Origin of the sequence: Acaryochloris sp. IP29b_bin.137 (genome assembly GCF_028285745.1) — a bacterium.
Classification (GTDB): Bacteria; Cyanobacteriota; Cyanobacteriia; order Thermosynechococcales; family Thermosynechococcaceae; genus Acaryochloris.
The window spans coordinates 1-48,438 of record NZ_JANQOP010000122.1; the positions used below are offsets into that span (position 1 = coordinate 1).

A 48,438-nucleotide genomic window follows, 5' to 3' on the forward strand; every position below is an offset into this window, starting at 1 on the left:
ATGCAACTGAAACCCCATAAACGACTCAATTACCAGAGAGGCATGAGGGCGCTATCACTGATTCAGAACACATTGTGAAACCCTTGTCATCCCCAAAGTTCGTTGACAAATCAAATTGATAATACCCCTCAAGATCTGAATGGTTTTTCATTTGGTGTTAATTTTGGAGTAAATATTCCACTATTTTGATAATTGCTAACATATATCTTTGCCCGTCTGTGAGATTTTTAAGTTATTTTTCTGATAATCATCTAACCAGACGCAACCTTTATCTAAAAGAGTGTCTAACTCTAAGTTCCAAATAACAACTCTGTTATCCATACTTGCAGCAATAAGGCTTTTTCCATCAGAGTTAAAACTTATGTCTTGAAAGGTATCCTTATTACTTTTAAAGCTAGCAAGTGATCCACCCGCTCGATTCCAAAGTTTAACTGTGTTATTAGTAGTAGATGCAATTATTCTTCCATAGGGACTAAAGGCTACACTAGTAATACTTTCCTCTTGCCCATCAATTGCAAATAGTTTTTCCCCTTCAAGATTCCATATCTGAATGGTTTTATCTTCACTAGCTACAGCAACTATTTCGCCATCAGGGCTGAAGTTGATATCATTTATGGTTTGTTCAAGTTTTCCTAAAGTTATGGGTCGCTCTTGATCCAATTGCCATAACTGTAATTTATTCTCCTCAGTAGCTAAGGCAAGCTTTTGGCCATCTGGACTAAATATCAGGTGGGTAAACACTTCATTCGGACTTTCAATGACAGTAGGTTTGTCTAATTTTTCGATATTCCAAATCTTAACTGTTCCATCCCAACTTGCTGATGCAAGATTCTTACCATTTGGACTAAACCTTAGGCTAGTAATAGTATTATTGTGACCCCCTAGTGTTTTGATGATTCTTTCCTTTTCAAAACTCCAGAGTTTGACAGTGTTATCTGAACTAGCTAATGCCAGAAGTGGGTTATGAGCTTTTGGCGCAAAATCAAGTCGATAATGGCCTACTAAGTCTTTTAAGATAAAATATTCTCCATTATTCAGTTTCCAAACCTTTACTAATTTATCTAAGCTAACAGATGCAAGATATTGACTATCAGGACTAAAACGAACTTGAAGAACTGGCATAGTATGCCCATCTAAAATCTTGAGGAATGGGTTCTCTTTTAAGTTCCAAAATCTTAAGACATTATCATCTCCCCCTGAAATAATAAGGCTTCTACCTGTATTAGTACTGGAACTCAGACTGTGAACTGTTCCTGTATGTCCTTTAAAAGTTTGAAGAAGCGTGCAACTCAGAACATTATTCTGTCGACCAAGGCTCCAGAGTTTGACAGCCTTATCTTCACCTGCTGACGCGATTTGGTTATCTGAAAGGAATTTTATCTCATTTATGGATGCATTATGATCCACATCACAGAACTGCAGTTCTTGACCATCCTTGCTCCAAAATCTGATTTTTCCCTCCTGGGTACCAGAAGCAACAATTTGACCGTCTGGACTAAAAGCTACGCTATTTACCGAGTGATTATGATTGAGAGTTTTTATAGTTTGACCATTACTCAGATTCCATAGCTTTACAGTGTTATCTAAGCTTGCAGAAGCAATGGTATTTCCTTCAAGGTCAAAGCTAGCACTAAAAACTGTATTTTTATGGTCCATTAAAGTATGAATTAATCTGCCATCTTCATTCCAAATACGAATCATTTTATCATCACTTGTTGAGGCAATATTTTTACCATCGCGACTAAAAACGACATTGTGTACTGGTTGAGTATGAGATTTCTCCCAGATGATCCTACCGCTGGTGTCCCAGAGTTTAACGGTGCCATCTATGCTGCTAGAAACGATCTTTTTCTGCCCTAGATTAGGGCTGAAATTCACACTGGTAACTCTGTCTTTATGGGCTATCCATTTTGCCTTAAGTTTTCCATTATTTCCCCAGATCCTGATAGTCCTATCATCACCTGCTGAGGCAATGGATTGCTCATCAGGGCTAACACTAATACCTCTGATAGGAGCACTATGTCCTTCTAAGCGATTAAGTTCTTGTATTTCATAAACAGATTTAGCTAGAACAGCTACAGTTCTGGTATGAGTAGTATCAGACAACAGATGAAGTTTATGAAGCATCCAAGGCATCGGACTTTGGAGCTTTTTTCCTGCTTTCATACTGGTTACTAGTGCTTCAATCTGCTTATTTTCAGCAAGATACGAATTAGACAAAGCCGTTAAAGAATTGATTTCACCCTGTATCGTTTGACTCAATTGCACTAGGAAACTGATAGCTGCGGTACTTGCTATCACTGCCGAAAAAATTGCAATTTTGGCCCGTCTCTGCGCTTTTTGACGCAATATTCTTTCATATGCCAAATTATCTTGAATTGCGCTATCGCTAACTTCCACCAACTCTAGTAGTACTTCATCTTGTCCTAGCTCTTGAGCATCCTGGCTGTTTAACCATCTTTTTGCTTCAGCGAGTTGAGCTTCATCGAGCAAACCATGGTTACTCGATTTTTCTAACCAAATCCAATCCTCTACTCGACGCATCAATTGCCTACGAGTTAACTCCGCCTCCCGACGTTCACTGAGCCATAGCTGTAAAGTTGGCCAGCCGTCAATCAGAGCTTCATGGGCGATATCCACTTTCCTCCCCACGTCTTCTGATGTTCCACTAAGGGTAAGCAACCGTCGATCAGCAAGAAATAATAAAGTCTCATTGAACAACTGGATATCATCATCCAGTGTCAGTAATTGTTCGACAGACTGTTGCCGACGAGTATCCGCTCTTCCTTCACCAAATTGAATTAAGCGCAGGAAAATTCGGCGTATAATTGGCAACTGCTTTTGATCTAAAGCAGCTATAGTAGCATCAGCCCGATTAGCAATTGCAATCTGCAAACCTGTGCGGTTACTACCATCGAAGTTTTTATAAGCTTTATCAAGGACCAAAGATTCATAAGCACTAAGGTGTAGAATTTGTTCTTCTACTTTCTCCCATAACAAAACTAATGTCTCTTGAATTAAGGGCAAAACGCCTGGTTCGCCAACTGCATCTGCCACCAATCGCTCTGCCAAAATAGCCTCAACGAATACCCCTGCATCTTTAGCGGGTTGAATAATTGCCTCGTGTAAGTTTGAAGGATTTAGCGGGATGATCTCCATTCGAGAAAACTGAATCTTTGGCCACAATGGCGATTCCATCAAGTCAGGATAGAAATCAGCTCGAACAGTCAAAATGATATAAAGATTGGGGATCTCAATCAGGCGTAGTAATGCTTGTTGGAAGTTGGCTTTTTCTTGTTCTGCCTGCGCAAATACTTCTTCAAATTGGTCTACAACCAATAGCATTCGCTTTGCTTCAGGCTCGACCATTAATACTTCTGTGATGGCCAGATTAGGATCAACTAAATCACTTCCCAAAGTAGCTTTCAATGTACTTAATGGAGATTTACCAGGACGGATATCCAAAACTAACCAATTCCCAGTTCCAAACAGGTCACTTTGGCGCAAAGCAGGAATGAGTCCTGCAAAAACAAGTGATGACTTCCCACTCCCCGAAGGACCAATCATCGTAATCAAGGGGAACTGGTGTAAGCGTCTTTTAGCATCCTCTATTTCGTTATCACGCCCAAAAAAACAGTCACTGTCTACTTCACTAAAAGGCACCATGCCAGGGTAGGGGCATGGTGGCCTTGAGGGTAGATCAGAAATCCCAGGCTTTAACTGGTTACAGAGCCTTGCAATAACATCTTTCCTATCACTGGGATCAGTTGCATTAAGATGAACAACCGTATTTAAGCGAGTGGGTAGTTGAACTGGTTCAAGAATCAAGGGAATGACTGGCCAAGTTCCAGTTTCCAAACCGTAAGAGCTACTAAGTCTTTCTATAAAATTGTTAGCGACTTCAGCCATATAGGCATTAGAAATTATCAGCACAACCCATTTACTTTCTTGAATCGCCCGTTCAATTGCCAGTAACTTTGGAAGTCCCAGATTGAAGTCATCTTTGGTATGGCACTGAATATCAGCTTGTTCCAAAGCAGATAATAAGTATCCTTCTACCCAAGCACGATCTGCATCCGCATAAGAAATAAACAGATCATATTTTTTAACTACCATGATGATTTACCTGTCTTGCGGATTAATCATTATTTGCTAGTGATTTCTCTAAATAGTCAGCAGAATATTAAAATAATTTAGAAACTAGATTGTCATGCAAACTAGTTCTACTTTTTTGTTGCGAAAAAATCTTATGCTAAAGAATATATAATCACTAATACTAAAAATCATGGCTTTTCATATACAATCGACAATATGGCTACAGCAATAGCTTTTCATAGATTAATTAAAAAATTCACATAATACTACAAAGATACTATAAAATCTTTATGAATAAGTTAGCAAAAATATATATCTATAAAAAGCATTTAAAAAATCATTTTTTAAATGAATCACCTTATTAGCGGTGGAATAGTGGACCCTTTAAAGCTTTGACTAGACGCTCAAACTCACTCTCAGCTCGACGAGCATGAGTCAGGTCTAGCATTGCCAACATACTAAGTCTTATAGGTAAGCGATTATAATCAATAGGTGTAGTCTTTAAAGGTAACAGGCGGTAATTGCCTTCCTGAATACCCATTGTTTGTGCAAGAACATTTTCAAACTCTGCCATGCTATCTGCTAAATAGTTTTCTGATAACACAATAAGAATTCGTTTAGACTGAGTAATACCACGTTCAATGTTAACTACACGAGCTACACCTGGTTCATCCACATCACCAGAAATAGCAATCTTTAAACCAGCGTTTTTTAGTCGCGGCACTAAAGTTTCCCAAACCCAAATGGCATCAGGCTCTTTATCTATATAGCTAATGTAGGCATCATATCGGAAGTCTTCTTCTATCGTAGGGACAATTCCTCGTTGACCACCTAAGTAAAGTGAAACAGGAATATTTTCTTCTAATTCTGCTTTGAAGATTGGATGCTGATTATGCTGATCTTGAGTCACTTTAGGTTGGAGATACTCAAATAAGTCAAAAATACGGATCACCCCGTCATTACTGACAATCTCCCCTTTTAAACCAGCTAACAAATGCTGTGTAAAAAGACTATTCTCTGAACCAGAAAGGAAATAAGAAAACTCATTTGCACGTGAAGAAGCAAGAATTGCTCTACCCAAACCTTGCTTTAAAAGATCATAATAATCCGCTGACAGTTCTTCCTTCAATGCAAGTGCACATTCTTTCTTTGGCTGACCAATTCCGCCAGCATGGCAACAATCAAGAATTGTTAACATTTTCTTAGCTGGAATTGCTTGTAATTTTCGAGTCAGTTCAGCACTCGAAATTGCTGTTTTACTGAAAGACTCTTCTGACTTACAATTAGTATCAACTGTTAGTAAGTATTCTCCTGAATGGGGGCCAGATTCTATTTGGCCCCCATGACTAGATATATATAACAGAATAGTTGATTTCGTGTTACTTCTATTAGCAATTATCTCCAAAGTACCTAGTATCGAGTTTTTGGTTGCTTGATTATTTAGAAGTAAGTATACATTATCATTTATGTATCCACAGTATTTTTGACTAATAAGCAAATTATAAATATCTTGAGCATCATTTATGACAGTTGCAGGCAACGAACTAATGTGTTTATAGTTAGAAATACCTATTATTAGAGCATAAGCATTATCAAATTGCATGGCAAAAAATTACTACTAACTTTTCAATCTTTATTAAAGTCATACATGAAATCAAGCATGATTTATATTTTATTTAATTATCAAAAAATCCATAAGCTCTCTATTTGAAACATAAAAATGATGACCCTATGCTAGTTATCGATATCTACTTTAACTAGTTACCAAGCTTAGATGAATATAACCCTCTTTTACTGCTTTAGGGAGAGGATAAAACTTTGATTATTTCTCGCCTATCCTCATATTTTTGCGCTGAAGAATAATTTTCAATAATAACGGTAAAACGTTAATACAGATTTTATCTAGCCAGAGTGATAAAAGAGGGATCAAGTAATGAAATTAGTTGTAATGCAAATATATAAGGAGAGAATCTAAGGACATATATCTATCAGGTGTTGATATAGTTTTTACGCAAGAATGTTTTAGCAATACAGAAAATCCTATTCCCATTGTGATAGATCAGCCTTGAGAAGATCAGCTAGGTGAAGTTAAATTAATCGACCTGCTCTATCGTTCACCAGCAATTGTAAATTCAAAAATTTAAGAGGTATTTGCCGCTGCCCAAAGTTCTGGATCATCCAACATAAACTGGAGTAAATGCTCCCAATCAACAGGGTCATGAATAATCGGTTAGCCATTGGTTCTGGATTAGGCTTTCCCAGTGGCTTGATTGATGGGTTGAGAGCTACAAACAGAAGTCAGATCAAGATGATTTTTTGGGTTTGCTCACATTTTCAATGCTTGCGGTTGAATAACCCAGTTTTTAGACCCAATGTCGAGGATAAAGTCGCTTTGACCGCCTTCATTGGAAGTTGCCGCATTGTGGTTAATTCGTCTGTCAGCGTTTAGCTTTACAGGATGAGCGGAGGTTCCGAAAGGGGTATAGTCCATAAAGCCCAGATGCGATCGCACGCAACGTATCCCATTCCGTCGGTAGACGAGGCAACTGCCAATTCTGGGAATTACAGTAGGTGAAATTCACGAGCTTCCATAGGGTGGGGGGATCAACTGCCTTAAACATGCATCCAAAGATCGTATTATTGCGTTGTTGATGACGGATTTCGGCCATCAGTCTCAGACTCGTGTGGGGAACTTCAACTTTAACGGTCTCAGATATCTCTAAAGACACAGGAAGGTGAGTTTGCAGACGGCAGCCAGCCTCCGAGATATCCAGAAATTTCCCTTCGTAAACCTCGCCTGTTGGAGTGGTAATTTGACAAGCCTCGCCAGAAAAGACTCTAGGGTGTCCTCGATCATGATCAGCACTAACACCCGCAATCAAAGCTGTAGCTAAAAGCAAAATGTTCGCCTGTGCCCAAATCAAATAAATCCAATCGAGATCTCCGCCTGAAGAATGGAACATACCAAAAACGATAGCGAGAATGCTTAAGATTAGGAGAAATAAGATATGAGACAGACTGCGAACATTAAAGTGGATGCCATAACTATCTAACTGTTTACTGGTGACATGAAAGGGCTCAGATATTTGAGAATAAAAGAAAATTTTGAGCACCACTTTAAAAACATGAAATCCCTGTAGCAAGTTGTAGATAATCAGCAACAACACACTCCCCCGCATCCAGCTCATGACAATAATGGAAAGAGAATAGCTATACAAGGTATAGGTACTGATTTCTGACAGGGTAATATCAATACTTTTCCAACCTAACAATAGGTACAAAATCGGAGACAGAAAACTCAGAGTTTTGAGAATCTCCTCCAGCCAATACAAGGTTCCTGACAGATAGGTAAACCGCTGCATCATGCTCAGCCCTGACAACCACAACGGGTTATGCTGGCTGATCACCATTCGCAACGTTCCTTCTGCCCAACGCATGCGTTGTTTTAGATATTCATTAATATTGTTGGCTGCACATCCCACACTCAATAACTCATTCAGATAAACTGTTTTATAGCCCCGAGCTTGCATCAAAATACCCGTGGCATAATCTTCAACAATGGTATTGAGCGGAATACCACCAATCGCCTCAAGATGCTGGCGGCGATAGAGAACTGAACTGCCCGAACACACCACTGCGTTGACGGCATCTCGGGCAGGTTGAATAACTTGGTAGAATTCAGTCTGCTCATCGGCGATAAAACGCCCTCCCAAATTTTTTTGGGGTGGGTCAGGATTATAAAATTTTTGGGGCGTCACCACCATGGATACATGGTTATCTGCCTGAAAAAATCCAATAGTTCGCTCTAAAAAATGGTTGAGCGGAATAAAGTCTGCATCAAAAACCACAACAATTTCACTATTCGTTTGTTGTAAGGCATGGTTGAGATTCCCAGCTTTTGCATGTTCATTGATCGGTCTCGTTAAGTAATGGCAACCCCATTTTTTCGCCAGGGCTTCCATTTCAGGGCGCTGCCCATCATCCAAAAGCCAGATATGCTTTTGCTGCTTGGGATACTTGATCGACTTGCAGCCAATCAGCGTTCGCTCCAACATGGTTGTGGGTTCATTATAGGTGGGGATAAAAATATCAACGCTCAGTTTATTGGCCCGTTGCCCCCTCTGATGATATTGATCGGCTTCTGCTCGCCGATTGGGTGCCTGTAGGATCAAATAGTTATTGGTCCAGCTATTCAAAATGCTGAGTAGTTCATAGGCAAAAAGCCCAATGCAGAGTAAGGCATCTGGCCCTTGCAAACTGAGGGTATGGGTAGAGCGCCAGACCAGATACTTAGACTGCACAACAATGAGTAAAACAACCAGCAAACTTTTGATCCAGTTTGGCGGTTGTGTCGGCAGTAAAACCCTTAATATTCCCAACAGCAAAATCGCCAAGAAAATTGGCTTAGTTGTCAAAATAGCTTGATAAATCGTTTGTGCTTTGGGTCCAATTGAAATGACGTCATAAATGATAAATGCAGAAGTAAGCAGTAACAGTAAACATTTGCTACCAGCAACCCTGTAATCTTGTGCAAGTGACCGTAGACTGTTGGTCACCGTTTGCATTACTCAACACTCATGCTGTAAAACATCGACATTAAAAAAGCACAAGCCTCTTTCTTCGGTATCTATCATCTAGAAATTGAGGGAAAACAAGCGATTAATCCGCAATATTTTGGTTAGCGTACCCGAATAAAAAAATAATCCGGCAGAGATGTAACTGAGCAACATCCTATCCACCACAAACTAAAAGCCATCTCTACCGTATGGCGCGGCTTTATCTTCATAAAGGACTGTACTGGCACTGGAATCAATACGGCAAAGTCATATCTCAACGCTGTCACTTGTAACAGGAAGGACAGAGCATTGTCTTGTTTACCCACTTCACCGACTAGCCCACTGCCATGGCATAACGATAGAAGCCAACAAAAATGAACTAGCCAGGCTGGAGAGGGCTAGCGTAGGATGGTCATGGCTTTCTTTAGCTGAAATAATTCGCTGTTAAAACCTACAAAGTCTACTCATTAAGGTCAACATCCTGTTGGATGGAAGTTCTCTCTGTTACCCTCAAAAACTTTAAAGCCCATCGCGATCGCTACTATGAATTTCGACCGGGGGCCAATGCTATTTGTGGTGAAAATGGGTCCGGAAAAACCAGCATCCTGGAAGCCATTGCCTGGGTCCTGTTCGATCACAGTGAATATAAGCGGGCCGAACTGATTAGCGTTGGTGCCAAGAGCGCTCAAGTGAGTGTCAGTTTTGTCTCTCACCTAGATGGGCGAGTGTATGATGTCCGGCGCTGCACCAGTCGGGGCTATGAAGTCCATGATCCACAACTCAAGCGCAAGCTAGAACTGAAAAAACTGGATGATGTGCGTTGCTGGCTCTGTGAACATCTGGGAGTGGGAGTCCATACAGAACTCGCCAAATTATTTGCAGAAACCATCGGTATTCCTCAGGGCACCTTTACGGTGGATTTCCTTAAATCCGCGGGCGATCGCAAAAAGGTATTCGATCCTATTCTCAAGGTGGAAGAGTATAAGCAGGCTTACGATCAAGCTCAAAAATTAACCAGCTACGCCCAGGCCCAAGTCCAACAGCTAGAGCATCAGTTGCACAGCTACGAACAGCAGTTGGAGGGCTGGGAAGACCTAAAACAACAACAGAAAACCCTTGCCCAAACCATCCTGCAGCAGCAGTCCCAGCTCAAAGCCCTATCTGAGCAGATGGCCGAGCACCAGACGGAACTGAAAGCACTCAAACAGCAAGACCAAGCCATCCAAGTCTTGGACAAACAAGTTCAGCACTTGCAAACCCAGTGGACGAGTAAACAAGAAATCCTCCAGCTACTAGAGAGCAATTGGCAGCAGGCGGAACAAGCGGTTCAGATTTGTCGCCAGCATCGTCCCCAGTTTCAGGCTTATCAGCAGGCCCAAGAGACTCTGAAGACGCTGGCTCAGCAACAAAAGCAACGACAGCACCTGTTGCAGGAGCGCGATCGCATCCAAAATACCCTCCGGGATCAGCAAGTCGCGATGTCCCAACACCAAGGCCAGCTCACCACCTTTGCCAAGATGGAGGCTGAACTCCAGGACTGGCAAACCAAAGTCCCGCAGCAGCAGCAGCTCGAACAAGAAAAGATCACCTGTCAACAAGCACTACAAACCCTCACCACTGAACAACACCAGCTCGCCAGACTGCAAGAGCAGCTGCAACAACAGCAGCAACAGCGAGATGCGCTGGAGGAAACGATTAGCCAACTGGCGGCCTTGGAGCCTCAAGTTGCGGCCATTCCCAGTCTGGAAGCCCAGCAGCAGAACATGCAAGAGCGGCTTGGACGGATTACCGCCGCCCAGCAATTTGCCACGGAACTACAAGATGTGATCGCCGCAGCAGAACCTCAACAGCAGCAGTATCAGCAACAAGTCGGCAAAGCCAAGGCCCTCCTCCAAAGCCTATCCCTCACCAAAACTCAGACCACTCAATTGACCAAGGTTTTGGACCAAGGGGCAGCTTTAACTACCCAGATGATCCAGCAACTGCAAACGGCTTTTGCCGACATTATTGATCCACAGGCCGTCACCAAGCTGAATCAGCAGCTCCAGCAGATTAAAACCCAACTCAAAGCCGCCCAAAAAGCGCAAACGCAATGGCTGATGCTAGATGCAAAACAGCAACAGCTCGCAGAGCTGAATCAAGCGATCGCATCCTTGCAGCAGGAGTGCGATCGCATCCAAGTGATCCTTAATCAAGAACCCCAACTCCAGAGCCAGCTCACCCACCTAGATACTCAACTAACAGCTCTCAACGATCCTAAAGGCCATGTCCGCATCTTGCAGCAACAGCTCCAAGGGGCAACCCAACTGGAAGCAGAGATCAACCGTCTGCAGCAGGCTTGTCAGCGCCATGAGCAGTCCCTGGCAACGATTGAAGCTCAGGTCGAGGCCTTAGGCGATCTAGCAGCCCAAGTTGAGGCCCAACAGCTGATCCAGCAAGAACATCAGGATGTTTATCAGCTCTATTTACGCCACCGAAATCAGGCTAATGCTTTTAAAGAGCTGGATCAGCAACGCCGAAGTGCGATCGCAGCTCAAACTCAACTCCAGGCTCAGCTCACCGAGGCTCAAGCTCAATGGCAGGAAAAGCTGACAGTGCATAACCCTGAACGATTAGCTGAATTAAGTCAAACTTACGAACACCTCCAGCGACAACAGGCTCAACTGCAGGGGGGGCTGGCACCGCAACAGGCTCAGCTCCAGTATTTGGACCAACAGCTACAAGCCAAACAAGCCCTCGCCCAAGAACGCGATCAGGTGCTGGTAGCGCTAGCAGACAAGCACCAGATCTCACAATTTATCACCGATGCTCGCAATATCTATAAGCAAAGCGGCCCCAGGATCACTAAATTCTATCTGACAGAAATTTCCTGGGAAGCGGATCGTCTCTATCGGGAACTGTTGGATCGACCTGATGTGGCCTTACAGTGGACCGAAGATTATGAAATTCAGGTGCAAGAGCAGGGACATTGGCGAAGTTTCAAAAGTCTGTCCGGGGGGGAGCAAATGTGTGCAGCTTTAGCGGTACGTCTAGCCCTGCTGAAAGTCTTAGTCGATATCAATATTGCGTTTTTTGACGAGCCCACGACCAATATGGATGAACTCCGTCGTCGGCAGTTGGCCGAAGCATTGGGACATCTCAAATCGTTTCATCAGCTGTTTGTGATCAGCCATGACGACACGTTTGAAAGCGTTACGGAAAATATTATTCGGGTTGAGAGAGTCCGTTAAAGTGCTGACACCCTTCAGAACTTAGGGAGCGGCCCATTGGGTCACAGGTGCAGCAATTTGCTGTTGCTGTTGGTAAGCCACGACTTCCTGCTGACACATGCTGAGGCTATCTTGCTCGCTACTCCCCACCGATGGGAGGCGATGCATTTGCGTTAGGGGAACCTCGACTTCAATCACATTTTCATGGGGCAAACCGAGAGATAGGACCTCTAAGCGCTGGTTCTTGGCTGTGCCAGTGAAGCAGCTGAACTCAGATTGCGGATAGTAAAACGCACCCGTCACTTTCTGACCCTGCTTTTTGAAGACAATATAACCCTGACCAATTTGATTGGCCTGGTCAGAATCCCCATATAGATAGGTACCATCAGCCAAAGGTTGAGTGCTACGAGACGCAGCGATATTGGTGGGTTCTGCAATGGCTATACCTGTGCTGCCTAAAACCAGGGCACCAACAGCCAGTACTGTTTTGACGGAACCCGAGAGAATTGAAGCTTGGGGAAATGTTTTCATCTTTAAAGTCTCACTACCACTTACTTAATCTTCAGTCACAAACCGAGGAAAAACCGTGATCTTGTTATGTCTAAACCGTGTTTTAAATCAATCATGGGCGTGATCAAAATCACTTTTTACGCCGTGCCGACATGCATCAAGCGTTTCGCTGATTCGATGCAATCTGAGAGGGCCTGTCGGATCATAGAACCTGTCGTATATTCACTCCGTAAAATTACTGATTCATACTGTTGCAGGTCTTCCACTGACCTCACAATAGTGAATATACGGACCTAATCGAGGCAAAGCGATCGGGGCCTGAGCATTGCTACCGCATCTAATCAAACTTCAGCAAATATACGGTTGTTCTATTCTCTTCAATCTGAAAAATTTGCAATTCAAGATTAGAGAAGAAAACAAAAATGTATCAAGTTGTAAACTAGAATTTAGAGCGATTTTTTCCTAGTAAAAAGACAGGAAATACACGTTTTATCAGGAACACTAACGATTCATTACCCTATTGATCTTGATCACACTTGTTAAGTGTTCAAGATCATTAGAAGTCTTGATGTACGTTACAGCACAGAGATGGGCAAAAGAAGAATATAACCTTGTGAGTTAGATTCCTCAGCGAATTTAACGCTAGGTCAGGTGATATCGACAAGAGTACGTTCGCTGTAATTTCGCTTACAACCGCTTTATTCTCTATCACTCTATCTTTTGAGGAGGGTAACCCCCATGACTCCAGAAGCAAAGCAGATCCTAGTCCAACTCCGCGAAACGTTTTATACCCAGTTCGCTGCAGCAATGAAACGGGACGTATCGGTGACCAAAGACAATTCTCTTGTTTTTAGCCCTTCACTGGCTGCGATCGTATCTTGGGTGGATGACCAGCAGCGCTTCAACTATCTCAGTGTCCAGGCCCATACAGCCCCCGATCCGCTTTATCCCGGTCGGCCGCTAACCCTACGGATTACGATTAATCCTCCCAGCGGCATCATTACCAATACAAAGACCGTCCAAAAGAAAATGGGTCTAAGCCTCAACTCCAGTTGGAGCCTCAACCTGACGGTATTACCAGAAGAGATCGTGGACATGGCTCATTGGGTCGCCAGTTGGATTCATGCCCAAGATAACGACAGTATCGCCATTGCCGCCCCCTACCGGTTAAAAGTGACTCCCACTGAGGATGACCGTGAGTATCCAGTGTGGACGCAAACGGCTTGGTATTGCTTACATCCAGAAGAGCAGGCTGTTACTCCCGAGGAGCAAGCTTATCACGCAGCTTAATGGGTCCATGAGGCATGGGGTATCGTGCTGATCTGCTGCATGTTTACCGCTCATCCCCTGATACAGCAAGCAGTCTAATCGCCACCCAGCCAGCAGGATGGCGACACCACGTTACAGTGGGAACTACGCTCCTTGCTGAACTGCGCTTGTGAAACAATCGGACCCCACGCCGTTATCCCCCTGGAATGTTTGGGAAACCCTGGGATTAACCATCCTGATTCTGATGGCCTTTTTCAGTATCAGTAGTGCGATCGCTCTTATCTTCTTAACCCTCCAGCTCGCGCAAGATCCAACACTAGACCCTCAAACCGTCATACAAACCCTACAAACGGATGGCCTCGTCTTATCCGTTGCCACCCTGATCGCGGGTATAGGCTCAAGCAGTCTTATTTATGCAGTGTTAAAGGTGCGGCCCGCCTTAAACATTCAGCATTACCTCGCGCTCCGACGGCCGCGATGGACGTCCTGGTTGGTTTGGAATGGGCTACTACTGGCATTGATTGTATTTTCAGAATCGGTTCTGCGGGCGTTTGAGCATCAGGAAACGTTTACGGAAAAAATCTACCAGACAACCCCCAATCCCGTTCTTCTCTACATAGCCATTGTCGGGATTGCGCCTTTATTTGAAGAGCTACTCTTTAGAGGATTTTTATTTCAGGGCCTACAGTCATCCCTGCTCGGCAATACGGGAGCCATCCTGATTAGTGCCGTGGGATGGGCTATTTTGCATCTTCAATATGATGTGGTTGTGATCAGCCAAATTACCCTCTTCGGCTTCCTCTTTGGTTTAGCGCGCTGGAGAACCCATTCGCTGCTGATTCCCCTCTCTATGCATAGTCTCAATAATTTTTTGGCCTTATTTTTCACTAGCCTGAACCTGCCATAGCAGAATGCTTCTGCGCCATGAAGTGTTACGGTCAGAACAGCGGTGCGATCGGAAAACTGCTGCTACACTAAGGGATAAACGCTTTTACAACGCAATATCCATTTACACTCAACTTGAGTCTTAGCAACTGTTTAAAAAGTCACTATGCCGAACGACAATTTCCTTGATAAGGCCTTTTCAGCACTTTCTGACGTGGTGATGAAAGTGATTCCCACGGATCAACAATCTAAAGCTGCTTTCAAATATTATCGGGTGGGCATGGCTGCACAAGATGCGGGGAACTATGCAAAAGCGCTGGGGAATTATACCGAAGCACTGGAGCTAGAAGAGGACCCCATTGACAAGAGCTATATTCTTTACAACATGGGGCTGATTTTCGGTAATAACGGTGATCACGATAAATGTCTGGAATATTATCGACGGGCCCTAGAACTGAATCCCAACCTCGTCCAAGCCCTGTACAATACAGGCGTCGTCTTGCAATATAAAGGCGAACAAGCCGAGGAATCAGGGGAACTTGACGAAGCCGAAAGATTCTTTGACCTAACAGCTGATTACTGGAAAAGAGCGATTAAACTTGCTCCTAACAACTATAGCGAGGCGCAAAACTGGCTGAAGACGACCGGCCGTATGGGAGTGGGTTAGGACGATTTCCCAGCTTAGTTCCACCATCATGCCTTGACACGGTGGGATTGATCAAACCTTCAAGCAGCTCACAGCGACCGAATAGATAGGAGATCTTCGATGCTAGACCGTTCTGAAGTCGATAAAGTGGCCCATCTCGCCCGCTTGACCTTAACAGAGTCAGAATCAGAACAATTTACAACCCAGTTAGGGGATATTCTTGACTATTTCGAGCAATTGAGTGAACTCGATGTTGTCAATATTGAACCCACGACTCGGGCCATTGACGTCAGCAACATTACCCGGGCCGATACCTTGCACCCTTACACGGATCGAGAGGCTATCTTGGCCTGCGCACCTGACCAGGAAGATGATTACTTCAAAGTTCCTAAAATCATGGGCGATAGCTAAACCCAAACAGATCACTGCCTTTGACAAACCCTCCTTATCCAGAAAAATATTTGAATTCCTGGAATAGAGATCTGTACCATAGATAAGGGCATCCCCTGATTAGATTCGATCGGATTAGCAACGCCAAGATGTTCTGGGCTCCAACATTTTTTGGGTTGTCGTCATTTTTTGGAAGGAACCGTTTACGATATGCCAACCATTGAAACTCGCACCGAACCCATGGTCATCAACATGGGACCTCAACACCCCTCAATGCACGGTGTGTTGAGACTTATGGTGACCCTTGATGGCGAGAATGTCATTGACTGTGAGCCTGTGATTGGCTACTTGCATCGCGGCATGGAAAAAATTGCCGAGAACCGGACCAACATCATGTTTGTTCCCTACGTCAGTCGGTGGGACTATGCAGCTGGGATGTTCAACGAGGCCATTACGGTCAATGCCCCTGAGCGTTTAGCAGATATTAAAGTTCCCAAACGGGCTAGCTATATCCGGGTGATCATGCTGGAGCTGAACCGGATCGCCAACCACCTGTTGTGGTTAGGGCCATTTCTTGCTGACGTGGGCGCTCAAACCCCATTTTTTTACATCTTCCGCGAACGGGAAATGATTTATGACCTGTTTGAAGCGGTCAGCGGTATGCGCTTCATTAACAACAATTATTTCCGTATGGGGGGCGTTGCCGCCGACCTGACCTATGGATGGGTCTCCAAATGTCTCGATTTTTGCGACTATTTCCTCCCCAAAGTCGATGAGTATGAACGGCTGATTACCAACAACCCCATCTTTATTCGCCGATTAGATGGTGTAGGCACCATCAGCCGCGAAGACGCCATCAATTGGGGCCTCTCCGGCCCAATGCTCCGGGCCTCTGGCGTAAAGTGGGATCTCCGTCGTGTTGACCACTATGAGTGCTATGACGACTTTGATTGGGACATCCATTGGGAAACTAAGGGCGATTGCCTAGCCCGCTACTATGTGCGCATCCGCGAGATGCGCGAGTCTGTCAAAATTATCCAGCAAGCGTTGGAGCATCTCCCAGGTGGTCCCTACGAAAATCTGGAAGCCAAGCGGATGATGGAAGGGCGCAAGTCGGAGTGGAACTCTTTTGAGTATCAGTTCTTAGGCAAAAAGTTAGCTCCCACCTTCAAAATTCCGGAAGGGGAACTCTATGCTCGGGTTGAAACGGGCAAAGGAGAGCTAGGAATCTACTTAATTGGGGATGAGAATGTTTTCCCTTGGCGTTGGAAAATTCGTGCCCCTGATTTCAATAATCTGCAGGTCTTGCCTCAATTGCTGCAAGGGATGAAGGTCGCTGATATCGTGGCGATTCTCGGCAGTATCGATGTAATTATGGGGTCAGTTGATCGTTAAGCATTAAGACCGATTTTTGGAAATTTATCTGTTAACTTGCTGCAAAGCAAGTACTGTTTCCATGTCTAATACTGCAAAACTTATTCAAGAGATGCAGACTTATTATCACCATAGGGCAGCCCTGTACGATGTTTCGATGGGATATGACCAACCTGAAACAGTGATGCAACTGACCCCGGTCATTGAGCGACTCAGGCAGTTGGTTACAGACAAAAAAGTCTTGGAAATTGCCTGTGGTCCCTGTTTTTGGACCCAACAAATCTATGATTGCACTCATTCAATCTTGGCAACGGACTTCAATCAAAGCGTGCTAAACCAAGCAGCAATGAAAAAGCTGTCTTCAGATAAAGTTCAGATGCAACAGGCGGATGCCTATCAGCTTGATGGTGTTCCGTCCAACTTTGAGGTTGCTCTAGCGATTGATTGGTTGTCCCATGTTCCCAAAACCCGCCTACAAGGCTTTTTAAAAAATTTGCATCGTCATGTGCAGGGCATGGTCATATTTTGCGATCAGCTACCTGGCCCCCAATCTCAAACGGACACATTTGATGAGGAAGGTAACCATCTCCAGCAAAGAACCCTACCCGATTCTTCGTCTTATACCGTTATTAAGCATTTCTTCTGTAATCAGGAGATAAATTCTATTTTCACGCCATTCACACCTCAAATTGCAATAGAACGATTTCCACAAACACGAAGATTGCTGATCCACTATCCTCTTATAGCAGCTGAGAACCTATCATGAGCTTGTTATTTTTCTAAAACTCAGTAATGACAAGATTTGTAAGGAAGGCAGGCGTCCTAACCATCTGCCTCGCTTCTATACCAACCTAGAATTATTGATCAAGCACTGTAGAGCATGTCTCAACAAAAGCCACTGTGGTTGTTTATTTCATTGGCGTTTGACGTTATTGGCTGATCTTGAATCTTTGGTCTTAAGGCTTAAATCCTAAAATTTTAGCCAGATCAGGCTTTTTCTAATATCAACTTGGTGCGCTTGAGGGGTTCTGGAATCGAAATGGGATATTTCCCGGTAAAGCAAGCTGAACAATAATTTTCAGGATTTTTGTGCGTGGCCGCTAGCATCCCTTCCCAACTGAGATAGTGCAACGAGTCCACGCCAATTTTCTTAGCAATATCTGACGTAGACGTTGTCGCCGCGATCAGTTGATCTTGATCATCCGTATCAATGCCATAGAAGCAGGGATGAGTGACAGGCGGTGAAGACACGCGCATATGAACTTCCTTAGCACCCGCTTCTCGCAGCGCCCGCACAATTTTATAGCTAGTCGTACCTCGGACAATCGAGTCATCCACGATCACGATTCGCTTGCCTTCTAGCACATCCCGAAGCGGATTAAGCTTCATGCGAATGCCAATTTCGCGCATGGCCTGAGTCGGCTGAATAAACGTCCGACCCACATAGCGATTTTTGATTAAGCCTTCAGCATAAGGAATTTCACTTTCTTGGGAATAACCTATGGCAGCGGGAACCCCAGAATCGGGGACGGCAATTACCATATCTGCGTCCACTGGAGACTCTTGTGCCAAATGTTGTCCCAGGCGTAACCGATAGCTATACAGACTTTCACCTTTCATATGGCTATCTGGGCGGGCAAAATAAATCATCTCGAAAATACATAGCTTTCGCTCAGGTTGTGGAGCCCACGTCTGAGCGGTCATCCCTTCTGCGGTGATGTGAACAATCTCACCAGGTTCAATTTCTCGCAGGTGGTTTGCCCCGATGATGTCTAGAGCACAGGTTTCAGAGGCCAATACATAGTGAGGCGCATTGGGATTATCTTCATTTTCCAAGGTGCCCAAGACCAAAGGACGGATGCCGTGGGGGTCACGGATACCAATGATACCTGTGGGAGTGCCAATGACTAAACTAAATGCGCCTTCACATTGTTGGCAAGCAGTAATCGCGCTTTGGTGCCAATCTTTCCCTGCTTTGATGGCTTCACCAATAGCATAGGCAATAACCTCAGAATCCGTTGTGGTTTCCAAAGGGCAGTTTTGAGCTAGCAATTTTTCGCGGAAATCGACAGTGTTGACCAGATTGCCATTATGAGCCAGCGCCAGTGAACCTTTAGGGGTCTCGACTACAACTGGTTGGGCATTGGCAACCCGGCTCGATCCCGTTGTAGAGTAACGAGTATGGCCGACGGCTATGTAGCCTGGTAATTCATTCAAAATCGGTTCTGAGAAGACTTGGGAAACCAATCCCATATTTTTGTAGGTATGAGTCTGCCCCTCAGCAGTGTAGGTGGTAATCCCTGCTGACTCTTGGCCCCGATGTTGGAGAGCATAGAGTCCAAAGTAGGCTAGCTTAGCGGCTTCAATGCCGGGGGCAAATACACCAAATACCCCACAGGCTTCTTCCGGTTTGTCTGCTGACCACGATTCGGTAGGAAGGTTGGGATCGGCAGGATCGGTGCCAGAAGAAATCGGTGGAACAGAAGCAGCAGAAAACATATTTAAGTCATTAAGTAAACGGAAGAAACCAGAAAAACTGACACAAACGCTTGCCCTCTCTAGCCAAGCAAGCCTGGATTTACACTAGCTTGGACTCAATGGCTTGAGACCATCGTTGAGTGACCTCTTCAATCCTAACCTTGATTAAGGTTTGGTGAATATTTGTTATGAGCATAAGCTCTGAATTTGGAGTCGTGACCGTTCCGAGATATTGCCAATATTGCGGCAAATGCTGTTGTAAATAGAGTTCCCAATCTGCTTGGTCAGTTTTGCCGACAGAAACAATAATTCTGGCTCCCCCTTCTCCAAATAAGACCTGATCCCAACGGTTTTCCCCTGTAGGAACCTGAATCTCAGCGCCTCGTTGGCCACTGGTGCAGGACTCGGCTAGCGCTACGGCCACTCCTCCTTCTGCACAGTCATGGGCAGAGTGAAGCCAGCCTTGTTGAATGCCGTGGCGACAGGTGGCTTGGACTTGGGCTTCTAGATCTAAATCGGCATGGGGGGGCTCACCGGCTACCTGATGATGAATGCTGGCTAAATATTCCGTACCGCCTAAGGTGACGAGATCACTTGCAGCGTCGAGAGGAATGCCCAGCAGATAAATCAGATCGCCTTCCGCTTGCCAGCCTTGCTGACAAATCTTGTTGAGATCTGGGACTAAGCCCACCATGCCAATCACTGGAGTGGGATAGATGGGCTGGGGCTGCCCCTCGGCATCAAAGGTTTCGTTATAGAGGGACACATTTCCCCCGGTTACAGGGGTTTGCAAATGACGACAGGCTTCCGATAGTCCCCGGCAGGCTTCTGCTAATTGCCAATAGCCAACGGGCTTCTCTGGACTACCAAAATTAAGGTTATCAGTAACAGCAATGGGTTCTGCCCCAACACAACTCAAATTGCGAGCCGCTTCCGCTACGGTCATCTTGGCCCCTTCATAGGGATCCAAATAGACGTAGCGAGCATTGCAGTCGATGGTGGCGGCAACGGCGGTTTTGGAATCTACCCCTGAATCAGGGGTTTCTTGGTTGGCGACGGGACGAAGGCGAACGATGGTGGCATCGGCATCACCGGGCAAGACAACGGTGTTATTTTGCACCTGATGATCGTATTGGCGATAGACCCAGCGCTTGCTGGCGATGGTAGGAACTTGTAAAAGCTGTAAGAGAATGTCTGACCAAGAGTGTTGTTGGCCTTGAATTTCGATGCCTTCGGCGGTACAAGAGGGGATGCGATCGCAACGCCATTCCCGTGCTTTCTGTATATACTCAGGCGGTTCCGCCAAAACCTCACGCTTATAAATCGGCGTATTGTCGGATAGAGCCGTAGCCGGAATTTCCGCCGCCACTTCTCCCTGAAACCGAATCTTGACAATCGGATCGGCGATCACCGAACCAGCAACGACGGCATGTAGTCCCCAGCGATGGAAAATATCAATCAGCTCTTGTTCCCGGCCTTTTTCAGCCACAAACAACATCCGCTCTTGAGATTCGGAGAGCAAATATTCGTAGGGTACCATTCCCGTTTCTCGGTTTGGGATCAGATCTAAATCCAGATCAATACCAACGCCACCTTTTTCCGCCATTTCAGCAGTGGAGCAAGTCAGCCCAGCCGCTCCCATGTCTTGGGCAGCCACCACCGCTCCGGTTTGGAAAGCTTCTAGACAAGCTTCAATTAAAGATTTTTCGAGAAATGGATCACCCACCTGAACGGCAGGCCGATCTTCCACCTCAGAAGTGGCATCCAGTTCAGCACTAGCAAAGCTAGCCCCACCCATGCCGTCTCGTCCAGTGGTAGATCCGACATACAGTACCGGATTGCCCACACCAGATGCGCCTGCTTTAACAATTTCAGCGGTTTCCATCAGGCCCATGGCCATGGCATTCACCAATGGGTTGCCAGTGTAGGCCGGGTCAAAATACACCTCGCCTCCGACCGTCGGAACGCCTACACAGTTTCCATAGTGGGCGATTCCAGCCACCACCCCGCTAAATAAACGGCGAGTACGGGCATCTTCCAGATCGCCAAACCGCAAGGAGTTAAGAACGGCAATGGGGCGGGCGCCCATCGTGAAAATATCGCGTAGGATGCCTCCAACCCCTGTTGCCGCACCCTGAAAGGGCTCAACGGCAGAAGGATGGTTATGGGACTCGACTTTAAAGGCAAGCTGCAGACCATTCCCTAAATCCACCACCCCAGCATTCTCACCAGGGCCCACTAAAACATGCTTACCTTCGGTGGGAAATTGCGAGAGCAAGGAGCGGGAATTCTTATAGCAGCAATGCTCAGACCACATTACCCCAAACATGCCCAGTTCAGCTCGATTGGGGTGGCGTCCCAAACGCTGAACAATATCGTCGTATTCTTCGAGCTTTAGCCCTTCAGCAGCAATTTCTTCAGGGGAAAAGGGAGCAGATCCAGGGCTTGCCATGTACTCTATACCAATCGCACAAGTCCTCATTGTACAGGTTGATCTGGAGCATCGATTCAGGCTGAATCAGATATTCAGAAATGCTCAGAACTTATATTCAGTGTCTTTAGAAATACCGCAAATAGACTGAGATTGCAGTGCTCTACATAAAATTAAGGCCAGAGAAAACTTGCTAAATTTCTAATAAAAATAGGCAATCTAATCATATAAATAATTCGGTATTTTTGTATATTTTTCACTAGTAAAACGCTATTTTTTATTTCAGCAAATGTTAAGAATATATTTAATTTTGCATAAAGTTAGAAATAAAAACTGATGAGTAAGTATAGTTCTGCAAGATCTGATGCTAATGCAGCTTTCTGACTATTTCAGTTGATCGAGAAAGGATGACTCCAGTGTAAATGCTGGATTCTCATAAAAAGCAACTGAATATTGTACAACTCTAGTCTTATTGGAGGAGGCTAGACCAATTGAGCCGCTTTTTAGCACGGATTAATAGAGGTAAAGCTATTGAGGAAGCGTTTGTAAGTATCTCTATAAACATCTAGCAGTATGGGTTTATTTTAATTGACAAGAAATACGGAGAATCTCTTTTTATAAGGAATCTCAGCAAAATTCTTGGGTAATTCGAGAGCAATTAAGCACCAATCATTAATCGGCTAGCTTCTCGATACAAAGGAGCCAATCTACTCAAGGCTACAGACGTAGTGAAGAATTGATTGGCTAGCAGTGTGTTCTTAGCAATTCAATACTGCTCAAGTTGGACGATGTCTTTGAAACATCAGTCCAATTAATCCTCATATATTTTCTCTGCCGAAGCAGATTTTTATGTCATTCGGAACAGAGGTTAATTCAGAAATGAAAAATTTTCTTGATCGATTATGTCAACAAATCAAATCTTGGCTTTTCAATAAGCCAGCAACCATTCAATCCACAAAAAAGGAGACACATAATATGGTTAATCCAGACACCAATCCCACAACTACTAAAACAACAAGTTTTGCAGACTTTGTTTCAGATTTTCCACAAAGCAAAGATCCAAAAATTTGCAAACTTGCAGAGGACTTTGCTGATCGGCTACTCGATAAAGAATGTGAAGCAAAAGAATTCATCATTGACGCGGGTCATCCCTATCCAAAAGCTAAAGATCCAAAAGCTAAAGTTTGCAAACCAGCAGATATCCCAGAACTTGCTCCTTGTTTCCAAATTCACTGGGGGGACGGGCCGAAGGACATGATTGAAACCACAGATACTGAGTGTCTGTGCATCACGGCTTGCAATCCCTATTCCAACGTGACTTTCAAAGACTTAACAGTCGTTATTTCTGTTGTGACTAAAGCAGATGGCACACCTGTACCGGAGTTACCCGATGGCACGCCTTCTGTTTACGTTAAGCCCTCTAAGTTTGTTTGCTTTGGTGATTTGCCACCTTGCAATCCTCATAAGCCTGACAAGCTCTCTTGCCTATCGCGGGAACTAGTTTTAGTTAGCTGTGGCGCAAAGGAAGGGGATTATTGCTTCAAGATTCTCTACTGCTACTCAATTCACTTTGATCTCAAAGGCGTAGATAAGTTCAAACTACCATTGTGTGCGAGTTAGGTAAACGCTCAGATTGGTGAATGACGCATTGGGCTTGCATTCAATACGCAAGCCCAATGCCGTAGAAAATAATCAGGAAAGATCGGCTTCACGGCTTAGGAATAGCAAGCGTTGCCTCATCTTTGAACTCTACAATGCCCACGTTGGGTAAGACTCACAAAATACGATGTGCCGCTCTTGTATATCCACCAGTTTGTGATTGAGCGATTAAGACAGCATTAACAGCTACCAAAAACTCACTTTTGCAAGCTGGATCAGCACTATCACCATCCGCTAATAGACTCATATCACTGAGTTCATCCGCTATTCGGTGTTCAGGTGTCGATTCCCATCTACGCAGTAAGTACTCATATGCCGCGAGATAAGCCTGTTCAATAGAAATTTTGTCTTTATATTTGAGCATGCTTCATTTCACTCATCATTATGCTGTTGATAAAGTCTTCTATAATCGCATGGAAGGACAAGTACATTGCCAAGCAGTTATTCCCAACTAAATGTTGCTTTATAAATATTTTTTGGTCCAAGTTCTCACAGCTTTGCGGAGTGCACGTCTACCTCGTTGACGATGTTCGTTGATGAGCTGAGGTAATTCTCGAATGGGGAGCTGCGGAAATACTAGGCTATTCTCTGCCTCTGCATATTCTCCTTGACACAGATGGTAAATCGTTAACTGCCCATCGTCATAACACCATAATTCAGGGACACCCAGCCGGGCATAAATGGGTAAGCGGTTTAACGACTTACTGGTAACATCAATTTCTAACGACAAATCAGGTGGCGGATCACGGTCTAGGTCAAACGATAATTTCCCTCGAACTTTAGATTCATTTTGAAAGTAAAAGCAGTTATCTGGCTCTAGTCCAGCTTCTTTGATTTGTCGTCGCCAAGTCGTCGATCCATAGCTTTCATAATCCCGTTCTAGGACATCAGCAATTTCTTTGGTAGCCTCGCTGAGAACTTCCTTGTAATATTCGTGTTCTGGCAGAGGTGTCATAATCTCAAGAGTTCCACGATCATAGGCTAGACGAGCAGCACGATGATCGCCCAAGTTATGGAGAAGCGCTTCAAATTGTTGCCAACTAATGTTATTGAGAAGGATGCGATCGCATCTCCGAAACGTTGTAACCATGAGATCTCACGTAAAATCTGCCTTTATCCTATCGTCTCTGAAAAGCCTTGATTGGCATGGGTTTCTTCTAAACAAGACCGACTCAGCAGTTCGGACTTGACTGTGAGCGGATATTCCTGGGGTGATCCGGCAGACCATTCCCACATCGATCCTGCATAATTTTTCACCTGGAAACCCAAGTCAGTAAGGACAACGGTTAGCCACCCAGAGCGGATTCCCCCGGTACAGTAGGCCACAATCTCTTTATCTCGAGTAATGCCCATCCTTTGTAGCTTCGCCAGGATTTCTGCTTGGGGTAACAGCATACCCTGCGGGGTTAATAAATCACGGAAGTGAAGCGACACTGCCCCTGGAATATGCCCTGGGCGTTGCTCGCCATAGGGAGTAGCTCCAGCATATTCTTTCGGTGTACGCGTGTCGATAATGACCAAATTGGCGTTTTTTAGTGATGCTTTGAGGGTTGCTTGCTGCATCTGCCATGCGACATTTCTATGGATGGCAAAATTCCCGATCCTTGGCTGTGTGGTTGGAATAGGGTTCACCTGCACTAGGGCCGTATATCCACCATCCACCATTGCCACCTGCTGATGCCCTAATGTCCGCAACATCCACACAATGCGTCCCTCTTCTCCCCACCCTCGCGGCGGATTCGCAAACACCACGACGGGACGATTCTGAGCAATTTTTAGTTTTTTCAGTTTCTGAGCAAGCCGTGCATTATTATCAAGCAGATTCCCCTTGCTCACTTTGTGCTGGGGCGAAAAGTCTTGCCATCGAACCGATACGCTACCGGGCAACCGATTAAGCCCCAACCACTGATTACTTCGGGCATCTAGAAGCGTCGCGCCTTGGTCAATCAACGTTTTTGCTTCAGAGGCACTGACAATCCAGGTTTGCGCAAGATTAGGGGTCTGAGTTCGCTGTACATAAGCAGCCTGGGGCAGTTCCGCTGGAGAGCGGGTAGTAAGGGTATACGTCAGTGCGATCGCACCCAAACACAGCACTATTCCTAGAGCGACTGCTTTGATCACCTGGGTAGGGTGGGATTTATGCTTCATCTTATTTATGACCAGCAGTTAACTAGACCCGAATGAAAAATTGCTAAATTACAAACATTGTTGTGGCTGGTCATTGTAGGGCGTCACGTCCAAGGGAGCCTATCGCTGACAGCAGTACCAACCGCTATCGATATTTGGCCAGCCAGGTTGTGATCATCCTACAGGCCATAGCGTGATCATGGCATCAATGGGGGCTTTACTGGGAATTACTTGAACTCTCTTGAGCCTCTTAGCAAACCGTAACGATGCCAAAATCACAACAACCTTATCCACAACCAGTTAGGATACGTTTGGGTTTAGGTATTTGCTAACCATCCAACCTCCGCTTTGCTCGCCAAACGCGTGACAATAGTTTTATTCCAGATCCATGGTCAACAGTGTTGAGGGTCATGGGTAGCGATGAGACTGTACACCTCTCACACAAGCATTACGGATTATGCTCGGTCGAACCCTCGGTGGACGATATCAAGTTCAGGACACCCTTGGTGGTGGTAGTTTTGGTCAAACTTACCTGGCCATAGATATTCATCGACCCGATCGCCCACAATGTGTAGTCAAACATCTCAAGCCAGCAAAACGAGATCCCGAGTTTCTGCCAAAAGCTCGGTCTCTATTTGAGCGGGAAGCCGTCATGCTGGAGAAATTGGGGAGCCATGATCAGATACCGCGCTTGTTAGCCTACTTCGAAGAAAAACAAGAGTTTTATTTGGTTCAGGAATACATCCCCGGCCCCTTACTGCGCAAAGAATTACCCCAGGGCTGTCGATGGTCAGAAGAACAAGTCACCCAACTCTTGCTGGATATCTTGTCCATCTTGGCCTTCATCAATCAATTCAATGTCATCCATCGCGATATCAAACCCGAAAATATTATCCGCCGCCAGCAGGATGGTCGACTAGTCCTCATTGACTTTGGCGCAGTCAAGCAGCTGAGGAAGGAACTGAGCAGCGATCCTCATCAGCCGCTGCCAGTGGGAGGGACGATTGCTATTGGGACGCCTGGCTACATGGCTCCTGAACAGGCCCAAGGCCGGCCCCGCGCCAATAGCGATCTCTACGCTTTAGGGATGATTGGCATCGAGGCCTTTATTGGCAAAAATCCGACCCAATTTACCCAAACAGCCCAGGGCGAAATTGACTGGCAGGAAGAAGTGCCTGTGAGCCCAGCCTTAGGGGATGTGCTGCAGCAAATGGTACGCTATCACTTTCAATATCGATATCAATCGGCGGAAGAGGTTTTAAAGGATCTGCAAGCTCAACCGTCGTCAGGATGGTTCAAAAAAGTCGGTAAAATGCTGCGATCGCCCGTACAAAACCTGTGGGCCGACGATCCTGAGCTCACTGAAAAACGCAGCAACCCAACCACCCCTCAAATTGTCCGGAACTCTCTAGGATCAGATGCCCTCTCCGCAGATCCAGAAAGTGCGACACAACCCTTTGCAGAAGTGACCAGCCAGGTTTTTATTAGTGCCTTAAACCGTGAACCTGAGCTGCAAGTGGCCAAGGATTTATTTGAAGCGATTAAAGAAGCAGGCTATCAGCCCTTTATGTCCACGCAGAGTTTGGAATTAAAAGAGAATTGGGCGCAGCATATTGATCACGCCCTCAAAGCTTGTGACTTTTACATCTTGCTTTTATCGCGGGCCTCGGCCCATAGCGAGCTGATGCTACAGGAAGTGAGAGCCGTCAAAGCGCTGCATCAGAGCCGTTCGAAACAGCGACCCCAGATTGTACCCATTCGGGTTGATTTGCCGATGGATGGTTCCTTGAATTACGAATTACGAGGCTATTTGCATCGGTTACAGCAGCGTATTTGGCGGTCTGCCAGTGATACCTCCAACCTCGTCCAAGATATTTTGGCCGCCTTAGAGGCCAGCGAGTCAGTTGCCAGAACCACTGGACAAGTCAGTTCCGGTTCGTTTCCAACAGTGCCGCCCCCTAAGCAGGGATCGGATGCGCCCCCGTTACCCGTCGCCGAGCCAGAATTGCCTGAGGGGCAGGTGAATGTAGCGTCCGCATTTTATATTGAGCGACCGCCGATAGAGTTGCGCTGTGCTGAAACCGTTATCCAACCAGGTTCGTTAATTCGAATTAAAGCCCCTCGGCAAATGGGCAAAACCTCACTGATGGCCCGAATTCTCCATGAAGCCTCCAGTCAAGGATTGAATACGGTGTCCTTGAACTTACAATTGGCAGATGGCAAGGTGTTTACCGATCTAGATAAGCTTTTGCAGTGGCTCTGCGCCAGTGTCAGCCGCCGATTGCGCTTGCCCAACCGGATTGCCGAGACTTGGGATGATATTTTTGGTAGCAAATACAACTGCACCGCTTATTTTGAAGAATATGTGCTGCCTGAATTGGATGGTCCGCTAACATTAGCCCTGGATGAAGTCGACCGAGTATTCGAATACCCCGAAATTGCTAGCGACTTCTTTGGCCTGCTCCGTGCCTGGCACGAGGAAGCCAAAAACCAAGAAATTTGGCAAAAGCTACGGCTGATTGTGGTCCATGCGACAGAGGTTTATATCCCTCTCAATACCAATCAGTCCCCCTTTAATGTCGGCTTACCCATTGATTTACCCGAATTTTCCTTGGCTCAAATTAGTCAATTGGCAAAGCTTCACAACCTAGATTGGGATAAAGACCAAATCACTCAGCTCCAAACCCTCATCGGTGGACATCCCTATCTGACCCGGCTGGCCTTGTATCACGTTGCCAAAGGGGATATAACTGTTGATCAACTGCTAGAAACGGCACCGACAGAAGCAGGACTCTTCCGCGATCACCTACGGGGCCACTGGTGGAATTTGCAGCAGCACGCCCAGTTGGCTAAAGCCTTTATTGCCGTCGTCACGTCAGATCAGGCAATTTCTCTCGAACCATCAGTGTTGTTTAAGCTGCATAGCTTAGGTCTCATTCGGCTGGTCGGCAACGGGGCGCAACCCCGCTGCGATTTGTATCGTCAGTATTTTGCGACGGTGGCTACTGACAAAGAGGCCAACGAATAAGGGTGATATTTTGAGACTATTGGCTCGTCCCCTAAGGACTACCCACCCGTTATGGTTTGTATATGGATATCTCTGTTTCAGGCTGGACGCCAGATACGTCACCTATTAATCCCTATCAGGTTGGGGGCAGCTTACCCGTTGATACTCGCACCTATGTGGTCCGGCAGGCCGATCGCGACTTGTATCAAGCCTTAAAAGCAGGTGAGTTTTGCTATGTGCTTACCGCTCGGCAGATGGGCAAGTCGAGTTTGCGCGTCCACACTATGAAGCGATTGACCGTGGAAGGGTTTGCCTGTGCCTCGATTGATGTCACCAAAATTGGCAGCCAAAATATTACGGCTGAGCAATGGTATGCCAGTTTAATTGGAGCATTAGTCAGCGAATTTAAGCTCGGGGATAAATTTCATTTGCGGTCTTGGTGGCGAGATCGCACCCTATTATCCCCCGCTCAACGCTTGACTGATTTTATTGAGCAGGTCCTGTTTGCCCATGTCCCCCAGAACATGGTTATCTTTATTGATGAAGTCGATAGTTTGCTCAGTCTGAGCTTTTCTGCTGATGACTTTTTTGCCCTGCTGCGGGCCCATTACAACAGCCGAGTAGATCGCGATGATTTTAAGCGACTTACCTTTGCCTTGTTCGGTGTTGCCACGCCTTCGCAGCTGATTCAAGACCAGCAGCGCACCCCTTTTAATATCGGCCGAGCCATTCGGCTGCAGGGTTTTCAAACCTCAGAAATTCGTCCCCTCACCTTGGGGTTGGGTGAGATCTCTGATTACCCAGAACGCTTGGTGAAAGCCGTTTTAGGTTGGACGAATGGTCAACCCTTTTTGACCCAAAAGCTGTGTAAGTTCTTAGCCACGGGTCCCACCATCCCCCCCGGTGAAGAAGCAAAAACCATTACCGAGCTAGTGCAGTCGCACATTCTCCATAGTTGGGAAGCTCAAGATGAACCGGAGCATCTCCGTACGATCCGCAATCGCCTGCTGCAAAACGAGAAACGGGCCGGACGGCTACTCGGCAGCTATCAGAAACTCTTAGACCAACCCGACTGGCAAATCGGCATCCCCATCGATAACAGTGCAGAGCAGATGGAACTTCTGTTATCGGGATTGGTGATTCAGCAGCAGGGACAGCTTCATATCCACAATCGCATCTATGCAGAAATTTTTGATCTGGCCTGGGTGGAACACCAATTAGCGCAATTGCGACCCTATGCCGCTGTGATGCAATCTTGGCTGCGTACTGGAGGACAAGATCCGTCGCGGCTGCTACGAGGACAAGCGTTACGGGAAGCCCTTGCTTGGTCAAATTCCAAGAGTTTAAGTGATCAAGACTACCAGTTTTTAAGTGCGAGCCAAAACGCCGATAAGCAAGCGGTTGAAGTTAGCCTCCAAACTGAACGGCAATCTAAAAAGGCGATTGAAGAAGCCAATGAAATTCTAACGGAAGCCCATCGGAAGGCCCGCCGGATTTTCAGAGTTGCGATCGCAGCTTTAGCACTCGTCTCCGGTATTTCCGTTTTGGCCATTGCAGTGGGGATTCGCACCGGCCGAGATCTACAAGAATCGCAGCAAAGTCTTGGTTTGGAACAGGAAGGGGTGATTACCCTGCGGCAGTTTCCCACCAACCAACTCCAAGCCTTGCAATCTGCCATTGAGCTGGGCCAAAAACTGCAAGACTTGGTGCCTGCCAAACGCTCCTTGCAGGACTATCCCACCGTCAAACCCATTTTTGTACTGCAAAGTATTCTGGACAATATCTATGAAACCAACACCTGGCAGGGACACAAGGGGCGTATTTATAGCGGTTCGTTTAGTCTTGACGGCAAACAGCTGATCACGGCAGGGAAAGATGGATATGTCCGAATTTGGTCTCAACAAGGTAAACAGCTACAAGAATTTCAAGCTAACCCGAAAGGCACCAAATTTGCTGCTTTCCTCAAAAATGACCAAGTTTTGACGATTTCCTTAACTGGGCAGCTTCAGTTTTGGGATGCTGAGGGTGATCTTAAGTCCACCCTGCCACAACCAATCGGCAAATTGAGAAGTATTCGGTTTAGCCCAAGTCGTGACCAGTTCGCGACTGCTTCCACCAACGGTCAGGTCTATATCTGGGATCAAACTGGTCAGCGACTGGCTCAGTTCACGGCCAATCATCAAACGGTGAGTAGCTTAAGTTTTAGTTCTGATGGGCAGACCTTGATCACCGTAGGAACAGACGGCACCATGCAAGCTTGGACACTATCTGGTCAGAAACTGAGTGAATGGAAAAGTCGAATTAATCCTAATCTAAAACTTAACAGCGTCAGCTTTTTAGCCAGTGCGCCCTCTACCCAAAGCTACCAGAAGCAACGATTTGCCATGGTTGGTACGGATGGTCTGATTCGTCTTTGGAGTGCATCTAGTGCACAGCCTTTGAATGTGTGGCGGGGGAGTCAAACCTCACTGTACCTCGTTGATGCCAGTCCCACCGGAGAAAAACTGGTGACACTGGGAGAAGACAGTACCATTCGAATTTGGGATTATGCAGGAAGAAAACTAGCGGAACTGAAAGGGCATTCCGGTCTAGTGAGTAGCGCTAGCTTCAGTCCTGACGGTAAGCGTCTACTGACCACTGGTAGAGATGGTAGTCTCCACTTGTGGGATCTCGCAGGTCAACAGCAATGGGCAGGAAAACATCAAAGTATTTGGAGTGTGGCGATCCATCCACAGCAAGATACCGTGGCGACAACCGGAAAAGATGGGATGTTGCGGCTGTGGCAAACCAATGGAGACCTACTCTGGGAAAAACAAGCCCACGATAAGGGAAACGATGTAGTATTTAGCCCCGATCAAACACAACTCGCAACCGCTGGAGAAGACGGCTACGTGCGCATGTGGGATTTGCAGGGCCGTCAACGGGAAGCACATCTCGTCGATAAAAAAGGCGTGTATGCCCTGAGTTATGCACCAGATGGTAAATTGCTGGCAGCAGCGGCTAACGATGGTAGCGTTCATCTGTGGGATTTTGCGTCCAGAGACCATCGACACTTTGAAGCATCTACCCAGCCGGTGTGGGCCATTCGGTTTAGCCCTGATGGCAAACAACTGGTGACGGCTGGCAAAGACGGACAAATTAAAGTCTGGACGCCTTTGGGCAAGGTATTGAGCCAATTTGATGCCCAGCAAGGTTGGCTGAGCGATGTTCGTTTTAGCCCTGATGGCAAACAGCTAGTGACGGCTGGCAAAGCAGGCACTGTTAAATTTTGGTCTATCCAGGGCCAATTGCTGCACCAGTTTCAGAGTCATCCCAATGATATTCTTCGCCTAGTGCTCAGTCAGGATGGCCAGCGCCTCGCAACCGCAGGTCAAGATGGCATCGTCAAAATTTGGACCTTCACAGGGCAACAATTAGCAGAATTCATGGGACATCAAGGGGCTGTATATAGTCTGCAATTTGCAGCGGATAGCCAGTCTTTAATGACAGTCGGCAAAGATGACGTTGTTCGGATTTGGCAAACCGGCACTCTTGCTCAACTGTTACATCGCGGCTGTCAATGGCTCCAGACTTATCAACAGCGACATCCTGATGCTACTAATGCTTGTCCTCAACGTTAAAATAAGCAGATAAGGGTTGCTTTGCATCCGAATGGTAGCTCAATCACCGTATACCTCACTGGCCTGATCCAGTATGAGACGTTGTCAACTAATATGAAGTTAAATCAGCCCATAAACGTCACTGAGCGGAATCGTTTGCCAACCGTTTCCCTACCTATTCCGATCCGTTTGCCGGAATGAAATCATCTTCCGAGCCCCCCATCGAACATCTACATTCTGTAGTCAAGTCAGATGCTTCACTACAGTTGTTGCTGTTTGTGGATAAGCGCACAACCGCTAAAGAGCAAATTCATCAAATCTCTCAATATTTAGAGACCCTAAAACCCGATTGTGATTTTGAACTGCATGTGGTTGAAGTGGCAGAACAGCCGTATTTGGTGGAGCATTACAAACTGGTTGCAACCCCTGCTTTAGTCAAAATTAGACCCGAACCTCGACATATTTTGGCGGGCAGCAATTTGGTCTCTCAGTTAGAAGAATCTTGGCCCTATTGGCAACATTCCCTATCTCCGAATGGGGTGTTTGAAGATCAAATTAGCCTAGAAGATCATTCAACCTCCTTTGCTGATGCGGCTCAACTGATGCAGCTCTCGGATCAAATGTTCCGTCTGCGACAAGAGAATGAAGCCTTACAGGATCAGCTCAAGTTCAAGGATCGCATGATTACGATGCTGGCCCATGATCTCCGTAATCCATTGACGGCAGCGACCATCGCTTTAGAGACTCTGACGGGACAATGGGATGATGACAATGACATGATTCAAAATTTAGCGCCGGCTCTAATCCAGCGTTTGACGAAACATGCTTATGCCCAAACCCAGATCATTGAGCGCATGATCACCAATCTTCTTGAAGCTTCGCAAGGCAATGAACCTGACCTTAAAATTCATCCTAAACAACTGGATTTAGGTGGACTCTGCCAAGAAATCGCCTTAAGGCTTCAGAATGCTCTTAAGGCGAAGTCCCAGTCACTTGAAAGCGATATTCCCCCAGATATCCCTAATGTCCATGCTGATGCAGATCAGGTTCAGCAGGTGATTCTCAACTTGCTGGATAACGCCATGAAATATACGCCGGAGGGAGGGGCGATTACGCTGTCCGTTTTGCACCGCACGACGCAAAAAGTGCAGGTCAGCATTTGCGATAATGGTTTAGGGATTCCCCAGGAAAAACAGCAATATATTTTTGATCACCAATATCGTCTGGACCGCGATCAAAAACAGGCAGGGTACGGCATGGGGCTAGCGCTGTGCAAGCGGATTGTGGGTAACCACTACGGAGAAATCTGGGTGGATTCTGCCCCCAATCACGGAAGCTGCTTTCATTTTACGTTGCCTGTCTATCGGTAAATTGGATCCCTAAAAGACTATAAGGGCGTGAAAAAGCGATCCATTTTTACGATAGTTATAAAATTTTATAGATTTTGGGATGGGAGTGCACCAAGACCATAGTAGTCTGAGATCAATGCTTCGTTTGCAATTTCAATAAGGTAAAAGATTCATGGTTCAACGCGGTTCTAAGGTTAGAATTCTCCGTCCGGAGTCTTACTGGTTTCGTGAAATCGGCACCGTCGCCTCCGTTGATCAAAGCGGTATTAAATATCCTGTGATTGTTCGTTTTGATACTTGTAACTACAACGGAATCAGCGGTACTGCTGCAGGTATCAACACCAATAACTTCGGGCTTCACGAACTCGAAGAGGTCGAGGCACCTAAAGGGGGTAAAAAGCCCGCAGCTAAGCCTGCCGCCGCAGCTCCTAAGGCAGAAGCGCCCAAAGCAGAAGGCGACAGCTAACTTGCTTTCATGACAAGATATATCCCAACAGCTTGCTTGAATGCCTGAGCTACCTGAAGTTGAAACTGTTCGGCTTGGCTTAGAAAAGGCAACCGTTGGGATGCAAGTTTTGGGTGGGGAAGTACTTTACCCTCGTACCATTGCCCACCCTCAATCTTCTCAAGCGTTTATCCAAGGGTTGCAACATGCGACCTTTTTGTTGTGGAAGCGTCGTGGAAAATATTTACTGAGCCAGCTATCTTTATCTGCTAATGGCCAGACTGGCTGGCTTGGGGTACATCTGCGCATGACAGGACAGCTGCTTTGGCTGACTCAAGATGTGCCTGTGCCGAAGCATACCCGCGTACGTCTATTTTTTGGCAATAATTGCGAACTTCGATTTGTAGATCAGCGAACTTTTGGTCAAATGTGGTGGGTGGCGCCGCAAGAAGATCCTCAAACGATTATCAGTGGCCTGCAAAAGTTAGGGCCAGAGCCATTTTCCGAGGAGTTCTCCTTAAAGTATTTCAGTAACTCCCTGCAAGGTCGTAAACGCTCAATTAAAAGTGCTTTGTTAGATCAGGCCTTGGTAGCGGGAGTCGGCAATATTTATGCGGATGAAGCTTTGTTTATGAGTGGGATTTCTCCCACGACGTTATGCCATCAACTGCGGGTTGAACAGGTGCAACGGCTGCGAACTGCGATTATCGACGTCTTGTCTACCAGTATTGGTGTAGGCGGTACTACCTTTAGTGACTTTAGAGATCTCAAAGGCGTGAACGGCAATTATGGAGGCATGGCTTGGGTATACGGACGCCACGGTCAGCCTTGTCGAACGTGCGGTCACACCATTGAGCGCATCAAACTTGTGGGCCGCTCGACTCATTTTTGCCCTCAGTGCCAGCCGGAAAGCTGAGATGCTAGAGCACCTCGCGACTAGCTCGATATAGGTCGCTCCAGTTGTCTCGCTCTTTAACCACGGTTTCCAGGTATTCTTTCCAGACCACCTGATCTTGCACCGGATCTTTGACCACGGCCCCTACTAACCCAGATACTAAATCATGGGCTTGGAGGGAGCCATCGCCAAAATGGGCAGCCAGGGACAAGCCGCTATTGACCACGGAAATGGCCTCGGCTGTGCTCAAGGTGCCGCTGGGAGACTTGAGTTTGGTCTTGCCGTCTTCGGTTAGGCCATTGCGTAGCTCCCGAAAAATGGTGACCACTCGTCGAATTTCAGCTAGGGCTGGGGATTCTGCTGGGAGATCGAGGGCGGTCTTTAGGTTTTGAACCCGTTCTTGCACAATTTTGACTTCAGAGTCTGTATCGTCGGGTAAGGGCAGAATAACGGTATTGAAGCGACGTTTGAGAGCGCTAGACAGATCATTGACCCCTTTATCTCGATTATTAGCGGTGGCAATCACGTTGAATCCCTGCGTAGCCTGAATCTCTTCCCCCAGTTCAGGAATCGGTAACGTTTTCTCCGATAGAACCGTAATCAATGTGTCTTGCACATCAGCGGGAATCCGAGTCAGTTCTTCAATTCGGGTAATTTTGCCCTGGCCCATGGACTGCATAAGGGGACTGGGCACGATCGCATCTAGGGAAGGACCTTCTGCCAGGAGCTTGGCATAATTCCAGCCATACCGAATCGCATCTTCACTGGTGCCTGCGGTGCCTTGGATCAGTAAGGTGGAATCCCCTGCGATCGCAGCAGCTAAATGTTCCGATACCCAAGATTTGGCAGTACCCGGAACCCCATACAGCAGGAGGGCGCGATCGGTTGTCAAGGTGGCAATCGCAATTTCCATTAAGCGTTGATTGCCAATATATTTGGCTGAGACTTCAAATCCGTTGTCTAAGGTGCCGCCCAGTAAATAGGTAGAGACGGCCCATGGAGAAAGTTGCCAGTTCGCCGGGCGTTGACGAGTGTCGGCTTTGCGAAGTTCTTCGAGTTCTGCTGCAAACTGTTGTTCAGCATGTTGCCGGAGGATGGCCGTCTGCTCAGCTGTGGTTGACCGTTTTTTTGTCTTGGCAGCCATAGTACATCGCAAAATATCAAAGTCAATTATCGGATATTTCGTGGCTCAAGAACGGGTTGTGAGCGTGATTATTGGGATAGGAGCAACCTGACGAGGCTGATCTGATTCACGCACAACGCCTTTGGATGGGTCGTTGAGTTGTTGATAAAAATCATAGAGCTGTTGGGACTAAAGCCATTCTTGATAACAATCGCGACAGTCAACATAGGCTGGCTTTCAAGTTGAAAAACTTATCATGTCCCTTATGACATTTATACGTGGTGCGCAAAATTTAGCTTAAGCCAATCTGGACAGCGGTTTGGACACCTTGGCTAGATCAGAAAAAGGTTAGGAGGTGATCTCGATAGCTCTAGTAACGATTTCAACCCGCCCCGTTTAGATCTACAATGCCTGCATTCCCAAAGCTGCGAAAACCTGAGCGGCTTTCACTTAGGGACTAGTGACTCTGACAATTCAGATTTAATGACCCATTTCTCGAATCCCACCGATAGCAAGGAGGTTCTTCCCTGTTGTTGATTGGGTGACCTCAGTTTATCTGAGGCGAGTTTTTTATATCCCTTTTATTTCAACTATTCTCAATAAGACAAGGAGAGATTTATGCCTGTTTCAAAAGATGGAGTATTGGTTCTGGGTGCTGTAATTGGGGCTGCTTCTCTGATTGCCTATGTGGTGTACAGCGTCATGGCGGCACAAGCCAGCTTTTAACCTAATTCAAGCGTGGTGACTCCCGTCAAGTATGGTCTTGACGGGAGTTTTTTAGTTTGTTTCGGTCAATCTACTCGACGGATTTCTGGAGGATTTCAGCCATTCCACTGAATTCAAAAGTATTGCAAGAAACCTTTATCAGCTAGCTTTTGGTTCCTTTGTTGCTGCATGTAAGAGAGGAGTTGCCAGTGTCCCTAGCACATTCAAAATAGCGAGGACAATAAATAGTCTCCAAGCCTGGTGTGGGAAATTCCCTAGAGCCATAATGTTACTAACTAGCACAACTGTAAATGTAGCGATTATGCTAAGAGTCAGATATCGCACGCTTTTTACAGTGGTATTAGCAGTATTTATTCTAAGCAGTAAAGCGCTATGGGCAAAAGCAATTGCGATAACAAGAAAAGAAAAGCGAAGCTGTATTGCTCCTCCTCCAAATTCTCCCAGATTTGACATCAGAGCCATATTCGTCATAAAAGCCCACAGTCCGCCTAGCATGGATATCATAATCCCTACTTGACCAAGTCCACGATAGTGCGGATGATCCATGATGGTCGCGCAACACAACCCCGTCAAACTATACACACCGAAAGAGACCGTGGTCAGCAAGATAGTTCCTTGAGTGGTACCAAAACTGGATGTGAACAGTGAGTATATCGCGGTTAGAGCACCAAAGATTAAGCATGCTAACAGACTAATGAGAAAAATGCGTCGATAAATACCACCTTGAGATTGCTGAGATGCTGGCCTCCTAGAGCTGGGCTGGGGCGAATCTGAAATTCTGATAGCCTGGTGACGAGGGACTTGAACTACAGCAGCACAGTTCAGACAAGTCATCGATTGCCCAGGTTGTTCTTGCTCTGTTTCGACTTTATGTCCGCAATACGTGCAATGAAAGGTCATTGTGGCAGTCTCTTAGATGTTGTCATGATGGCTTCACATGCAATCAGTACTTTAGATAACTATCTACAGACGCATCATTTCGTCTACAGGTTTGACTGATAGGATGATGAACCGATATCTCGCTACCATCAGTTTTCCCTCATCCTTGGGAAAGTTGGGCGTTAGGATGAATCTCGACAGGTAAGTTAGCTATAGTTGATGCCAGCTACTGACCCCAGGCAGGAGAACATAATGGGCACATCATCTAGGTAAATGCCTCTGAAACTGCTAGTCATAGCCATTCACTATAACTGTTTCAGTCGGTGCCGCCCCAAGTCCAGCGGGGATTTCCTTGGCGTAAGCCACTTTTGATGATTTGGGTGGTGAATCCATTCACATCTCGCATTCCGGTCATATCTAAAATGACTTTGGCTTTGCCTTTGATCAGTTGTAATCGAATAAAAGAAGGGCCAGTATGTTCTTTCCCATCAATTTTGAACATGCCAGCGGTGCCTTCGCAATTGCGATATTGGGGCTTTAAGGTGCCGATCCAGATGGCACTAAAAGGTTCTTTGGGGGCTAGGGTGATGTTGGTTGCGATCGCACTCAGACTCACCATGCCATCCGTGGCATAGCCCCCTTCCTGGTAGGGTTGCCGAGTTTGATAAGCAATCATCTTTTCGGGGCAGCCTTGGTTGGGGCCATTGGTAGGATAGACCTGCAGTTCAATCGTCTCTGCACTGACCGCTCTAGCCACCATCAAGCTAACAGGGGCTAATAGGAAGACCCAATATCGTTTCATCTTTAAACCTCCAATTCCATCTTGCCCCAAAGGGCATCTACTTCCATGCTGGCGGGCGCAACAAACCAACGGCAAGGATTTGCCATAGAACTTGACTCTGCGCTAGTCCAGATCAGGATGCCGCTTACCAGTGGATGCCCGTTAATCGATCGAGGCAAATCAAAAATAACCGGGCATTGGGAATTGCAGCATAGCCGAAGGAATACTTGCCTTTCCCAGACCACCAGTTAGCATCCTTATGCTTGAACTGGAATATTCCGCCTCCTAAACGAATATCTTTCATATCGGCGACCTCGACTCTATGGGGACCATCTTTTTCCACAAACTCCATAAAGCCAGACCCAATTCGCACCATGCGCAAGGTCTTGCCGATGGGGAACTCAACATACCCCAGTTGATTGAGTTGTTCATTGATAACGGGTAAGAGATGGGTGCTCCACTGTCCCTCTGCCGCTTTAACAAAGTGATATAAGTTGTCTGCGGGTGGGTTCCCCTCTTGGCTACGGTAAGCCCCTTTTAACCTAAATTCTGGCCCTGAAAGTCGAGTCCACCAATAGTTGAATGTGGTGCCGGTATAGACACCGTTATAGTAATTTCGAGTTTGCTGAGTAAACAGATTCTGACCATCCTTAAACAGAAAAATTTGGGTTTTGGGTTGGGCAGAACGACTCCCTTTGAGACTGTAAAGGGCAATCCCATGCTCGCCCACATAAGAGCATTGATAGAAATATTGGGTGACTAAGAAACCCGTGATAGTCGCGAGTACCGTAAAAATCAGGGCACAAATCAGGACGGAGCTGTCTGCCAAAAATGCAATAAAGCAACCCACTAAAGCTCCCCCGCTGGCCCAAAACATACAGTTTTTGATGCGCTCCTGGGCTTGGGTGGCCTGTTTAGAACGGGATAGGGTGCTATCTGCTGAAATAATTTCCCCAATTTCTGGTGGGGGGGGTGTGAAAAACTCCATGTCTGGAATAATGGGACTCCCGACATGGCGAACAACGTTTTCAGTCGGCGTCCAGCTCATTTCCCCAGTCATACCCTTAATACCTCTAAATCACTACTTCTCCCACGGAATTGCTAATGCGAAAGATGTGTAAGCCTGATGGAGTCAAACCACAGCATCTTTAAGCCAAAAGCATAAGTCAATTTGAAGTCAGGCTCAAGAATATACCGTCTGGAATTCAATTGGGCAGTGGAACAAGCGCTGTGCCAAGAATATGCTTTTGGTGAAGAAGAAAAAAGGACTACCCCGGCTCTCACTGATTAGCTATGCGTTGCTGTCGAATTCATAGGGAGGTCGCAAATCATCGTATATCTTCAAATAAAAATCAAAAAGTTCTTGGAACGAGTGAACCACAACAACTTCCTCTTCTTCATGACCTAGGATGAACCAGCGATTGGGGTCAGAGGGATGAAAAAGAATATCATCACCAAGATTGCTATCGAAGAACGGGACACATTCAACGGCTTGAGCTTGTGTTAACACATTGGGGCTATTGTCCCAAAACCAACAATCAGACAATCTCTCACGAACTTCACTTAGGAAGATGTCTACAATTCTCTGTGGTGAAAGAGTTTGTATGCTTAGGTTGGTTATTCCAGGCCCGAGGGTAGTGACGAATTGACGATAATCTTCTGGAAATAAAAATCCTAGATGATCTTCCACCGCTGACAGAGCTTGAATCGAGAGGGGGCGTAGGGGTAGAGTGGTTACACGAAACGATATGCCTTGAAATTCAATGCTGTCCATGTCTATCTAAACTGACTGCCAAGTCCTTCAAAAGTAACCGCAAAACTGCTTTTTATCAATTACCCAAGGGATTACCTCAAGTATTGTTGAACACTCAGAACTTCCAATTTTGTGTCGGACTGAATCTGACCTATGCTTCAGCTTGGATACAAGAAATCTAGGATGACTCGCCCCTAGGAGAGCGGCAAAGCAGTACGCTGAAAAAGCATCTCAGCAATGACTGCGGTTTCCCCATCGACTTATGGCAAGACATCCTTCTGGCTCCAAGACTCTGCACCCCCTAACTCGGCTGCTCAAATATGGGCGAGTCTATCGTTCTCAAATCCGGTCGGCGGCAGCTTGTTCTGTCCTCAACAAGATTTTTGATTTGGCACCGCCCGTGTTGATTGGGGCGGCAGTGGATATTGTGGTCAAGCGCCAAGATTCTTTGATTGCAACCCTAGGCATTACCGATGTTTTTCAGCAATTGGTGGCCTTGTCGATTATTTCCGCCATTATTTGGGGACTGGAGTCCGTCTTTGAATATGCCTATGCCCGCCTGTGGCGCAACTTAGCTCAGACGATGCAGCATGACCTGCGCTTAGATGCCTATCAGCATTTGCAGAATCTGGAGCTTGCCTATTTCGAGGAGCGCAGTACGGGCGAATTGATGTCCATCCTTAACGACGACATTAACCAGCTAGAGCGGTTTTTGGACGGCGGGGCCAACGATATTCTCCAGGTGATCACCACAGTGGTGATTATTAGCAGCGCCTTTTTTATTCTGGCTCCCACGGTGGGGTGGATGGCGATGCTGCCGATTCCCTTGATTATTTGGGGTGCGATCGCATTTCAAAAAAAATTAACCCCCTTCTATGGTGCAGTCCGCGAAAAAGTCAGCTTTCTGAATGGTCGTCTCGCTAATAACCTCAGCGGCATGGTGACGATCAAGAGTTTTACAGCGGAGGAATTCGAAGCCCAACAGGTGCGAACCGATAGCGATGCTTATCGCCAGAGCAACCGTCGCGCCATTGCCTTGAGTGCGGCGTTTATTCCCCTGATTCGGATTTTGATTTTGCTGGCGTTTATGGCGATTATGCTGTTTGGCGGTATGGAAGTAATGGCAAATCGCCTAGAAGTCGGCACCTATAGCGTTTTAGTCTTTCTCACCCAACGCCTGCTCTGGCCCCTGACTCGGTTGGGGGAAACCCTCGATCAATACCAGCGGGCGATGGCTTCCATTAAGCGGGTCATGACCTTACTGGATAAGCCGATCCAAATCCACCCAGGGCATCTCAATTTACCCGTCCACCAGGTGAAGGGTGAAGTTCAATTTAAGGATGTCTCCTTTGAGTACTATCCGGGACTACCGATTATCCATAATGTTTCTCTAGCGATTCCTGCAGGCGAAACTATTGCCATCGTCGGCTCCACAGGGTCGGGGAAGAGTACGCTGGTTAAGCTGCTGCTACGGTTTTATGAAGCCCATACGGGGGATATTACCTTAGACGGAATTTGCATTGAGACCTTGCAGCTAAAGGATTTGCGCCAAGCCATTGGCCTGGTGAGCCAGGATGTATTTCTGTTCCACGGTACGGTTTACGAAAATATTGCCTATGGCCAACCTCAGATTGATCAGGCTCAGGTGGAACAGGCAGCTAAAAATGCTGAAGCCCATGAGTTTATTTCCCAACTGCCCCAGGGTTATCACACCATTGTGGGAGAACGGGGGCAGAAGCTGTCTGGGGGACAACGGCAACGACTTGCGATCGCACGCACGCTTCTCAAAGATCCGCCCATTTTAATTTTGGATGAAGCCACGTCTGCCGTGGATAACGAAACAGAAGCAGCGATTCAGCGCTCTTTAGACCGGATTACGGTAAATCGAACGACAATTGCCATTGCCCATCGCCTATCCACCATCCGCCATGCTGACTGTATCTATGTAATGGAGCAAGGCCGGATTGTCGAACAGGGTAAACATGAACAGTTGCTGGCTGACAATGGCATTTATGCCCAACTCTGGCGGGTACAAACCGGACAGCGAGTTGAAGTGTAGTGGTTCGATCAGCGCCATAAAAAAGTTTGGAACAACTGAGACAAAAAGTGAGGCAATTTGTTGACGCACCCTCTTAGGATTGAAATAGGTGTCAAGGTATGGCTCTCTCAATGGGCAGATGTGAGCTGTTCTGGCTGAATCAATTTCAAGCACTAGTAGGGGAGCCATTCATGCGTACTTATGATTCACGCAAGAAAAAGTCTACTAATCGTCCTGCCGTTCAATTAGCGCCAATACAGATACCTCAGAGTTCTGAGATCCAAGCTCCTACCATTCAAGCAAAATCTAATGAGGAGGGTTTAGCAGAATGGGCAACCCGAAGAGAAAAGTGGGCGAGATTGGGAACACCATGGACAGAAGTTACTCATCTACAAACACCTAACATTAACCGACCTGCACGAGCACAGGTGCCAGAGCCTGCAACACAATCTTGGGTTTCAAACAGGCCACCTATATTCAAATCACCCTTAATCTTGAGACAAACCAACTCTCTCAAGCATCGAGAAAAAAAGTCGAGTGCTCAGCAGTCCAATCTTCAGCAACCACAACATACGTATTTACAGCATCTGCCAGATGTAGCTCATTCTCCTGTACATCTTGCACAACAATCGGTGATGAGCCATGCCAGAACTCGGCATCGGCAGCAAGATATTTCAGTCTTCCCGACTCATAAATTTCCGAGTACCGATACGACCATAACCGTCTCCAAGGTTAAAACACCAATAATTTTGAGAGCATGGGAGAGTTCACCAGAAGATCCTCAGCAAAAAAAAGAATGGGAAGAGAAAAAGAAAAAAGCAATTTTAGAAACAATCCAGGAGAAATTGCCCCATCGACCTCAAGAACTTCAAATGTATGATGAGATTTATGCCAATATAGGCGTTTTTTTAGAAGATAAAGGACGTTTCTTAAAGCGGTTAATAGACTTAGAAACAAGCTTAAAACAAAGAGCCTCAGAGAAAGAGAATCCACTTCAGTACGGTGATTTAGTAGACGAATTGACGCAGTTTGAAAAGAGTATTAATTTAAATGTCGATTCTGTGACAATAGATGAGAAAGATGTATTTGGACCCGCAATCATATTTGGCACTATCAGTGCTAACTATTTTCTCAATAAATTAGTCAGCCAAGGCATCACATGGGAAGATCCATCATTCGTCTCGCACGGAGGTTTATCTCATCGTATTCAATGGTATGCCATTGCCAAAGAAGTACTCAATAATCCTCAACCTTATGGGAATAAGTCTCCCAAGGAACTATATGTAACAGTGCCACAATATGGAAGGTATCAAGAAACAAACCCTAATGATCCACGTGAAAAAAGTCCAGATCGATCTCTATGGGATATTTTAGTGGATACTGTACCTACAGATGAACGTGCAAAAGAACAAGGGTTGATTTTTTCTGACACTGGTCGTAGTCCCGATACCATCAACCAATACTTCAATTCTATGTTTAATAAAAACCAGGAAAGCAAAAGCGATTTTCCGAACTTAGGAGAAGCAATAAGCCTCTATGGAGAAAAAGCATGTCTTGAGTTTATGCAAGATAGAAAAGAAAAATTATTTCAAGATATAGTTAATCCTGATCAAGATAATTTTCAAGTTGCATATTGGCATAAATCTAAAGATCAGAAGAAATAATTTTATTCATTTTCTTAAACAAAATACAAACGGCATAAACAGTTCAATATTGAGGTTTGATATCTCAATATTTTCAGATTTTTAATGGCATAAATCTTACGAAGGTTCCTGCTCTGCATTTCAAGCAGTCTCCTCTGGGCAAATGTCTTGGCAAATTGGGCCAAGATTGCCTAAATTAAAATCGTAGGAATGAACGGTACATCATGCATCGCTTGACTCAGGCTCCTAAACGAAAATCAGTTATTTCAGCCTTACTTCCCCTCAGCCTTGGATTATTAGTCAGCTGCAGTAGTGCAGAAGCCCCTGCAGATATTGAATCCGCTGCCGAGATCACATCTGAAACCTCTGCCTCAGACACCTCAACCGAATCTCTCGATCGCTCGGTCGCAGATCCCAATGCTGCGGAGGAAAGTGCTGACAATTCAAATTCTGGGACTGAAACCTTAGCATCTTCTGTTAATTCAGGGAAAGTAGACTTGGCGGCCATCATTGGGAGTGAGGAGGATGGCTGGCTGCCCAAAGCAGTCTCTGGATATGATTTCAAGCGCGGAATGAGTCCAGAAGAAGTAGGCAAGATCCTACCTGGTGCAGAGAAGATCTCCAAGTTTGGGTTTAGCGAGGTGCCAGCAAAAGAGGTTCCTGGTGTGGATAAGTACAAATTTAGCTTCCTCAAAGATAAAAAAGATCCAGAAGGGAAGCGGACGTTATACAGCGTTTCACTGATCTTCGATCCGGCGATCAGAAAGGATCATCCCTATGACAAAGTGGCTTTAGCATTTGCTGAAAAATATGGCGAAGTCGAGCCGGAGAAAATTGAAAAGAAAATTGTGACTTGGGTCGGGCCGAATTTTACCACTGCTCAATTTACCAACAGCGTCAATAAGTTCGAAGGATACGAATTTAAGATCGTTGTTCCCAAATCCTAGGTACAGTTCAGACACCCTAAGATCATGGATATAGAGATTAGGGTGCTGAACTGAATGCGCAAGCTCAATCAACAGAATTACCAACCACACCAGATTTCTCTATTAACCTCTGCTAGTCAGGTACAACGGCTACAGATGCCGGATGCAGAGGTTTTGTTTTATCCCTGCTTTTTCAATGACACAAACTGCGAGCAGATGTTTGCAGCCCTTGAAGCAGAAATTGCTTGGCGACAGGACTCAGCAACCCTCTTTGGCCGTCATCACCTTTTGCCTAGACTAACGGCCTGGTATGGCGATCCAGGTAAAACCTATCGCTATTCCGGTATCCGCATGGAACCGTTGCTGTGGACACCGACGTTGCTTCAGATCAAAGCTGCCATTGAGACGATTGCTCAGGTGGAATTTAATAGTGTGTTGTTGAATTTATACCGTCATGGTCAGGACAGTATGGGTTGGCATAGTGATGATGAGCCTGAATTAGGCCTTAATCCGGTGATTGGTTCAGTGAGTTTTGGTGGTTGCCGACGATTTTTATTGAGGTATAAAGGGGATAAATCAATACCTAAGGTAGAACTCAATCTAACCAACGGTAGCTTGCTTCTGATGCAAGGCCCAACACAGCATTTCTGGCAACATCATGTGCCCAAAACTAAACGCCCTGTTGATCCGAGGATTAATCTCACTTTTCGCATCATTCAGTAAATGACAAGGTTGGACAAGTGCTTGCCCATCACCGCTGGCTTCCAGATAGCATCTATCGCTACGGTATCTTAATTCATTACTCACCAAGCCAATGGGGCAGCACCTATAAGATTGTAATGACGTAGTGTTTTCAAAAATTGGTTGTTGAGGACTGATGGGATGTTTCATCCACGGGGTTTGACCCTGACGGTATTGGCCATGCTTGCCTTTGCTGGAAATTCTATCCTATGTCGGTTAGCACTCAGAGAAACACCCATTGATGCAGCAACCTTTACATCAATTCGGCTCATTGCTGGTGCGATTATCCTGGGATTGATCACACAAATAAAGGGTAGAAGCCTTAAAGCAGAAGGCAATTGGCCCTCTGCTTTAGCACTTTTTATCTATGCAGCAGGCTTTTCGTTTGCTTATATCAAGCTAGCTGCTGGTACGGGGGCGTTACTGCTCTTTGGGGCAGTCCAGATCACCATGATCGGATATGGATTTAGGACTGGAGAACGCTTGAGCAAACAGCAAATTGCTGGTTTTATGATGGCGCTGGTGGGTCTGGTGGGGTTCCTATTACCGGGTCTCTCGGCACCCCGCTCCACAGTTCTGCCCTGATGATCGCTGCGGGCATTGCCTGGGGGATTTATTCCTTACGCGGCAAAACGGCTAGCAATCCCATGGGAATGACGGCGGGCAACTTTTTAAGAGCAGTCCCATTTACTTTGGGACTGAGTCTGTCGATGGTTTCTGCAACGTCATTAACCCTGGCAGGTTGTCTATATGCAGTCGCTGCAGGTGCAGTTACTTCAGGTCTCGGATATACCATTTGGTACACGGCCTTAAAAGATTTGACGGCAACATCTGCGGCGACAGTCCAACTTAGTGTTCCCGTCATTGCCGCTACAGGAGGGATTCTTTTTCTCGGTGAAAATCTAACCCTGCGCCTAGTGGTCCCGTCCAGTGCCATTCTGGGAGGAATCGCCCTGGCCATCTTGGAGAAATCTCCAACCGAAGCAACCTGAGTTGATCACTCTTTTATGTAATCTGAGTTCAGAATATGGATTTACGTGTCACAGTTCAGAAATCTTGGAGTTGGTGTGGGATGCAAGCGGCTAAGATTGTCGCGCAAAATGACTTTGGAAATTTGATTGTTCTCGATGATGTAGGTACATACTGGCGAATTTGTCTTGAAGATCTGTACTGTGAAATCATTGCTACAAATGCTGAAGAGATGGACGAACTGTCTAGGGATGAAGAGTTTCGTAGCGATTGGGAGATGTCTAGACTGATTGAAATAGGCCAAGAACTCCATGGCAAGCTTCCACCTGAGTGCTGCTACTGTCTTAAAGTTCCTAGCGTTTTGGGTGGGTTATACAATCGAGATAATATTGGCACAAAAACTCGTGCATAAGTCATCGCATGCTCAGGCGATCTTGAAAAACAGATAAAAGACTTACCAGACGGTACCAAGATTAAACTCACAGTCACTGATTAAGCCTATCTATCAGCTCCGCTGAATTCAGATATCTGTTGATACTGTGTATATCTCACGCATATGCCCAATTCTTTAGCCCATGACGCTTGTCACTACTTATCTGTCTATGAACGCCAAGGAGATAGATGGGTTAAAGATCACAAGCTAATTAATTTTGACCCCAGAGATTTCAGTATAGAATTTGGCCTCGATATTTCTGACGACCCAGAGATGGTGTTTGTCTATCCGTTAAAAATAGAGCACGTTAGATATTTGAGTCGCTTGTACTGCGATCACGTCATATTTGATTTTGATTGTTATGAATACTTTCTGGAAGCATACACAGAAAAGCGTTGATGATTTCAATTTTGTAGGTAGGCTGATAGTTGTAATGAATATTTCGTACTCAAGTTGCAGCTCAACTAACTGGTGCTGAATAGTCTTAGTTTTGCGCCCTTGCCAAACAAACCCACTTCAGTGAATTTCCCCCTTTTTTGAAAAACAGATCCTCCTATGACAACAGAAGCCACTCCCCCCTCAAATAGCGCGATTAAACTTGAACCAAGCTGGAAAGCAGTACTGGAGGATGTATTCACTACTCCCTATATGCAGGAGCTAAAACAGTTTCTCAAGGCGGAGAAGGCTGCTGGCAAAACAATTTATCCCCGTGGCTCACTGATGTTCAATGCAATGGACAGCACCCCTTTTGATCACGTCAAAGTTGTGATTCTTGGCCAAGACCCCTATCACGGTCCCAGGCAAGCTCATGGTTTATGCTTTTCCGTTCCAGAGGGCGTTGCGCCACCCCCTTCTCTGGTCAATATTTTCAAAGAAATTGAACAGGACCTGGGGATTCAACCACCCAGACACGGTTGCCTACAAAGTTGGGCAGACCAAGGTGTTTTACTACTCAACAGCGTCCTCACCGTGGAACAGCATAAAGCTGCTTCTCATCGGGGCAAAGGCTGGGAGCAATTTACCGATGCCATTATCAGTGCCTTAAACCAACAACGCGAACATCTCGTATTTTTGCTGTGGGGCAGCTATGCCCAACAAAAAGGCAAAATCATTGATCGCAGACGGCATCTAGTGCTGACCTCGCCTCACCCATCACCGCTATCTGCCCATCGGGGGTTCTTCGGCAACCAGCATTTTTCTAAAGCCAATGCATATTTGCAAAAGAATGGCATTGAACCGATTTCCTGGTCACTTTAGAAGGAACTTGATAAATGCTTGGGCATCTTCAAAAATAAGCTTTACGATTTGAGAAGGGCTTCGCCTCGTTGGTGCATCTGTTATGTCCACTCATGCTCCCATGCACCAGTCATGCACAAAACTCAAAAGCGAATTCTTCGATTTTTAAGCAACAGATGAATGTGTGATTTAGTAATGGGGATAATGTCGTGACTGCCTATACCATTGACTTCAGCCCAATTACCAAACTCACGGATGAGCAGTTT

General features: G+C 46.0%; 33 protein-coding genes and 1 pseudogene. 20 read left to right on the forward strand and 14 right to left on the reverse strand.

Annotation, left to right across the window (positions count from 1 at the left end; all coding sequences use genetic code 11):
- Window positions 1–195: 195 nt before the first annotated feature.
- From Q0991_RS09185 to Q0991_RS09195, 3 genes are all read right to left on the reverse strand, one after another.
- The gene (locus Q0991_RS09185) at window positions 196–4,116 is read right to left on the reverse strand and encodes a TIR domain-containing protein (RefSeq protein WP_299487631.1); all 3,921 of its coding nucleotides are present in this window, start codon (window positions 4,114–4,116) and stop codon (window positions 196–198) included.
- 340 nt (window positions 4,117–4,456) lie between these two features.
- Window positions 4,457–5,698 (reverse strand): caspase family protein, encoded by a 1,242-nt coding sequence (locus Q0991_RS09190; RefSeq protein ID WP_299487634.1) that lies wholly within the window; start codon window positions 5,696–5,698, stop codon window positions 4,457–4,459.
- 835 nt (window positions 5,699–6,533) lie between these two features.
- Window positions 6,534–8,510, reverse strand: coding sequence for a glycosyltransferase (locus Q0991_RS09195; protein WP_299487636.1), 1,977 nt, complete (start codon window positions 8,508–8,510; stop codon window positions 6,534–6,536).
- A 629-nt stretch (window positions 8,511–9,139) separates the two neighbouring features.
- Here Q0991_RS09195 and Q0991_RS09200 point away from each other — a divergent pair.
- The gene (locus tag Q0991_RS09200) at window positions 9,140–11,881 is read left to right on the forward strand and encodes an SMC family ATPase (RefSeq protein WP_299487638.1); all 2,742 of its coding nucleotides are present in this window, start codon (window positions 9,140–9,142) and stop codon (window positions 11,879–11,881) included.
- Window positions 11,882–11,902: 21 nt separating this feature from the next.
- On the opposite strand, the gene Q0991_RS09205 is transcribed toward Q0991_RS09200, so the two are convergent.
- On the reverse strand, window positions 11,903–12,391 hold the full coding sequence (locus tag Q0991_RS09205) for a hypothetical protein (RefSeq protein ID WP_299487640.1): 489 nt from the start codon (window positions 12,389–12,391) through the stop codon (window positions 11,903–11,905).
- 717 nt (window positions 12,392–13,108) lie between these two features.
- Here Q0991_RS09205 and Q0991_RS09210 point away from each other — a divergent pair.
- The 6 genes from Q0991_RS09210 to Q0991_RS09235 all read left to right on the forward strand — a co-directional run bounded on the left by Q0991_RS09210 (window position 13,109) and on the right by Q0991_RS09235 (window position 17,700).
- Window positions 13,109–13,660 carry a hypothetical protein gene (locus tag Q0991_RS09210; RefSeq protein ID WP_299487641.1) on the forward strand — a complete coding sequence of 184 codons (552 nt, stop codon included), beginning with the start codon at window positions 13,109–13,111 and terminating at the stop codon, window positions 13,658–13,660.
- 148 nt (window positions 13,661–13,808) lie between these two features.
- A complete protein-coding gene (locus tag Q0991_RS09215; RefSeq protein WP_299487644.1) occupies window positions 13,809–14,546 on the forward strand; it encodes a type II CAAX endopeptidase family protein in 738 nt (245 codons plus the stop codon).
- A 144-nt stretch (window positions 14,547–14,690) separates the two neighbouring features.
- Window positions 14,691–15,191, forward strand: coding sequence for a photosystem I assembly protein Ycf3 (locus tag Q0991_RS09220; protein ID WP_299487646.1), 501 nt, complete (start codon window positions 14,691–14,693; stop codon window positions 15,189–15,191).
- 99 nt (window positions 15,192–15,290) lie between these two features.
- Complete coding sequence (gene gatC, locus Q0991_RS09225; protein ID WP_299487649.1) at window positions 15,291–15,581, forward strand: Asp-tRNA(Asn)/Glu-tRNA(Gln) amidotransferase subunit GatC; 291 nt, start codon at window positions 15,291–15,293, stop codon at window positions 15,579–15,581.
- Between the two features lie 189 nt (window positions 15,582–15,770).
- Window positions 15,771–16,955, forward strand: coding sequence for an NAD(P)H-quinone oxidoreductase subunit H (locus Q0991_RS09230; protein WP_299487651.1), 1,185 nt, complete (start codon window positions 15,771–15,773; stop codon window positions 16,953–16,955).
- Window positions 16,956–17,016: 61 nt separating this feature from the next.
- Complete coding sequence (locus Q0991_RS09235) at window positions 17,017–17,700, forward strand: class I SAM-dependent methyltransferase (RefSeq protein ID WP_299487653.1); 684 nt, start codon at window positions 17,017–17,019, stop codon at window positions 17,698–17,700.
- 221 nt (window positions 17,701–17,921) lie between these two features.
- On the opposite strand, the gene purF is transcribed toward Q0991_RS09235, so the two are convergent.
- Both purF and purL read right to left on the reverse strand, forming a co-directional pair.
- Window positions 17,922–19,433 (reverse strand): amidophosphoribosyltransferase, encoded by a 1,512-nt coding sequence (gene purF / locus Q0991_RS09240; RefSeq protein ID WP_299487656.1) that lies wholly within the window; start codon window positions 19,431–19,433, stop codon window positions 17,922–17,924.
- Window positions 19,434–19,512: 79 nt separating this feature from the next.
- The gene (gene purL, locus Q0991_RS09245; RefSeq protein WP_299487658.1) at window positions 19,513–21,864 is read right to left on the reverse strand and encodes a phosphoribosylformylglycinamidine synthase subunit PurL; all 2,352 of its coding nucleotides are present in this window, start codon (window positions 21,862–21,864) and stop codon (window positions 19,513–19,515) included.
- A gap of 828 nt (window positions 21,865–22,692) precedes the next feature.
- On the opposite strand from purL, the gene Q0991_RS09250 reads away from it, so the two are divergent.
- Entirely contained in the window at window positions 22,693–23,463 is a 771-nt protein-coding gene (locus Q0991_RS09250) for a hypothetical protein (RefSeq protein ID WP_299487660.1), read from the forward strand.
- 154 nt (window positions 23,464–23,617) lie between these two features.
- Here Q0991_RS09250 and Q0991_RS09255 read toward each other — a convergent pair whose 3' ends face one another.
- From Q0991_RS09255 to Q0991_RS09265, 3 genes are all read right to left on the reverse strand, one after another.
- Window positions 23,618–23,866 carry a hypothetical protein gene (locus Q0991_RS09255; RefSeq protein WP_299487662.1) on the reverse strand — a complete coding sequence of 83 codons (249 nt, stop codon included), beginning with the start codon at window positions 23,864–23,866 and terminating at the stop codon, window positions 23,618–23,620.
- Window positions 23,867–23,965: 99 nt separating this feature from the next.
- Window positions 23,966–24,592, reverse strand: coding sequence for a Uma2 family endonuclease (locus Q0991_RS09260; RefSeq protein ID WP_299487663.1), 627 nt, complete (start codon window positions 24,590–24,592; stop codon window positions 23,966–23,968).
- A 23-nt stretch (window positions 24,593–24,615) separates the two neighbouring features.
- On the reverse strand, window positions 24,616–25,650 hold the full coding sequence (locus Q0991_RS09265) for a rhodanese-like domain-containing protein (protein WP_299487665.1): 1,035 nt from the start codon (window positions 25,648–25,650) through the stop codon (window positions 24,616–24,618).
- A gap of 436 nt (window positions 25,651–26,086) precedes the next feature.
- On the opposite strand from Q0991_RS09265, the gene Q0991_RS09270 reads away from it, so the two are divergent.
- The 5 genes from Q0991_RS09270 (at window position 26,087) to Q0991_RS09290 (ending at window position 34,945) form a co-directional block, all read left to right on the forward strand.
- Window positions 26,087–28,657, forward strand: coding sequence for an AAA-like domain-containing protein (locus Q0991_RS09270; RefSeq protein WP_299487667.1), 2,571 nt, complete (start codon window positions 26,087–26,089; stop codon window positions 28,655–28,657).
- Between the two features lie 62 nt (window positions 28,658–28,719).
- Complete coding sequence (locus Q0991_RS09275; RefSeq protein WP_299487669.1) at window positions 28,720–32,256, forward strand: AAA-like domain-containing protein; 3,537 nt, start codon at window positions 28,720–28,722, stop codon at window positions 32,254–32,256.
- Window positions 32,257–32,432: 176 nt separating this feature from the next.
- On the forward strand, window positions 32,433–33,605 hold the full coding sequence (locus Q0991_RS09280; protein WP_299487671.1) for a histidine kinase: 1,173 nt from the start codon (window positions 32,433–32,435) through the stop codon (window positions 33,603–33,605).
- Between the two features lie 151 nt (window positions 33,606–33,756).
- On the forward strand, window positions 33,757–34,050 hold the full coding sequence (locus Q0991_RS09285) for a photosystem I reaction center subunit IV (RefSeq protein ID WP_366524931.1): 294 nt from the start codon (window positions 33,757–33,759) through the stop codon (window positions 34,048–34,050).
- Between the two features lie 40 nt (window positions 34,051–34,090).
- Window positions 34,091–34,945 carry a DNA-formamidopyrimidine glycosylase gene (locus Q0991_RS09290; RefSeq protein ID WP_299487672.1) on the forward strand — a complete coding sequence of 285 codons (855 nt, stop codon included), beginning with the start codon at window positions 34,091–34,093 and terminating at the stop codon, window positions 34,943–34,945.
- Window positions 34,946–34,949: 4 nt separating this feature from the next.
- On the opposite strand, the gene Q0991_RS09295 is transcribed toward Q0991_RS09290, so the two are convergent.
- From Q0991_RS09295 to Q0991_RS09315, 5 genes are all read right to left on the reverse strand, one after another.
- Window positions 34,950–36,068 (reverse strand): AAA family ATPase, encoded by a 1,119-nt coding sequence (locus Q0991_RS09295; RefSeq protein WP_299487674.1) that lies wholly within the window; start codon window positions 36,066–36,068, stop codon window positions 34,950–34,952.
- A gap of 843 nt (window positions 36,069–36,911) precedes the next feature.
- A complete protein-coding gene (locus tag Q0991_RS09300; protein WP_299487676.1) occupies window positions 36,912–37,319 on the reverse strand; it encodes a hypothetical protein in 408 nt (135 codons plus the stop codon).
- A gap of 649 nt (window positions 37,320–37,968) precedes the next feature.
- Window positions 37,969–38,454, reverse strand: a complete 486-nt coding sequence (locus Q0991_RS09305) for a hypothetical protein (protein ID WP_299487677.1) — start codon at window positions 38,452–38,454, stop codon at window positions 37,969–37,971.
- 124 nt (window positions 38,455–38,578) lie between these two features.
- Entirely contained in the window at window positions 38,579–39,493 is a 915-nt protein-coding gene (locus tag Q0991_RS09310) for a hypothetical protein (protein ID WP_299487678.1), read from the reverse strand.
- Window positions 39,494–39,724: 231 nt separating this feature from the next.
- Complete coding sequence (locus Q0991_RS09315) at window positions 39,725–40,207, reverse strand: SMI1/KNR4 family protein (RefSeq protein WP_299487679.1); 483 nt, start codon at window positions 40,205–40,207, stop codon at window positions 39,725–39,727.
- Between the two features lie 241 nt (window positions 40,208–40,448).
- Here Q0991_RS09315 and Q0991_RS09320 point away from each other — a divergent pair, with 241 nt between their 5' ends.
- The 7 genes and pseudogenes from Q0991_RS09320 (at window position 40,449) to ung (ending at window position 48,193) form a co-directional block, all read left to right on the forward strand.
- Complete coding sequence (locus Q0991_RS09320; protein ID WP_299487681.1) at window positions 40,449–42,245, forward strand: ABC transporter ATP-binding protein; 1,797 nt, start codon at window positions 40,449–40,451, stop codon at window positions 42,243–42,245.
- 98 nt (window positions 42,246–42,343) lie between these two features.
- Window positions 42,344–43,888, forward strand: coding sequence for a LirA/MavJ family T4SS effector (locus Q0991_RS09325; RefSeq protein ID WP_299487683.1), 1,545 nt, complete (start codon window positions 42,344–42,346; stop codon window positions 43,886–43,888).
- A gap of 203 nt (window positions 43,889–44,091) precedes the next feature.
- Window positions 44,092–44,814, forward strand: a complete 723-nt coding sequence (locus Q0991_RS09330) for a hypothetical protein (protein WP_299487685.1) — start codon at window positions 44,092–44,094, stop codon at window positions 44,812–44,814.
- Window positions 44,815–44,868: 54 nt separating this feature from the next.
- The gene (locus tag Q0991_RS09335) at window positions 44,869–45,516 is read left to right on the forward strand and encodes an alpha-ketoglutarate-dependent dioxygenase AlkB (protein WP_299487687.1); all 648 of its coding nucleotides are present in this window, start codon (window positions 44,869–44,871) and stop codon (window positions 45,514–45,516) included.
- A 159-nt stretch (window positions 45,517–45,675) separates the two neighbouring features.
- Window positions 45,676–46,526: pseudogene (locus tag Q0991_RS25130) on the forward strand (DMT family transporter).
- A gap of 35 nt (window positions 46,527–46,561) precedes the next feature.
- Complete coding sequence (locus Q0991_RS09350; protein ID WP_299487692.1) at window positions 46,562–46,915, forward strand: DUF1851 domain-containing protein; 354 nt, start codon at window positions 46,562–46,564, stop codon at window positions 46,913–46,915.
- Window positions 46,916–47,491: 576 nt separating this feature from the next.
- Window positions 47,492–48,193, forward strand: coding sequence for a uracil-DNA glycosylase (gene ung, locus Q0991_RS09355; RefSeq protein WP_299487694.1), 702 nt, complete (start codon window positions 47,492–47,494; stop codon window positions 48,191–48,193).
- Window positions 48,194–48,438: the final 245 nt, after the last annotated feature.

Excerpts from the sequence above, each read along its gene's own strand:
- purL (WP_299487658.1), bottom strand. The coding sequence starts at position 21,864 with ATGGCAAGCCCTGGATCTGCTCCCTTTTCCCCTGAAGAAATTGCTGCT.
- Q0991_RS09220 (WP_299487646.1), top strand. The coding sequence starts at position 14,691 with ATGCCGAACGACAATTTCCTTGATAAGGCCTTTTCAGCACTTTCTGAC.
- Q0991_RS09285 (WP_366524931.1), top strand. The coding sequence starts at position 33,757 with ATGGTTCAACGCGGTTCTAAGGTTAGAATTCTCCGTCCGGAGTCTTAC.
- Q0991_RS09235 (WP_299487653.1), top strand. The coding sequence starts at position 17,017 with ATGTCTAATACTGCAAAACTTATTCAAGAGATGCAGACTTATTATCAC.
- Q0991_RS09320 (WP_299487681.1), top strand. The coding sequence starts at position 40,449 with ATGGCAAGACATCCTTCTGGCTCCAAGACTCTGCACCCCCTAACTCGG.
- purF (WP_299487656.1), bottom strand. The coding sequence starts at position 19,433 with ATGTTTTCTGCTGCTTCTGTTCCACCGATTTCTTCTGGCACCGATCCT.
- gatC (WP_299487649.1), top strand. The coding sequence starts at position 15,291 with ATGCTAGACCGTTCTGAAGTCGATAAAGTGGCCCATCTCGCCCGCTTG.
- Q0991_RS09200 (WP_299487638.1), top strand. The coding sequence starts at position 9,140 with ATGGAAGTTCTCTCTGTTACCCTCAAAAACTTTAAAGCCCATCGCGAT.
- Q0991_RS09205 (WP_299487640.1), bottom strand. The coding sequence starts at position 12,391 with ATGAAAACATTTCCCCAAGCTTCAATTCTCTCGGGTTCCGTCAAAACA.
- Q0991_RS09260 (WP_299487663.1), bottom strand. The coding sequence starts at position 24,592 with ATGGTTACAACGTTTCGGAGATGCGATCGCATCCTTCTCAATAACATT.
- Q0991_RS09330 (WP_299487685.1), top strand. The coding sequence starts at position 44,092 with ATGCATCGCTTGACTCAGGCTCCTAAACGAAAATCAGTTATTTCAGCC.
- Q0991_RS09295 (WP_299487674.1), bottom strand. The coding sequence starts at position 36,068 with ATGGCTGCCAAGACAAAAAAACGGTCAACCACAGCTGAGCAGACGGCC.
- Q0991_RS09275 (WP_299487669.1), top strand. The coding sequence starts at position 28,720 with ATGGATATCTCTGTTTCAGGCTGGACGCCAGATACGTCACCTATTAAT.
- Q0991_RS09290 (WP_299487672.1), top strand. The coding sequence starts at position 34,091 with ATGCCTGAGCTACCTGAAGTTGAAACTGTTCGGCTTGGCTTAGAAAAG.
- ung (WP_299487694.1), top strand. The coding sequence starts at position 47,492 with ATGACAACAGAAGCCACTCCCCCCTCAAATAGCGCGATTAAACTTGAA.
- Q0991_RS09305 (WP_299487677.1), bottom strand. The coding sequence starts at position 38,454 with ATGAAACGATATTGGGTCTTCCTATTAGCCCCTGTTAGCTTGATGGTG.
- Q0991_RS09230 (WP_299487651.1), top strand. The coding sequence starts at position 15,771 with ATGCCAACCATTGAAACTCGCACCGAACCCATGGTCATCAACATGGGA.
- Q0991_RS09335 (WP_299487687.1), top strand. The coding sequence starts at position 44,869 with ATGCGCAAGCTCAATCAACAGAATTACCAACCACACCAGATTTCTCTA.
- Q0991_RS09300 (WP_299487676.1), bottom strand. The coding sequence starts at position 37,319 with ATGGATCATCCGCACTATCGTGGACTTGGTCAAGTAGGGATTATGATA.
- Q0991_RS09255 (WP_299487662.1), bottom strand. The coding sequence starts at position 23,866 with ATGCTCAAATATAAAGACAAAATTTCTATTGAACAGGCTTATCTCGCG.
- Q0991_RS09270 (WP_299487667.1), top strand. The coding sequence starts at position 26,087 with ATGCTCGGTCGAACCCTCGGTGGACGATATCAAGTTCAGGACACCCTT.
- Q0991_RS09315 (WP_299487679.1), bottom strand. The coding sequence starts at position 40,207 with ATGGACAGCATTGAATTTCAAGGCATATCGTTTCGTGTAACCACTCTA.
- Q0991_RS09265 (WP_299487665.1), bottom strand. The coding sequence starts at position 25,650 with ATGAAGCATAAATCCCACCCTACCCAGGTGATCAAAGCAGTCGCTCTA.
- Q0991_RS09210 (WP_299487641.1), top strand. The coding sequence starts at position 13,109 with ATGACTCCAGAAGCAAAGCAGATCCTAGTCCAACTCCGCGAAACGTTT.
- Q0991_RS09190 (WP_299487634.1), bottom strand. The coding sequence starts at position 5,698 with ATGCAATTTGATAATGCTTATGCTCTAATAATAGGTATTTCTAACTAT.
- Q0991_RS09280 (WP_299487671.1), top strand. The coding sequence starts at position 32,433 with ATGAAATCATCTTCCGAGCCCCCCATCGAACATCTACATTCTGTAGTC.
- Q0991_RS09325 (WP_299487683.1), top strand. The coding sequence starts at position 42,344 with ATGGCTCTCTCAATGGGCAGATGTGAGCTGTTCTGGCTGAATCAATTT.
- Q0991_RS09310 (WP_299487678.1), bottom strand. The coding sequence starts at position 39,493 with ATGACTGGGGAAATGAGCTGGACGCCGACTGAAAACGTTGTTCGCCAT.
- Q0991_RS09250 (WP_299487660.1), top strand. The coding sequence starts at position 22,693 with ATGTCATTCGGAACAGAGGTTAATTCAGAAATGAAAAATTTTCTTGAT.
- Q0991_RS09350 (WP_299487692.1), top strand. The coding sequence starts at position 46,562 with ATGGATTTACGTGTCACAGTTCAGAAATCTTGGAGTTGGTGTGGGATG.
- Q0991_RS09185 (WP_299487631.1), bottom strand. The coding sequence starts at position 4,116 with ATGGTAGTTAAAAAATATGATCTGTTTATTTCTTATGCGGATGCAGAT.